This window comes from Sorangium sp. So ce185 (genome assembly GCF_051526825.1).
Lineage (GTDB): Bacteria > Myxococcota_A > Polyangia > Polyangiales > Polyangiaceae > Sorangium > Sorangium cellulosum_D.
In genome coordinates this window covers 7,522,553-7,579,458 of record NZ_CP150316.1, presented here as the reverse complement: position 1 = coordinate 7,579,458, position 56,906 = coordinate 7,522,553, and the positions used below count along the sequence as shown (strand labels likewise).

At 72.5% G+C, this 56,906-nt stretch carries 47 protein-coding genes (2 of these 47 running past the window's edge); 24 read left to right on the top strand and 23 right to left on the bottom strand.

The annotated features are described in order from the left end of the window. Positions 1–132 carry the 5' end (the start) of an MATE family efflux transporter gene (locus WMF26_RS27590; RefSeq protein WP_437949134.1) on the bottom strand. 1,299 nt of this gene lie to the left of the window's left edge, so 132 of the gene's 1,431 nt are visible here — the first part of the coding sequence; its start codon is at positions 130–132; the stop codon falls past the left edge of the window. A 172-nt stretch (positions 133–304) separates the two neighbouring features. Between WMF26_RS27590 and WMF26_RS27585 the strand changes: the two genes are divergently transcribed. The 3 genes from WMF26_RS27585 to WMF26_RS27575 all read left to right on the top strand — a co-directional run bounded on the left by WMF26_RS27585 (position 305) and on the right by WMF26_RS27575 (position 3,142). Next, the gene (locus WMF26_RS27585; protein WP_437995096.1) at positions 305–1,204 is read left to right on the top strand and encodes a hypothetical protein; all 900 of its coding nucleotides are present in this window, start codon (positions 305–307) and stop codon (positions 1,202–1,204) included. Positions 1,205–2,301: 1,097 nt separating this feature from the next. Then, positions 2,302–2,724 carry a hypothetical protein gene (locus WMF26_RS27580; RefSeq protein WP_437995095.1) on the top strand — a complete coding sequence of 141 codons (423 nt, stop codon included), beginning with the start codon at positions 2,302–2,304 and terminating at the stop codon, positions 2,722–2,724. After that, positions 2,690–3,142: an HNH endonuclease gene (locus tag WMF26_RS27575; RefSeq protein ID WP_438002452.1), complete on the top strand. Its 453-nt coding sequence runs from the start codon at positions 2,690–2,692 to the stop codon at positions 3,140–3,142. Before WMF26_RS27580 ends, WMF26_RS27575 begins: the two co-directional genes overlap by 35 nt. A gap of 147 nt (positions 3,143–3,289) precedes the next feature. Here WMF26_RS27575 and WMF26_RS27570 read toward each other — a convergent pair whose 3' ends face one another. Further along, entirely contained in the window at positions 3,290–4,543 is a 1,254-nt protein-coding gene (locus WMF26_RS27570; protein ID WP_437995094.1) for an MFS transporter, read from the bottom strand. Positions 4,544–4,642: 99 nt separating this feature from the next. Between WMF26_RS27570 and WMF26_RS27565 the strand changes: the two genes are divergently transcribed. The 6 genes from WMF26_RS27565 (at position 4,643) to WMF26_RS27540 (ending at position 11,280) form a co-directional block, all read left to right on the top strand. After that, positions 4,643–4,876, top strand: a complete 234-nt coding sequence (locus WMF26_RS27565; protein ID WP_437604809.1) for a hypothetical protein — start codon at positions 4,643–4,645, stop codon at positions 4,874–4,876. After that, positions 4,869–5,363, top strand: coding sequence for a nucleotidyl transferase AbiEii/AbiGii toxin family protein (locus WMF26_RS27560; protein ID WP_437995093.1), 495 nt, complete (start codon positions 4,869–4,871; stop codon positions 5,361–5,363). The genes WMF26_RS27565 and WMF26_RS27560 overlap by 8 nt, the downstream gene beginning before the upstream one ends. Before the next feature lie 57 nt (positions 5,364–5,420). Beyond that, positions 5,421–7,853, top strand: coding sequence for a hypothetical protein (locus tag WMF26_RS27555; RefSeq protein WP_437995092.1), 2,433 nt, complete (start codon positions 5,421–5,423; stop codon positions 7,851–7,853). 47 nt (positions 7,854–7,900) lie between these two features. Beyond that, complete coding sequence (locus tag WMF26_RS27550) at positions 7,901–10,093, top strand: hybrid sensor histidine kinase/response regulator (RefSeq protein ID WP_437995091.1); 2,193 nt, start codon at positions 7,901–7,903, stop codon at positions 10,091–10,093. 55 nt (positions 10,094–10,148) lie between these two features. Beyond that, positions 10,149–10,529, top strand: a complete 381-nt coding sequence (locus WMF26_RS27545) for a hypothetical protein (RefSeq protein WP_437995090.1) — start codon at positions 10,149–10,151, stop codon at positions 10,527–10,529. A gap of 73 nt (positions 10,530–10,602) precedes the next feature. Continuing rightward, the gene (locus WMF26_RS27540) at positions 10,603–11,280 is read left to right on the top strand and encodes a DNA alkylation repair protein (RefSeq protein ID WP_437995089.1); all 678 of its coding nucleotides are present in this window, start codon (positions 10,603–10,605) and stop codon (positions 11,278–11,280) included. Between the two features lie 253 nt (positions 11,281–11,533). Here the strand turns inward: WMF26_RS27540 and WMF26_RS27535 are convergent, their stop codons facing one another. After that, positions 11,534–12,052, bottom strand: a complete 519-nt coding sequence (locus WMF26_RS27535; protein WP_437995088.1) for a hypothetical protein — start codon at positions 12,050–12,052, stop codon at positions 11,534–11,536. Positions 12,053–12,653: 601 nt separating this feature from the next. Here WMF26_RS27535 and WMF26_RS27530 point away from each other — a divergent pair. From WMF26_RS27530 to WMF26_RS27520, 3 genes are all read left to right on the top strand, one after another. Then, positions 12,654–14,165: a hypothetical protein gene (locus WMF26_RS27530; RefSeq protein ID WP_437995087.1), complete on the top strand. Its 1,512-nt coding sequence runs from the start codon at positions 12,654–12,656 to the stop codon at positions 14,163–14,165. Positions 14,166–14,248: 83 nt separating this feature from the next. Next, a complete protein-coding gene (locus WMF26_RS27525) occupies positions 14,249–14,704 on the top strand; it encodes a hypothetical protein (protein WP_437995086.1) in 456 nt (151 codons plus the stop codon). A 14-nt stretch (positions 14,705–14,718) separates the two neighbouring features. Further along, positions 14,719–15,081, top strand: coding sequence for a hypothetical protein (locus WMF26_RS27520; RefSeq protein WP_437995085.1), 363 nt, complete (start codon positions 14,719–14,721; stop codon positions 15,079–15,081). Positions 15,082–15,250: 169 nt separating this feature from the next. Here the strand turns inward: WMF26_RS27520 and WMF26_RS27515 are convergent, their stop codons facing one another. From WMF26_RS27515 to hisS, 3 genes are all read right to left on the bottom strand, one after another. Beyond that, positions 15,251–15,883, bottom strand: coding sequence for a COMM domain-containing protein (locus WMF26_RS27515; protein WP_437995084.1), 633 nt, complete (start codon positions 15,881–15,883; stop codon positions 15,251–15,253). A 124-nt stretch (positions 15,884–16,007) separates the two neighbouring features. Continuing rightward, complete coding sequence (locus WMF26_RS27510) at positions 16,008–17,789, bottom strand: hypothetical protein (RefSeq protein WP_437995083.1); 1,782 nt, start codon at positions 17,787–17,789, stop codon at positions 16,008–16,010. Beyond that, a complete protein-coding gene (gene hisS / locus WMF26_RS27505; RefSeq protein ID WP_437995082.1) occupies positions 17,786–19,048 on the bottom strand; it encodes a histidine--tRNA ligase in 1,263 nt (420 codons plus the stop codon). Before hisS ends, WMF26_RS27510 begins: the two co-directional genes overlap by 4 nt. Positions 19,049–19,186: 138 nt before the next feature. On the opposite strand from hisS, the gene ruvX reads away from it, so the two are divergent. Continuing rightward, positions 19,187–19,615 carry a Holliday junction resolvase RuvX gene (ruvX, locus tag WMF26_RS27500; RefSeq protein WP_129577105.1) on the top strand — a complete coding sequence of 143 codons (429 nt, stop codon included), beginning with the start codon at positions 19,187–19,189 and terminating at the stop codon, positions 19,613–19,615. 23 nt (positions 19,616–19,638) lie between these two features. On the opposite strand, the gene WMF26_RS27495 is transcribed toward ruvX, so the two are convergent. Beyond that, positions 19,639–21,201 carry a serine/threonine-protein kinase gene (locus WMF26_RS27495; protein WP_049949644.1) on the bottom strand — a complete coding sequence of 521 codons (1,563 nt, stop codon included), beginning with the start codon at positions 21,199–21,201 and terminating at the stop codon, positions 19,639–19,641. A 401-nt stretch (positions 21,202–21,602) separates the two neighbouring features. Between WMF26_RS27495 and rpsO the strand changes: the two genes are divergently transcribed. The 5 genes from rpsO to WMF26_RS27470 all read left to right on the top strand — a co-directional run bounded on the left by rpsO (position 21,603) and on the right by WMF26_RS27470 (position 29,467). Next, positions 21,603–21,869, top strand: coding sequence for a 30S ribosomal protein S15 (gene rpsO / locus WMF26_RS27490; RefSeq protein ID WP_020737447.1), 267 nt, complete (start codon positions 21,603–21,605; stop codon positions 21,867–21,869). A gap of 521 nt (positions 21,870–22,390) precedes the next feature. Next, positions 22,391–24,664, top strand: coding sequence for a polyribonucleotide nucleotidyltransferase (gene pnp / locus WMF26_RS27485; protein ID WP_437995081.1), 2,274 nt, complete (start codon positions 22,391–22,393; stop codon positions 24,662–24,664). Between the two features lie 289 nt (positions 24,665–24,953). After that, positions 24,954–26,381, top strand: a complete 1,428-nt coding sequence (gene pyk, locus WMF26_RS27480) for a pyruvate kinase (protein WP_063823676.1) — start codon at positions 24,954–24,956, stop codon at positions 26,379–26,381. Further along, entirely contained in the window at positions 26,378–28,324 is a 1,947-nt protein-coding gene (locus WMF26_RS27475; protein ID WP_437995080.1) for a protein kinase domain-containing protein, read from the top strand. The genes pyk and WMF26_RS27475 overlap by 4 nt, the downstream gene beginning before the upstream one ends. A gap of 84 nt (positions 28,325–28,408) precedes the next feature. Next, positions 28,409–29,467: a hypothetical protein gene (locus WMF26_RS27470; protein WP_437995079.1), complete on the top strand. Its 1,059-nt coding sequence runs from the start codon at positions 28,409–28,411 to the stop codon at positions 29,465–29,467. A 19-nt stretch (positions 29,468–29,486) separates the two neighbouring features. On the opposite strand, the gene WMF26_RS27465 is transcribed toward WMF26_RS27470, so the two are convergent. Next, complete coding sequence (locus WMF26_RS27465; RefSeq protein WP_437331392.1) at positions 29,487–30,245, bottom strand: class I SAM-dependent methyltransferase; 759 nt, start codon at positions 30,243–30,245, stop codon at positions 29,487–29,489. A 78-nt stretch (positions 30,246–30,323) separates the two neighbouring features. Between WMF26_RS27465 and WMF26_RS27460 the strand changes: the two genes are divergently transcribed. After that, positions 30,324–30,821: a hypothetical protein gene (locus WMF26_RS27460; RefSeq protein WP_061621555.1), complete on the top strand. Its 498-nt coding sequence runs from the start codon at positions 30,324–30,326 to the stop codon at positions 30,819–30,821. A 104-nt stretch (positions 30,822–30,925) separates the two neighbouring features. Here the strand turns inward: WMF26_RS27460 and WMF26_RS27455 are convergent, their stop codons facing one another. Together WMF26_RS27455 and WMF26_RS27450 are read right to left on the bottom strand one after the other, a co-directional pair. Continuing rightward, positions 30,926–36,046, bottom strand: coding sequence for a translocation/assembly module TamB domain-containing protein (locus WMF26_RS27455; RefSeq protein ID WP_437995078.1), 5,121 nt, complete (start codon positions 36,044–36,046; stop codon positions 30,926–30,928). Positions 36,047–36,239: 193 nt separating this feature from the next. Beyond that, on the bottom strand, positions 36,240–37,946 hold the full coding sequence (locus WMF26_RS27450) for a protein kinase domain-containing protein (protein ID WP_437331390.1): 1,707 nt from the start codon (positions 37,944–37,946) through the stop codon (positions 36,240–36,242). A gap of 168 nt (positions 37,947–38,114) precedes the next feature. Between WMF26_RS27450 and WMF26_RS27445 the strand changes: the two genes are divergently transcribed. Beyond that, a complete protein-coding gene (locus WMF26_RS27445; protein WP_437995077.1) occupies positions 38,115–39,644 on the top strand; it encodes a phytoene desaturase family protein in 1,530 nt (509 codons plus the stop codon). A 76-nt stretch (positions 39,645–39,720) separates the two neighbouring features. On the opposite strand, the gene WMF26_RS27440 is transcribed toward WMF26_RS27445, so the two are convergent. Further along, positions 39,721–40,929, bottom strand: a complete 1,209-nt coding sequence (locus tag WMF26_RS27440) for a hypothetical protein (protein ID WP_437995076.1) — start codon at positions 40,927–40,929, stop codon at positions 39,721–39,723. 478 nt (positions 40,930–41,407) lie between these two features. Continuing rightward, positions 41,408–42,001 carry a hypothetical protein gene (locus tag WMF26_RS27435; RefSeq protein ID WP_437995075.1) on the bottom strand — a complete coding sequence of 198 codons (594 nt, stop codon included), beginning with the start codon at positions 41,999–42,001 and terminating at the stop codon, positions 41,408–41,410. A gap of 492 nt (positions 42,002–42,493) precedes the next feature. Here WMF26_RS27435 and WMF26_RS27430 point away from each other — a divergent pair, with 492 nt between their 5' ends. From WMF26_RS27430 to WMF26_RS27415, 4 genes are all read left to right on the top strand, one after another. Then, on the top strand, positions 42,494–43,006 hold the full coding sequence (locus WMF26_RS27430) for a GNAT family N-acetyltransferase (RefSeq protein ID WP_437995074.1): 513 nt from the start codon (positions 42,494–42,496) through the stop codon (positions 43,004–43,006). 102 nt (positions 43,007–43,108) lie between these two features. Further along, positions 43,109–43,717, top strand: a complete 609-nt coding sequence (locus WMF26_RS27425) for a TetR family transcriptional regulator (protein ID WP_061624898.1) — start codon at positions 43,109–43,111, stop codon at positions 43,715–43,717. A 62-nt stretch (positions 43,718–43,779) separates the two neighbouring features. Then, positions 43,780–44,784 carry a Rieske 2Fe-2S domain-containing protein gene (locus tag WMF26_RS27420; RefSeq protein WP_437995073.1) on the top strand — a complete coding sequence of 335 codons (1,005 nt, stop codon included), beginning with the start codon at positions 43,780–43,782 and terminating at the stop codon, positions 44,782–44,784. A gap of 756 nt (positions 44,785–45,540) precedes the next feature. Continuing rightward, positions 45,541–47,340, top strand: a complete 1,800-nt coding sequence (locus WMF26_RS27415) for a glucuronyl esterase domain-containing protein (RefSeq protein WP_437995072.1) — start codon at positions 45,541–45,543, stop codon at positions 47,338–47,340. A gap of 70 nt (positions 47,341–47,410) precedes the next feature. Here the strand turns inward: WMF26_RS27415 and WMF26_RS27410 are convergent, their stop codons facing one another. From WMF26_RS27410 to WMF26_RS27360, 11 genes are all read right to left on the bottom strand, one after another. Further along, positions 47,411–48,208, bottom strand: coding sequence for a ferritin-like domain-containing protein (locus WMF26_RS27410; RefSeq protein ID WP_437949113.1), 798 nt, complete (start codon positions 48,206–48,208; stop codon positions 47,411–47,413). Positions 48,209–48,376: 168 nt separating this feature from the next. Beyond that, entirely contained in the window at positions 48,377–49,279 is a 903-nt protein-coding gene (locus tag WMF26_RS27405; RefSeq protein WP_437995071.1) for a hypothetical protein, read from the bottom strand. A 326-nt stretch (positions 49,280–49,605) separates the two neighbouring features. Next, positions 49,606–50,313 carry a hypothetical protein gene (locus WMF26_RS27400; RefSeq protein WP_437995070.1) on the bottom strand — a complete coding sequence of 236 codons (708 nt, stop codon included), beginning with the start codon at positions 50,311–50,313 and terminating at the stop codon, positions 49,606–49,608. 245 nt (positions 50,314–50,558) lie between these two features. Continuing rightward, positions 50,559–50,897, bottom strand: coding sequence for a cytochrome C oxidase subunit IV family protein (locus tag WMF26_RS27395; RefSeq protein ID WP_061623454.1), 339 nt, complete (start codon positions 50,895–50,897; stop codon positions 50,559–50,561). 15 nt (positions 50,898–50,912) lie between these two features. After that, the gene (locus WMF26_RS27390) at positions 50,913–51,587 is read right to left on the bottom strand and encodes a cytochrome c oxidase subunit 3 family protein (RefSeq protein WP_437995069.1); all 675 of its coding nucleotides are present in this window, start codon (positions 51,585–51,587) and stop codon (positions 50,913–50,915) included. After that, complete coding sequence (locus WMF26_RS27385) at positions 51,559–53,220, bottom strand: cytochrome c oxidase subunit I (RefSeq protein WP_437995068.1); 1,662 nt, start codon at positions 53,218–53,220, stop codon at positions 51,559–51,561. Before WMF26_RS27385 ends, WMF26_RS27390 begins: the two co-directional genes overlap by 29 nt. Further along, a complete protein-coding gene (gene coxB / locus WMF26_RS27380) occupies positions 53,217–54,302 on the bottom strand; it encodes a cytochrome c oxidase subunit II (RefSeq protein WP_437995067.1) in 1,086 nt (361 codons plus the stop codon). Before coxB ends, WMF26_RS27385 begins: the two co-directional genes overlap by 4 nt. Beyond that, positions 54,299–55,129, bottom strand: coding sequence for an SCO family protein (locus WMF26_RS27375; RefSeq protein ID WP_438002451.1), 831 nt, complete (start codon positions 55,127–55,129; stop codon positions 54,299–54,301). The genes coxB and WMF26_RS27375 overlap by 4 nt, the downstream gene beginning before the upstream one ends. Positions 55,130–55,134: 5 nt before the next feature. Beyond that, entirely contained in the window at positions 55,135–55,527 is a 393-nt protein-coding gene (locus WMF26_RS27370; RefSeq protein ID WP_437995066.1) for a hypothetical protein, read from the bottom strand. Next, a complete protein-coding gene (locus tag WMF26_RS27365; RefSeq protein WP_437995065.1) occupies positions 55,524–56,711 on the bottom strand; it encodes a hypothetical protein in 1,188 nt (395 codons plus the stop codon). The genes WMF26_RS27370 and WMF26_RS27365 overlap by 4 nt, the downstream gene beginning before the upstream one ends. Then, positions 56,708–56,906: the end of a c-type cytochrome gene (locus WMF26_RS27360; RefSeq protein WP_437995064.1), read on the bottom strand. 434 nt of this gene lie beyond the right edge of the window; the window shows 199 of its 633 coding nt (coding positions 435–633); its start codon lies off the right edge, out of view; it ends in the stop codon at positions 56,708–56,710. Before WMF26_RS27360 ends, WMF26_RS27365 begins: the two co-directional genes overlap by 4 nt.

Genomic DNA, 56,906 nt, shown 5'->3' with positions numbered 1-56,906 from the left:
GCCGACCCAGATGGCGTTGATGAAGCTGTAGGTCGTCTGGAGGAAGCCCCCGAGGAGCATCGGGAGCGAGAACGTCACGATGTGTCTGGGGATGCTGCCGGTCGTCAGATCGGTGCCGAACGTCGGTTTCATCGGGCTCCTCGCCCGCGGGCGGGCGGAAAGAGGGATCGTGGGAGGGTCGGGCGCGGCGTAACGTAGCGGACGCGCGGCGACAGTCCACGCCCGCTGGCGCGCGGCTTGCAGTCCGCGCCGGCCGCTGAGCGCTTCGGTCCTTCCCCGGTTGCGCCAGCGAGAGGAGAACGACATGCCGAAAGCGAAGTCCGCCAGCGCCCCCAAGCAGCCGGGGGCGCGGGGCGCGGCCTCGGAGCCGTCCGAGGCGTCCTTGCCGCTGGTGCTCACCGCGGCCGAGCAAGATCTCCTGGGCCGCGCTCTCAGGCTCCTGGTCAACGTGCAGGCCGCGCCGTTCGTGGAGCGGGCCCGTCGCGAGGGCTATACGGCCGAGGAGCACCGCGAGGGGTGGCGGCTGCTCAAGCTCGCCTCGGGCGAGCAGCGCCCGCTGGAGCACCTGTTCGTGGAGGCCTCGAGCGGCGGGGTGGTGGAGGGGGCGGAGCGGATGCGGCTGCTCCAGGAGGTCGATACCTTCGAGAACACGTGGTTTCCGCGCGCGCGGGCGATCATCCGCCGCGTGGTGCCGCGCGAGCGGCGCGCCGGGTTCGAGGCCGCGTTCTTCAAGAACCTGGAGCAGCAGCCGCTCGGGCCGGCGGTGATCATGTCGGTCGGGACGTTCCTGCGCCGGGTGGAGGGGCTCGCCAGGAACAGCGACGGCGACGCGAAGAAGGTCCACAAGACGCTCACGGCGCGCGGGCTGACGGAGGCGAGGATGCAGCAGGTGCGCGACCAGCTCGCGCGGCTGGAGGCCGGCGCCGGCGCGCAGGGGCAGCCGCCCCGGGTGCCGGCGGCGGAGCTGGAGCGGGCCCGGAAGGAGCAGCGGGAGGCGCTCGAGGGCCTGCGCGACTGGTTCAACGACTGGGCGACGACGCTCCGGCAGGTCTTCTCGGTCAAGGCGCAGATCCAGCTCGGCCTCACGGTGATGAAGCGCGCGGCGGCCGCCGCCGGGGAGGTGGTCGAGGAGGAGCCGCCGCTCGACGGGGACGACGACGGCGCGGAGGGCGAGGTCGCGGGCGCGGAGCCGCTGCTCGGCTGACGCGGCGCCGGGCGCCGCCGTGCCCGCCAGGCGCCGGGGAGGGCGGCGGGAAGGCGCGGCGCCAGCGGAAAGCCGGTCCGGGGAGCCGGAGAAGGGGGTCTCGAGAGGGGCCGAGGGGGGTCTCGAGAACGGCCGAGGGGGTCTCGAGAACGGCCGAGGGGGGTCTCGAGAACGGCCGAGGGGGTCTCGAGATGTGCACAGACCTCGCTCCGCGCTCTCCGGACCGGCTGCGGCGGTGTCCATACCCGCCGCGCCGGTCTCCAGACCGGCACCGACGCTCTTCAAGCGCGTCCTGGAAGCGATCGCTGTCCAGGGCGCGATCGCTCGCCTCCTCGGGGCGGGACCGAGCCGTCCGCTCTACCCGAGGCGGTCGGAGCATGTGGCCACGAGCCCTTGCGAGGTGGCTCGGGATACCGCTCCGGCAGCGCAGGATCCCCTGATCGGGTGCACAGATACTCTGCGGACCACGGGAGCCCTCGCGGCGCCAGTTGCAGAGGGGCTCCGCAACCGGTTGCTCCCTTCCGCAATGGTTTGCGTGATTGAACAAGGGTTCGCAGTCCCGGGATCCCTGCCGCACGTCCCGACGGCACGGGCGCAGGGCCGCGCCATGGGTCGCATCGCGAGAATGATCCACCTCGGCCGCCCCAGCACGGGGCCCCGCGTCCGGTCGGAAGACGCGGTGTGACGGGGGACCACGAGGAGAGTTTAAAGTCCCAAGGCGCCGAGGACACCAAGAACACCAAGAGACAGAAGACGCACGTCTCTCTCTTCTATGAACGTCCTTGGTGTCTTATTTTATTCGTCTGAGTCGTTGTGCCCGACAGGGCTGGGCTCCGCCTCGGACTATACACATTGCGACGGCCATCGCCTGATGCGGGGATACTTGTTGCAGTTCTTCCATGTCGACCAGCGATCCCCGCCAGCACACCCGGACGGCCTCATGCGCGCTCAGAAATAACTCTCGAACGCGTCAGGGCGCCCAGAGCTCGACGTGGCGATGACGGGCGCACCCGTTCGGTTGCGAGGGATGACGCTTGCGCCGAGCGCGCTGGCCTAGCGACGCTTGCCTCCCGATGTGGCACGGCGTAGGGTAAACCATGGCCGTTCAAGCAGTGACCGTGAACCTGCCGGAGCCTCTTTACGAGCGGCTGGCGCGACGCGCGAGCAGGATGCATCGGACCGTCGAGGCTGAGCTCGTCGAGGCGGTGGCGGCGTTGCTCCCGGACGAGCCCGAAGAGCTGCCGGCCGACATGGCCGAGTCGATCGCCGCGCTGCACCTCCTGGACGACGAGGCCTTATGGCGAGCCGCGAGGACCTCCCTGGCCGCCCAGAAGGCTGCCGACCTCGAGGCCCTCCACATCAAGCGCCAGGGAGAAGGGCTCTCTGCATCGGAGTCCGATGCGCTGGCGATGCTCGTGAAGGAGTATACGCGGATCATGCTGGTTCGCTCCCGAGCGGCTGCGCTGCTCACGCAGCGTGGGCACGATGTCTCCGTGCTGCTCCAGAAGCATGAGCCGTAGTCACATCTCCAAGGCGCTGCGGGAGCAAGTCGCCCGAGAGGCGCGCCATCGGTGCGGTTTCTGCCTCACGTCGTCGAGCATCATCGGCTCGCCGATGGAGATCGATCACATCATCCCGGCGTCGCTGGGAGGCCTCACGGAGAGAGAGAACCTCTGGCTCGCGTGTTCCCTCTGTAACGAGCACAAGGGCAACCGGATCGCGGCCTCCGACCCTCACACCGGAGAGACCGTGCGCATCTTCGATCCACGCCGACAGGCATGGCCGGATCATTTCTCGTGGAGCGCGGCGGGAGACCAGATCATCGGCAAGACCCCCACTGGCAGGGCCACCGTCGTTGCCGTTCGCTTGAACCGCGCCGAGCTCGTGGAAGCCCGGCGGGGCTGGGTGATCGCCGGCTGGCATCCACCCAAGGATTGACCCAGAAGCATCGATGTTCCCGCGCTCGCCGCGCAAGCCGGCGGCCAGGCGCCCTCAGGCGCACCGGGCTGCGCGCCCCGGACCTTTTCCCGACCTTGCTCGAACAACGCGGCTCGCCGCGGGGCGCGCCCGCGCACAGAGGCCCTCTCAGGCCGCCCGCAGCCGCCACACCGCGGGCCGCAGCAGCAGCAGCAGCGGCGCGGCGAGGCCCGCGACGACGCCGCACCACACCGCCGACTCGACGCCGATCCGACCCGCGAGCCAGCCGGCCGCGAGCGTGCCCGCCGGCAAGAGCGCGCCGGTGAGCACGTGGAGCGTGGCGTTGACCCGGCCGAGCACGTGGAGCGGCAGCATCGATTGCCGGGCGCTCACCGCGTGGATCATGAACGCCACGAGGAAAGCGTCCCCGAGGAGCTGGTGCAGCACGAGGGCAGGGACCGCGAGCCGCCCGAGGTGCGCGGCGAGCGGGATGAGCACGGCGCCGGCCTGACCCACCGCGAGGCTGAGGATCATCGCCGGCCCAGGGCCGAGGCGGCGGCCCAGCCACCCCGCGACGACGCTGCCGCCCAGCGCGCCGACGCCGCCCGCGCTGATGATCAGCCCGACCGCGGCGGGATCCAGCCGCAGGCCCTCCAGGAGATAGAGCATGTACAGCGCGGAGAAGACCCCGCCGCTGAAGAGCGCCTGCGCGCCCATGGCCAGGAACGTCGCGCCGACCACGGGGTGGCCGAGGCCGTGCCGCAACCCCACCCGGAGATCCTCGAGCAGCGAGGCGCCCCCCTCGGCCGCGTCGCCCGCAGGCGCGGCCGGCGCCTCGACCGCCCGGATGCGCCCGAGCAGCGCCGCCGACCCGAGATACGAGAGCGCGTCCGCCACCATCGTCACCGGCGCGGTGAGCACCTGGATCAGGATGCCCGCGGCGCCAGGGCCGGCGATCTCCGCGGCGGCCTCGGTCCCCTCCAGCCGGGCGTTCGCCTCGACAAGGCGATCCTGCCCGACCAGCGCCGGCAAGTACGCGTTGTCGGCGATCTGGAACAGGGAGGTGGCCACGCCGACGAGCGCGGCCACCGCGGAGAGATGGACGAGGGTCAGCGCGCCGGCCCAGGCCGCGATCGGCACCGAGAGGATCAGCGCGGCGCGCGCGAGATCCGCGCCGATGAGCAGCGGCCGCTTGCGCGAGCGGTCGACGAGCCCGCCCGCGAAGAGCCCCACGAGCACGCCCGGGGCGGTCGACATCGCCGAGAGCGCCGCGACGCCGGCCGCGTCGGCGCCGAGGCTCACGATGGCGATCACCGGCAGCGCCGTCCGGCTCACGCGGCTGCCCAGCGCGCTCACCGCCTGTGCGGCCCAGAGGCGCAGGAAATCGGGGTGGCGGGAGAGGCCGGCGGGGGGAGGGGACATGGCGCGGGAGCGCGAGTAGAGCAGAAAAGAAGGAGGGACGGAGCGCCGCGACGGCCTGGGACCATCCGGCTGGCCCGAGAGGCGTGCTACACGAGGGCGATGGACCGCGACGAGCGTACTGGTGAAGTCTTTCTCCGCGTCGTGGGTCGGCGCACCGCGCCGCCGCTCGGCGAGCCCCCGCCGCTCGAATCGCGCGACGCCCTCGCCACCATGGCGCGCTATCGAACACGGGCCCCCAAGGGGATCTTCGTCTACCGCAGCCACGCCGAGATGGAGGCCGACAGGCTGCGCTGGACCGTCGATGCCATGATCGAGCGCGCGCGCCGTGGCTGAATATACGCGCCCGGCCACGTGGGACGACGTCAAGCTGCTTGCCCGCTACCTCGATGAAGCAGGCGTACGCTGGGCGCTGATCGGTGGCTATGCGATCGCCGCGCACGGGTTCGTCAGGTTCTCCGAAGACGTCGACATCCTCGTCGACCCGTCCACCGAGAACGCGAAGCGCTGGATCGCGGCGCTTGCCCGGCTCCCCGACGGAGCAACGCGCGAGCTCGTCGGCGAGGAGGATGTCTTTGAACGCGAAGGTCCGTACGCCATCCGGGTCAACGATGAGTTCACCATCGACGTGATGCCTTCGGCCTGCGGCCACGGATGGGCCGAGCTGGAGCCTTACGTGGAGGAGCGCTTCATCGACGGTGTCAAGCTACGGGTCCTCGGGCTCGAAGGGTTGCTGAAGACCAAAGAAGGCATGCGCGACAAGGACCGCGCCGACGCCGCGGTGCTGCGCGCGGCCCTGGACGCTCTCCGCAGCGCGAAATGAGGGTCGCCTCTGCGGGCAGGCGCGACTACGAAAGCAGCCCTGGAGCCACCCGCGCCCATGCCCCCGCTGCTGCGTTCACCAGCCACCAGGCTCGCCGCAGCGCTCGTCGCGATCGCGATGGCGCTCGTCGGCCTCCTGCCCCTCTTCGACGGCCCCGGCTACGAGAGCGCGCTCGCCGCAGGCCTGCTCGTGCCGAGCGCCGCCGCGATCGCGACCGCCCTCGACGTCGCCGCCCACCGGCCCCTGCCGCTCGACGCCTTCCGCCGCGGCGTCGCGAACGGCGCCCTGCTCGCGGTCGTCGCGTACGCCACCACCCTGGCGCACGGCCTCCGCGCAGGCTTCTGCGACGTGCTCGGCGGCTCCGCGCACTTCGCCCTCGGGCCCGGCCTCGGCGCGGCCCTCGGCGGCGCCTGGGGCGCGGTCGCGGGCGAGCTCGCCGCCGGCATCCGGCGCGACGACGCCGCGCCCCTGCCGCCCGCGCCCCCCGCGTGGCGGCGCCGGCTCCCCGCGTGGCGGCGCCGGCTCGTCGCCGTCCTCGCCGCGCTCGCCGCCCCGCTCGCCTCGATCGGCGTGAGCGCCGTCCGCTTCTACTCGAGCCCGATCGTCTTCGCCTACGACCCCTTCGTCGGCTTCTTCAGCGGCACCCTCTACGACACCGTCGTCGATGCCTCCGGGCTGCTCACCTACCGCGCCGGGACGCTCGCCACCCTGGTCGCCGCGTCCGCGCTCGCCCACCACCTCGTCCACGACGCGGGCGGCCGGCTGTCGTTCCAGCTGCAAGGCCGCCCCGGGCTGCTCCTGCTCGGCGCGGCGTGCGCCGCCCTCAGCGCCGCGAACCTCCTCGAAGGCGCGCGCCTCGGCCACTTCCAGACCTCCGAGACCATCGCGGCCGAGCTCGGCGCGCTCTCGCAGGGCGAGCGCTGCGAGGTCGTCTACCCGCGCGGCATGCGCGAGGCCGACGTCCAGCGCTTCGTGCGCGAGTGCGACGCCCACATCGCGGCCGGCGAGCGCTGGCTCGGCGCGCCCGCCGAGCACGGCGGCGCGCCGCTCCGCGTCCGCGCCTACCTGTTCGAGAGCGCGGCGCAGAAGGGCGCGCTCATGGGCGCGTCGCGCACCTACGTGGCGAAGCCGTGGCGCCGCGAGGTGTACCTGCAGGCCGCCGGCTACCCGCACCCGACCCTCGGGCACGAGATCATGCACGTGCTCGCCGGCGCCTTCGCCCGCGGCCCGTTCGAGATCGCCGGGCGGCTCGGCGGCTGGCTCCCCGACCCGGGCCTCATCGAGGGGATCGCCGTCGCCGGCTCGCCCAGGGAGGGCGAGGACCTGAGCCCGCGCGAGTGGGCCAAGGCCATGAAAGATCTCGGGATCCTGCCGCCGCTGGCGCGCCTCTTCGCGCTCGGGTTCCTCGCCGAGAACTCGTCGACCGCCTACACCGTGAGCGGCGCCTTCGTCGGCCACGTGCGGGCGACGTACGGGCCCGCCGCGGTCCGCGCCTGGTACGGCGGCAAGCCGCTGCCCGAGCTCACCGGCGCCTCGTGGGCCGAGATGGAGCGCGCGTGGCACGCCGAGCTCGACGCGCTGTCGCTCCCGGACGCGGCCAGGGCGCAGGCGAAGGCCCGCTTCGATCGGCCCGCCGTGTTCGAGCGGCGCTGCCCGCACGTGGTCGACGCGTGCGCGCAGAAGGCGGAGCAGCTGCGCGCGCGCGGCGACAACGAGGGCGCCATCGCCGAGTACCGGCGCGTCCTCGCGCTCGACCAGAGCCCCGCGACGCGCGTCGCCGTCGCCGAGACGCGGCTCGCGAGCGACGCGCCCGGCAGCCGGGCCGAGGGGGTGCGCGAGCTGGAGGTCATCGCCGGGGACGCGTCGGTGCCGCGCCACCTGCGCGACCGCGCGGCGGAGCGGCTCGGCGACGTGGCGCTCTCGGCCGGCGACCGCGAGCGCGCGGTCGCGTGGTACCAGGAGGTCGCCGGCCGCCTCGTCGACGAGGACCGGCTGCGGACGCTCGACGTCAAGATCGCCGCCGCCCACGACGAGCGGGCCCGCGCGGCCGTGGTCGAGCTCCTGGTCGGGACCCGCGGCGGCGCGCCGGACCGGTTCCGGGCGGCCGAGCTGCTCGGCGCCTGGGCCGCGCAGGCGCCCGGCGACGGCCTGCCGAGCTACCTCCTCGGCCGCCAGTACCTGAACGACGGCCGCTTCGACGAGGCGGCCGATCGCCTGGACCGGGCGCTCGGGGCCCACCTGCCCCTCCAGCGGGTCTGGATCGAGGCCGAGCGGCTGCGCCTCGTGGCGGCGTGCGGCGTCGGCGACGCCGAGACCGCGCGCCGGATGTTCGCCCTGTACGCCGCCCACGAGGGGGCGGCCGGCGCCGGGCCCGCCGTGAGCCAGGAGCGCCGGGACGCCGCCCTCCGGCTGCTCGAGCGGTGCGACCGCGCCGCGCCCCGGCCCGCGGCCCCGGCGACCCCATCCGACAGGCCGGACGGACAAAAGTGAAGAATGACTCTCGTCCCCGCGCGCCGACGTGGTGAGATGTCGTGGCGATGCACGATGCGCCTGCGAGCGAGAGGTACCGCCGCCTCGTCGCGCTGAACGCTGTCCTCACCGTCGTGGCCCGCCACTCGAACCTCCTCCTGCCGAGGCCGTTCGAGGAGCTCGCCGACGCCGTCGGCCGGTTCGCCGCGTTCCAGCTCTTCGCGGTGCTGTTCCCGGAGCCCGAGGGCGCGCTCCGCGCGCACGCGGTCATCCGCGCCGACACGCTCGCCGCCGCGCCGTTCGGCGCGCTGCTCCCCGCGCCGGCGGCGCTCTTCCGGCGGGTGTTCGGCGAGGGCAAGGCGTTCTCCTGCGACGACACCCGCGCGGGGGACGCGCTCGACGGGCTGGGGCCGACCGAGGGGTGCCTCGCGTACGTCGCCTTCCCGGTGCGGGCCGCGCCGCCCGGCGCCGAGGGCGCGCCGCGCGCCAGCAGCTCCGTCGGCGGCGGCCCCGTGGTGGCGGCGCTCGTGCTCGGCTACGCGGACGCCGCGGCGGCGGCCGCCGCGCCGGCAGAGCTCCTGGAAGAGCTCGCCGGCGCGCTCGGCGCCGGCCTGGATCGCTCGCTGCGCGTCGTCGCCGGCGAGCGCGAGGCCGCCGAGCGGCTGCTCAGGATCCGCGAGCTCGAGGAGCAGCACCGGAACCTCCTCGACAACGCGCCGCTCATCATCTTCCGGCTCGATCCCGAGACCGGCGAGCTCTCGTTCCTGAACCGCCACGCCGAGCGGCTCCTCGGGGTGCCGGTGGCCGAGGCGCTGAGGACGCCGGGCTTCCTCGGCGAGGCCCACGCCGACCCGGAGGGCGTGATGTGCTTCGAGGACGCGGTGGCGCGGGCCAAGCTCGGCGCCCCCTCGTCGTCCTACGAGGCGCGCCTCAGGCGGCGGGGCGGCGACGCGATCACCGCGCGCGGCACGGTGTACCCGCTGGTCTCGGATCGCGGCCGCGTGGTGGCGATCGAGGGCGTGCTCGCGGACGTGAGCACCGAGCACGCGGCGCGCACCCGGCTCATCCAGGTCGATCGCCTGTCGACGCTCGGCACGCTGGCGGCCGGCGTGGCGCACGAGATCAACAACCCCGCGGCGTTCATCCTGCTCGGCCTGGACATGCTCGACCGCCTGCTGCGCGGCCCGAACGTGCGCATGGAGGGCGCGGCCGCCTCGAGCGCGTCGGAGCTCTTGCGGGAGCTGCGCGACTCGATCAAGCGCATCGTCGACATCGTCCGCGACCTCAAGCTGTTCGCGAGCCCGCCGCAGCCCGACGGGTCGCGGCGCACGCTGACGGACGCGAACCGGACCGTGGAGTCGGCGCTGAGCCTGACGCGCGGCCAGATCATCGAGCGGGCGCAGATCGTGAAGAACCTGTCGGAGGTGCCGCCGATCCTGATGGAGGACGGCCGGCTCGGGCAGGTCATCGTGAACCTGCTCGTCAACGCGGCCCAGGCGATCCCGAAGCCGAGCTCGAAGACCGAGGCGCGCGATCAGACGGTGACGGTCGAGACGCGGAGCGACGGGGACACGGTCGAGATCGTGGTGACCGACACCGGCGGCGGCATCGCGGAGGAGAACCTGCCGCGCATCTGGACGCCGTTCTTCACGACCAAGGGGCCCGAGGTCGGCACGGGGCTCGGCCTGTCGATCAGCCGCGAGATCATCGAGCGCGCCGGCGGGCAGATCACGGCGGAGAGCCCGGTGCCCGGGAGCGACCCGGCGGGCGGGGCGCGCTTCGTCATCTCGCTGCCGGCGGCGGGGCGCGCGGAGGAGGCGACGCCGAGCGTCGCGCCGGTGCCGCGGCTCGTGTCGAAGCGGGCGCGGGTGCTGGTGGTCGAGGACGAGGCGTCGCTGGCGCGCGCGCTGTCCGAGCAGCTCGGCCGGGTGCACCAGGTGGCGCTCGCGCCGAGCGCGGACGCGGCGATGGGGATGCTCGCCGGCGGCCAGCGGTTCGACGTGGTGCTCTGCGATCTGCGGATGCCCGGCATGTCGGGCGACGTCTTCTACACGCGGATCCGCGAGAGCGATCCGGCGCTCGCGCAGGGGTTCATCTTCATGACCGGCGTGGGCTTCGGCGCCGACGTGGAGCGGTTCCTCGCCTCGTCGGGCCGGCCGCTCCTGGAGAAGCCGTTCTCCGCCGAGGACGCGCTGAGCGCGATCGCCGAGGTCGTCACGGCGAACCGGGCCGAGGAGCGGGAGAGCACGAGGTCGCGGTGACGCGCGCAATCCGCCGAGGCGCAGCGCGGATCGTTCGACGGGCAGAGGTGCTGCGATGGGAATGACGCTGTGCGATGAGAAGACCGACGAGGTCGTCTTCGACATCAACTTCTGGCACTGGCGAGCCATCGTCGAGGCAATCCGGTCCCTCTGCGTCCTCCCCGCGGAGCGGGTCGATGCCCTGCACGAGCCGTTCGTCGGGGAGTTGTCGAGGGACGAGGCTCGGGCCGTCGCTGCCGCGATCCGCGAGCGATTGCTCCCGACCCTTCAGGAGGGGGAGCGGCTTCTGCTGGACGGGCGGCGCACGACCGAGCCGGATGACGGGACTTTTCACCGCGATCCAGCGGAGCAGCACAGGAACTACAGCACCAATCGCCAGGTGCTGGACGAGTTCGCGAAGTGCTGCGAGACGTGCGAGGGATTCCGGGTGATGTGAGGGTCCGCCATGCGCGCGGACGCGCGGGGGATCGACGCTGGACGGCGCCCGCGGATACGGCTAGCTCCGGCCCATGAAGCTCCCCGACGTCATGCGGGAACTCGCCGCGCTGGGCAACGAGAAGATGCGCGAGGTCAACGCCCGCGCCGGAGACGCCCACGGCGTGAACCTCACCCAGCTCCGCGCGCTCGCGAAGCAGCTGAAGGCGGACCACGCCCTGGCCGTCGAGCTGTGGCGCACCGGGGATCCCGACGCCCGCCTCCTGGCGACGCTTGTGTTCAAGCCGAAGGCCCTCTCGGCGGACGAGCTGGACGCGATGGTCCGGGAGATCGGCTACCCCAAGCTGCTCGACTGGTTCATCGTCAACGTGGTGAAGGCGTCGCGCCACGCCGAGGCGCTGCGCGTCCGCTGGAAGGACTCCGCGAGCGCGCTGGTCGGGCGCGCCGGCTGGAGCCTGACGACGGACCGCGTCGTGAAGAGCCCTGCCGGGCTCGATCTCCCCGCGCTGCTCGACCAGATCGAGGCGGAGATGAAGACGGCGCCGGGCCCGAAGCAGTGGTCGATGAACCACTGCCTCGCCGAGATCGGCATCCACAACCCCGGGTTGCGCGCCCGCGCGGTGGCCATCGGCGAGCGGCTCGAGGTGCTCAAGGACTACCCGGCGTCGCCGGGCTGCACGCCGCCGTTCGCGCCGGTCTGGATCGCAGAGATGGTGCGGCGGCAGAAGGCGGAGAAGACGCGGGGCGGGTGAGGGGGGCAGCGCGCCCGATCCCGACGTCGTCCGGGCGTGTCTGGGGCGCTCCTTGCGCCGCAGCTCGCTGTCGAGGGCCAGCGGGCGGTCGTAGCACGACCGCAGCTCTCGGCAGGCCCAGCTCGGGGAGCGAGACCAGCGGGTGCTGACAACCGCTCCGACGTGCTGGCGAGCGCCCATGACTCGCTGACCGACTCCGTTCGCCGCGCACACCTCATCGCGCAGCGAGCCCGCGTCCGCGGGCACGCACCGCTCACCCGGCAGCCCGCAGGATCGCCGCCCGACGGCCGGCATGGTGCGGTTCATTGAGGGCCGGCGGTGGCCCGAGGTCTCGCCCCGTCTCCGCGCTCTCGTTCCGTCCCGCTCGCCACCAGGTGGCTGCGTTGCGGCGCGTACCCCGATCCGCGCAGGCCAGGTTATGGAGTGAAGGCGGCATCTCTCGATGCGTCCGCAAGTTATTGTTATAGCATCGCTTTTTCGGTCGGTGGCGGATTGCGTGGAAGACCTTCTGTCCTCCGAGCTGAGTGCGGCCATCCGCCGATGACATCGTCAAACAAGTTTGTTTCTCCATCCCGAGGATCTCCACCTCGGACGCGTCGAGCCTGGGACGAACGACCTGCGCCAGGTGTGCGTCCGCGCAGGTGAGCGACATGCCGGCCTCGCCGTGGGCTGACCAGGAGATGACGGCGTTGTCGAGCTCGAGGCCATCCGGGAGCGTGTCGTCCAGAGCAAGACCGGGCGGGGCGACCTCGTCGGCGTGCGCTGCGATCATTCTTCGACGGTATGACCATGCTGCCGCTCCACGGTAGAATGTCACGGCGCGCCGAGATCGCGCCGAGGACTGCGGCCAGGGTCGAGCGCTCGGCGGTCTGACGGCGCACCGCGGCCCCGGCCGATAGGAGCGCGCGCTCTCGGTCCGCGGCCGGCAGCACGCGCGTCGTCACGTGTCAATGACTCGTCGACACCCATCGCGCCGCTGAGCCAACCTGGATCCCCGGAGCGACGCAGGTGTTCAATGAATTCGCTCCTTTACGGCTCCGCTCGCGCCTGCACCCGCCGGCTCGCCTCCTCGCGCGTCGCGCCGCTCCCCAGGACCCGCTCGTCGCGCTCGCCGACCCGAGACCGGCGCTCCGGGCTATCTGTCGGCCGAGCCTTGACATTGCGCACAGTCGCCGATGCAATGGAATGGATCGATCAGCAAAAATTCGAGCGCACATCGATAATCGTCGAATTTGATCAGCGAACCTGAAAGAGGATCCATGGACACCAGACCGCCTCCAGCCAGCGTCCCCCGCTCTCCGCCGGAGCGCCTCCTCTGGGCCGCTGTCGCGTTCATTACATGGGTCGCGGCAGTGGGGGGGCTCCTCGTTACAGTGCTGGCGAAGTGGTCCCCGAACCTCCTCGAGGACGTCGCCGTTCAGCTTAACACGACACCTCATCGCATCTGGGTCTGGCTCACGCTCCTCCTCGTGATGGTTCCCGGCCTCGTCGTCGCGACCTTTGCCTACCGTGAAAGCAAGGAGCGCGGCGGATTCGGTGAGTGGCTGGCGCACATGCTGAACCTGATGCAGCGCCTCGCGAATATCATCGCTGATATCAGCCCTTTCATGCTGCGGCCCGTCCTCTTTCTCTCACTCGCGACAGTGCTCTACATTGCCTACACCCAGCTCGTCGAGTGGAAGCAACCCGCGGCCCCGCGGCTCGGCGTCGTCGTGCTCTGCGCGACTCCGAACCTGCTGACCTTGTGCGTGGCGCTGCTCACCGAGCGTCGCCTGGCCCGCCGTGATGTCCTGCTCAGCATTCCGGATGCGCCGGCGGATGGCGTCGACGCTGTCACGTGGAAGGCCAGGAAGGACAGGGCGCTTCTCATGTGGCGTTTCGAGAACGAGCTCATGCGCGCGTCTGTCCAGCGCCTGTCCCGACACAGCGCGATGTTCGGCTTTCTCGCCTCCGGCGTCCTCCTCACCTGCGCGGTCATCGCCCTGCGCTTCGTCGGCAAGCATATGTCGGACGACTACCGCCACGTCCACTACCTCATCCCGATGGCGACCGGGACCGCGGCGCTCGTATCGTTCACGGTCCACTTCGGCAAGGTGTTGTTCCGCTCGGCGAGCAACGACGCCACGGCGCGCATGATGGCCTGGGCGACACGGGCGCTCCTCATGGTCAGCCTCGCGACCGTGTTCCTCGCGGCGACCATCATGAGCACGAGCAGCCATGCACAGACATCTGCACCGCTCCCTCAGGACACCAAGAGCGCGCTGGTGATCGGCATCGCCGCCGGGCTCCTTGGGGACCGGGCGCTCCAGGCGGTCACCGATCAGGCGGCGAGGATGTTCGGGCTCGAGAACATCAAGCCGACAAACTTCGCCGATCTGGCAGCTATCGATGGGCTCACGGAGGAGGACATCGCCCGGCTCGCCGAGGAGCGGATCGACTCGCTACACGCGCTCGCGTTCGTCCCGACGCCACGGTTGTTCTTCAACACGATCTACAGCCTCCAGCGCATCTGCGAGTGGCAGGATCAGGCGCTGCTCATTGCCCACTTCGGCCGGACCAAGGCGATCCTCCTGCGTGATCAGCACGGCGTGCGCGGGGTGCTCGCGGCGCGCCGACTCGCTGAGCAATTCGAGGCGTCTCGGGGGACGCAACAGCCCGTTGGAGGAGCGCCGCCGAGCGGGCAACAAGGGCGGACTCCTCCGGGTGGACAGCAAAATGGAGATGACGGGGCGAAGCTCGAGGCCGTGGCGATCGCGTTCGGCTTTCAGGACAGCGCTCACGCCGCGAAGAGCCTGCGAGCGCTCTGCGACGACGAGGTGTTCCAGCGCCTCGAGGTGTTCTGGCGCGCGATGCCTTACTGGGATCAGGATGGTCCGTCGAGATGACGGCGGCGCCTCGCATAGCAGGATTTTCGCGCCGCTCCGCCTGACGTTCCACGGCGAGGCGCCGAAGGGAAGGAGCTTTAGCCATGAATGATGTGCAGGCTGGTCGTCTCTACAGCACCCGTATTCTGCAGATCCACCTCTTCGTGCTCTTGGTCTGCATGGGCGCGGTGTTTGCGCTCATGCTCCAGCGCATCTCGTCTATTTCGTCAAAGCAGACGGGTATAGAGCAGCGCCTCGACAAAATTGTTAAAACGCTTGAGGAGTCTACGTTGATGGCCGATGGGTTGAAGACGCAGCTCGAGCGTTTTGATCGGGATGAGCTTCAAAAATCTGCTGAGCAGCTTGATGTGATCAACAAGTTGCTCGGAGAGATTGTGTTGTGGACTGATCTCGAAATGCTGCAGGATGAGCTCGACCAGACGGTTGAAGGGTCGCTGGCGTATGAGCTGGAGCGGCTGAGCAGGGAGCCCGCGGGCGTCATCAGGAGATCCAACGCCTCCTGGGAACGCTTGGAGCGAAGCAGCGAGGTAAGCGCATAGCCGACAACGAGCTCATGCAGGCGGTAACAGAGGCCAACAGCCTGTGGAGCATGGTGTTCCCTCTCGTCGCCCGGGCAAGGGAGCGACGCGACGGCGAGCGGGGCGTCGCGCTGGTAATGCTCGACTCAAACGCGCCCTCGCGGACCATCCTCAGCAACGCCTACGGTTACGTCGAACGGCAGGTCCTCCAGCGGCTGCCGGTGCTCAGCGCGCTCCTGCGGCAGGAGGGCTACGAACCCGTGGTCGTGCTCCACCATCACCCGGGGCTCCACGAGGATATGTCGGGGGTAGTGCTCAACCGCGAAGGACATCCGCGGGACGCTCACCGTCATCAGCGCGGCGTCGACCACCTGCGACAGCGCATCCTCGCCTCGTGACTTCCGGATCTTGGAGTTGGCCGCCGACACGGGCGAGGGCATGAGCGTCGGGATCGAGAGGGAAGTCCGCGGCGAGGCGTATGCTCCTCCTACAGCATGACCGGCAGCTGGCCGAGCGCTGGACACGTTGCAGGCACCCATGCAGCGCGCGCTCGACGGGCGCGCGCGGTCAGCCGAGGATCTGCGCGCAGATCTGCTGGAGCTCCCGCAGCAGGTCGGGGGTGGCCTGCAGGGTGATCCGGGAGCGCTGGTCGCCCTCCTGGTAGCTCAGCGTGAGCAGGACGACGGGCGCCGCGATCTTCGCCCCGCGGCTCGCGGCCGCGATCGAGTCGATGCGCCAGTCGACGCCGGTGAGCAGCTTGCCGTGGTCGAGCAGCGCGCCGCGCACGATCTCCCGCCGCACGACCGCCCGGGCCTGGTCGTAGCCGGCGAGCAGGATCGCCTGGATCTCCTCGGCGCCGTCGCCGGGCGCGAGCGCCGCGAGGTCGGCCGCGAGCGCGGCGCGGTCGAGGTCGCGCTTGCTCGCCTCGCGCACGAGGAAGCGGCACGCCTTGAGCACGCGCGCGAGCGCCTCGGAGCCGACCTCGTGCCGGCGGCAGAAGCCGTCGAGGAGCCGCTCGACGGCGGCGGGCACCGGCTCGCCGAGGCTCGGCCCGAGCGCCTCCCAGAGGCGCTGCCGCGCGCCCTCGGGCAGGTCCAGGAGCCGGCGCAGATCGGCGGCGAGCTCCGGGGGCGGCGGCGCGCCGCCGAGGCTCGCGAGCTCGGGGCGGGGGGAGGGCGCTTCGCGGGCGGGGGTGCTCATCGCGACCTCGCCAACGATTGCCGACCTCCGCGGCGATGTCCACCGCCGCGCGGCCGCCGCCGCGCGGGCGGGTTGAGACCGCGCGGGCGGGCCGAGACCGCCAGGACCGCGGCGCTCGGCCGGATCACTCGCTCAGCTGGATCGGGACGTAGAGCGCCCGCATCTTCGACATCGTGCCCTCGCGCGTGTACCCGGCGAGCCCGTACAGCAGGTTCCACCAGTGCCCGCCCGGCGTCTCGCCGTACGAGAACACGGGGAAGAAATGGAACTCCCACTCCATGCCCGTCCGCACCCGCCGCTCCCGGTAGAAGGTGTTGAGCGCGACCTGCGTCACCGAGTTCTGGTCCGCGAACCGGAAATAGACTGGCAGCGCGATCGTGGTGCGCGACGTCGGCGACGCGAAGTCCCAGAGGAACGGCGCGACCACGAGGTGCGTGGAGCTGCGGTTTCGACCCGAATAGAAGAACGGGTAGATGTCCGTCTCCCAGCCCGTGAGATCCCGCGTGTGGCGGACCAGCGGCGTGAGCCACGTCGTGTCGCTCAACCCGTGGCGCTTGAAGCGGCCATAGAACGGGAAGAGGACGAGATCGTCGCTGCGCGGCGAGGTGTTCCGGTAATAGAACGGGAGCAGGAACGTCCGCTCCAGATCGATGTCCGGATCCCGGTACTGCCAGAAGAGCGGCGTGATCATGTCGAGCTCCGTCCGCCCTCGATAGCGGGCGTAGCCCCATGTCGCGAAGGTGCTCTCTCCCTCCTCGCCGCGCGCCTTCACGAAGAGCGGTGTGACGAGCAGGTTCGAGTTGCCCTCGTACCCGTAATGGAAGAACGGGAACAGCGTGGTGCGATCGTAGTTCTTGCCCCAGCTGTGCCAGTAGAAGGGCATGACGTTGAACACGTCGCCCTTGCGCGAGTGCTGCCACATCAGAGGACCCCAGACGTTCGTCGAGCGGTCTCCGATGTCGCTGTAATGGTAGTAGTGCAAGAGCGGCGGGATGACCTCGTACTCGCTGCTCTCGTCGCGACCGTAGAAGTAGAGCGGGGCCAGGCCGAGATCGATCTTGTCGGCCGAGCGCGCGTCGCACGCGGGGCCGCCCTTCCAGCTGCAGAAGAGGGGGCCGACCAGGTTGAAGCCGCTCCGCGCCGTGTGGTGCGTGAAGGTGAGCAGGGGAGGGATGTGGAAGTAGCCGCTCCCGTCGTCGCTCTTGCCCTCGAAGAAGAGGGGCGCGAGCCAGTTGTCGTGCCGGCCCGGCTCCGCCTTGCGCCCGGGGCCCGCGGGGCGCCCCTCGCGCTCGCGGTGCATGAACGGGCCGACGATGGTCGTGTACGTGTTCTGGTCCCGCAGCTTCCAGAAGAACGGGAAGAGCACGTCGGCGTCGACGTCCTTGCTCCGGCGGTTGTAGTAGAGCGGCGTCACCATCGTGGCGCGGTCGCCGGGCATCTTGCGCTCCGCCCACAGGGGGAAGAGCGTCCGGAACTGGTAGCTGCCGCTCTTCTCGCCGTAGTAGAGCCCGTACCAGTCCCGCTGGATCTCCGCGGCGCGCCCGACCTCCCACTCGCCGGGGTCGTTCGTGCCGATCTGCTTCTTGACCTGCGGCGGGATCGCCAGCGGGTCCTCCGGCAGGGTCGGCTCCTGGGTCTGGATCGGGCTCTCCTCCGAGGTCGGCGCCGCGTGCGTCTCCGGCGTGCCGGGCGGCGGCTTCTGCGGCGCGCTCGAGGGGGGCGGCCCCATGCCGGGCTGGCCGAAGCTGACCTGCGCCGCCGCGACCGACGGCGCCGCCAGCGCCGCCAGCGCCGCGGCGAGCGAGAGCGCCGCGCCCGCGCGCCGCGCCCGGCCCCGCATCTCGTCCGCCGGAGCGCCGCGCGCCCCCCGCGAGCAGCCCTGCGCTCCCATCGCCTCGGAGGTCAACGCGCTCCCCGCTGGCCGCCGGGCGACGCCTCGAGGGCCCGATCCGCGAGCACGCGCGCCGCGCCCTCCAGCGGGATCTCCTCCTGCAGGTGCGCCACGAGATCCTTGATCTGGATGACGCCGCGCTCGACCTCCGAGTCGCCGAGGATCACGCAGAGCCGCGCGCCGAGCGCGTCCGCGCGCCGGAGCATCGCTTTGAGCCGGCCGCCGCGCCCGTCGAGCTCGACCGAGACGCCGAGCGCGCGCAGCTGCCTCGCGAGGAGGAGCGCGCGGTCCGCGCCGCTCTGGCCGAGCGGGGCGAGGAAGCAGCCGGGCCCCCGGCGCGCGGGGGCGTCGGGCATCATCGTGAGCAGCCGCTCCATCCCCATCGCGAAGCCGATCGCCGGCACGCTCGGCCCGCCGAGCCCAGCGACCATGTTGTCGTAGCGACCGCCGCCCGCGAGCGTGCTCTGGGCGCCGAGATCGCTCGAGGTCGCCTTCACCTCGAAGAGCGTGCGCGTGTAGTAGTCGAGCCCGCGCACGAGCGACCGGTCGACGACGTAGCTCACGCCGAGCACGTCGAGGCAGCGCAGCACGCCCTGCCAGTGGGCCCGGTCGGCGTCGTCGAGCAGGTCGAGCGTCGACGGCGCGTCGCGCGACACCTCGTGGTCGCGCGGGTCCTTCGAGTCGAGGATGCGCAGCGGGTTCTTCTCGAGGCGGCGCTGCGAGTCCTCGCTGAGCTCGCCCTTGCGCGGCGCGAAGTGGGCGAGCAGCGCCTCGCGGTAGCGCTCGCGCGTGCCCGCGCTGCCGAGCGAGTTCACGTGGACGACGAAGTCGCCGATGCCGATGCGCTGCAGGAACGTCGCGACGAGGTCGATCGTCTCGGCGTCGCAGAGCGGCCCGGGATCGCCGAAGAGCTCGCAGCCGGCCTGGTAGAACTGGCGGTAGCGCCCCTTCGCCGGCCGCTCGCCGCGGAACATCGGCCCGAGGTAGTACCAGCGGGTGACCGGCTCCTTGGCGTGGACCGCGTGCTCGACGTACGCGCGCGCGGCGCCGGCCGTGCCCTCCGGCCGCACCGTGAGCCGATCGCCGTGGCGCTCGAAGGAGTACATCTCCTTCTCGACCACGTCCGTCGTCTCGCCCATCTGGTGCTGGAAGAGCTCCGTCGGCTCGAGCAGCGGCGTGCGCACCTCGGCATAGCCGTGGAGCTCCGCGTGGAGGCGGAAGGCCCCCTCGAGCTTGTGCCAGCGCTCCACCTCTTCGGGGAGGATGTCGTTCATCCCCCGTACCGCGCGCAGTTCCATCGCGCGGCGCTTATGGTCGGAGCTGGCGAGCGGGTCAAGCCAGTCGGAGGCCTCCCGGTGCGCTCGGGTCTCGCCGGCTCACCGTCTTGGGGCTATGTGCTGTCTCCGAGAGGCATGGCGAAGGCAAAGACCCGCGCTGCGGCGATCGATCTTGGGAAGGCCCGCGTGGGCGTGGCGGTGACCGACGAGCTCGGGCTCTACGCGCACCCGCGGCCGCTGCTCGACGGGCGGAACCGGAAGGCGCTCCTCGAGGCCCTCGCGGCGCTCGCCCGGGACGAAGGGATCACGCGGTTCCTGGTAGGGCTGCCGCTGGAGATGAACGGGGACGAGGGGCCCGCCGCGCGGCGGGCCGCGGCCTTCGCGCAGGCGGTGGCCGACGCCACCGGCGTCGAGGTGGAGCTCATCGACGAGCGGCTGACGACGGTCGAGGCGGCACGGCGGCTGCGCGACGGGGGCGTCTCGGGGCGGAAGAGCAAGGAGCGGGTCGACGGGGCGGCGGCGGCGCTGCTCCTCCAGGCCTGGCTGGACGGTCGGCGCGGCTAGGCGCGGGCCGCTCGCCGGCCGGGCTACCGGCTCTCGCTGCGGAGCAAGAGGTACGCCCCGGCGGCCCCGACCGCGCCGATCGCGAACAGCACGACGTCCCACATGGGCCAGGCGACGCCGGCCGCGCGCCGGAGGACGACGGCCTCGACGACCCGCACGAGCAGCGACGCGAAGCCGTAGGCGCACAGCCCGACGACGATCGGCCGGCGGATGTTGTCGGCCAGATCGACCGACTTCATGCTGTTGTTCCACACGTTGCGGCGCACGTGGCGCGCGCCGATCAGCGCGGGGGTGATCAGCGCGAAGCCGATCCCGGACGCGAGCAGGACCGCCTCGAGGCCGGTCAGGTTGTCGGTCACGGTGCCGCCGCGCGAGAGGCGGATGATCGCGGTGACCAGCGTGATCAGGCCGCCGGCGACCCAGAAGAGGCCGAGCACCGAGAGCAGCAGGATGAGCGGCCTCGCCATGCTCACCTGCTGCGCCTGGCGGAGCTGCATCGTCGCGGCGCGCGGCGCCGACGGCAGCGACGTGCGCGGCCCGGGCTGCACGACGGGGGAGCTCAGCTCCCGCGGCTCGGGCTCGCTCGTGTCGTAGAGCGCGAGCTCCGCGTCGAGCTCTTCCATCGTCTGGTAGCGGTGGCTGGGCTCCTTCGCCATCGCCCGCTGGATGATCATCTCCAGCGGCTCGGGGATGCTCGGCTCGAGCGAGCGCGGGCGCGGCGGGTCCTCGGTGAGCACCGCGGTCAGGGTCGCGGTCGGGTCGTTGCGGTCGAACGGGCGGCTGCCGGTGAGGGCGCAGTAGAGGATGGCGCCGACGGCGTAGATGTCCGCCCGGTGATCGACGCGCTCGCCGCGGGCCTGCTCCGGGGCCATGTACGACGGCGTGCCCATGATCATTCCGGTCTGCGTGAGCGCGGCGCCGGGCGCGTCGTCGACCTTGGAGATGCCGAAGTCGATCACCTTGGCCGTGGGCATGGCGAGGTCGCCGGTGAGGAACACGTTCTCCGGCTTCATGTCGCGGTGCACCACGCCCTTCGCGTGCGCGGCGGCGAGCGCCTTGCAGATCTGCCGGACGATGCGCACGGCGGGGCCGATCTTCATCTTGCCGACCTCCGTGAGGTAGTCGGCGAGCTCCTTGCCTTCGAGGAACTCGTTGACGAGGAACGGCCGCCCCTCGGCGGTGCGGTGGACGTCGAAGACGGTGACGACGTACGGGCTCTGCACCGCGGCCGCGGCCTCGGCCTCGCGCTGGAAGCGCGAGATCACCTGCGGCTGCCGGGCGTACTCCGGGTGCAGCATCTTGATGGCGAAACGCTTGCTCGAGATCCGGGTGTGGCGCGCCTCGTAGACGCGCCCCATGCCGCCCTCGCCGACGACGCGCATGACCGTGTACGTCTCGTTGAGCGTCTTGCCGACGAGATCGTCGCGGAGCGCGTCGTCCACGGAGTCGTCGAGCGTCGCGGCGTCGCGCGGGCACACCCTGAACTCGGCCGGGTACCGCACCCCGCAGGTGGGGCAAACCTTGGGCGTCGCGTTGTCGCTCCCGGAGCTCGGGGGCGCGTTGGCGGAGGTCGAGAGGCTCGTCATCGCGTGCGCGATATGCAGGTCCGACTGCGAGCCGCGCGGGTCCGACTGCGGTCGGGAGCCGCGCGGGTCCGACTGCGGTCGGGAAGGGTCCGACTGCAGTCGGGGAGCGTCTTCGGGGGGCCGGAGGGTGCCGGGCATCGCTGACCGAGGGTAGCCAATCGGCCGTTCTGGGGGTGACAAATCGCGCGGGCCACGTCGACCGCGTTGACGGGCGCGTTGACGGACCGGCGCGCCTGCGTATACTCGCGCGCTCCTCTGCTCACTGGCCTGAATTTCGCGGGCTCCCGCCGCTCCGGGCGCGGGGCTCGCCTTCAGGCGTCGCTTGGCCAGTCGCCGGCGTCGTGAAGACGCGCCGGCCCGGGCGCTCGGCAGCGCACCGGAGAGGCCATGGAGAGCCAGCCATGCTGCACTCGATTCAGAAGACGGACATCATCCAGAAGTACGCGATCCACGAGGGCGACACCGGGTCGCCCGAGGTCCAGATCGCGCTCCTCAGCGAGCGGATCAACCAGCTGCAGGAGCACTTCCGCACCCACCAGAAGGACCACCACTCCCGCCGGGGCCTCCTGAAGCTGGTGAGCCAGCGCCGCCGTCAGCTCGACTACCTGAAGCGCATCGACATCGAGCGCTACCGCAGCCTCATCGGCCGCCTCAACCTCCGCAAGTAGCGGATTTCAGGGCAGATTGCGCCGGTCTCGCCGGCGCGCTCCCGAGGCGCCGCGCGCCCGCGCGGCGTCCGTCTGCCCTCTGCCCGCGCTGTCGGGGCAGGTGCGAGCGCCGGCCTCGGCTGGGTCTGCCCGCTTGCCGCCGGCCTCGGCCGGTCGGGCCTGTCCGCTTGCCGGCCGCAGCTCGCTGCCGTCCCATCCTCCACCCGCGCGTTCCACCCGGCACCGGCCGGCGTTCCGGCCCTTCCGTTCGGGAGGTTTTGCGGCACGCACCCCTGAACGCATGCGTTTTGCGCTGGCGAGGGCGGAGCGAACGCTTTAAGGAGCACATTCATTGACCACGGGACGGCGGGCCGCTCGGCCTCACCGTTCCCGAGCGCGGGCTCCGCGCGTCTTCGTCTTCGCTTCGTGCGCAGCAGCGCGGCTCCTGCGCAGGAATCGAGGAAGAAGAGCAGCCCCTCGCGCTCGGCGTAGCGCCGCACGCAGCGGCCCTCGCGATCGCGCGAGAGAGAGCTGAAATCCTGATGTTCGTTCGTGAATCCGTCATGGTGGGCGGCCGCGCCCTCACCCTCGAGACCGGCCGCCTGGCGAAGCAGGCCCACGGGGCCGTGCTCGTCACCTACGGCGATACCATGGTGCTCGTGACCGCCGTCTCGCAGGACGAGCGGCCGGGCCTCGACTTCTTCCCCCTCACCTGCGAGTTCGTCGAGAAGACGTACGCCGCCGGCAAGATCCCCGGCGGGTTCTTCAAACGCGAGGCGCGCCAGCGCGAGGAGGAGATCCTCTCGAGCCGCCTCATGGACCGCCCGCTCCGCCCGCTCTTCCCCGAGGGCTTCAAGCGGGACACGCAGATCATCGCCACGGTCCTCTCCAGCGACAAGCAGAACAAGGCCGACGTCCTCGCGCTGACGGGCGCGAGCGCCGCGCTGCACATCTCGGACATCCCCTGGCACGGGCCCGTCGTCGGCGTGCGCGTGGGCCGCCTCGAGGGCGAGTTCGTCGCGTACCCGACGGTGGCCGACATCGAGCGGTGCGACATCGACCTCGTCGTCGCCTGCTCGCGCGACGCGATCGTGATGGTCGAGGGCGGCGCCGCGGAGGCGACCGAGGCCGAGATCATCGACGCGCTGATGTTCGCGCACGAGACGGCGCAGCCGGTCATCGACCTCATCGAGAAGATGCGCGCCGCGGTGGGCAAGCCGAAGCGCGAGTTCGTCGCGCCGGCGCTGCCGGACGACGTCAAGCAGCGCGTCGCCCAGATCGTCGACGGGGACCTCAAGGCGGCGACGCGGGTGACCGACAAGAAGGCGCGCTACGACGGCTACAGCACGCTCAAGAAGAAGCTGACCGAGACCCTGTCGGCCGAGCTCGGCGCCGAGAAGTTCCTGCCCCTCCAGGGGCTCGTGAAGGCCGAGTTCGAGGAGCGCAAGGCGCACGTCGTCCGCACGTACGTCATCGAGGAGGGCCGGCGCATCGACGGCCGCGACGGCAAGAGCATCCGGCCGATCATGTGCGAGGTGGGCCTGCTCCCGCGCGTGCACGGCAGCGCCCTGTTCCAGCGCGGCGAGACGCAGGCGATCGTCACGACGACGCTCGGCACCTCGACCGACGAGCAGAAGATCGACGGCCTGATGGGCGAGACGTGGAAGCGCTTCTACCTCCACTACAACTTCCCGCCCTTCTCGACCGGCGAGACGAAGCCGCTGCGCGGCCCCGGCCGTCGCGAGATCGGCCACGGCGCGCTCGCCGAGCGCGCGCTCTCCCGGATGATCCCGCCGCCGGATCAGTTCCCCTACACGATCCGGATCGTGTCGGAGACGCTCGAGTCGAACGGCTCGTCGTCGATGGCGGCGGTCTGCGGCGGGTGCCTCTCGCTCATGGACGCGGGCGTGCCGATCAAGTCGCCCGTCGCCGGCATCGCGATGGGGCTCATCATGGAGGGCCAGCGCTACGCGGTGCTCTCGGACATCCTCGGCGACGAGGATCACCTCGGCGACATGGACTTCAAGGTCTGCGGCACGGCGCGCGGCGTGACCGCGATCCAGATGGACATCAAGATCGCCGGCCTGAGCCGGCAGATCCTGATGCAGGCGCTGGATCAGGCGCGCGAGGGGCGGCTCCACATCCTGAACAAGATGCTGGAGACGCTGCCGACCACGCGGCCCGAGCTCAGCCAGTACGCGCCGCGGATCACCACGGTGCGCGTGAAGCCCGACCAGATCCGGCTCATCATCGGCCCCGGCGGCAAGACCATCAAGGGCATCGTCGACCAGACCGGCGTCGCGATCGACGTCGAGGACGACGGCACGGTGAACGTCGCGTCGTCGGACTCCGACGCGGTGAAGCGGGCGCTCGACATCATCAAGGGGCTCACCGCCGAGCCCGAGGTCGGCGCGACCTACAAGGGGACGGTCAAGCGCATCACCGACTTCGGCGCGTTCATCGAGATCCTCCCGAACACGGACGGCCTGCTGCACATCTCGGAGATGGCCCACACGCGCGTCGAGCGCGTCGAGGACGTCCTCAAGGAGGGCGACTCGGTCGACGTGAAGGTGCTGAGCGTCGATCGCGACGGGAAGATCCGGCTGAGCCGGCGCGAGCTGCTCCCGCTGCCGGAGGGCGAGGAGGGCGATCGGGCGCGCGAGCGGATGGCGCAGGCGCGCGACGCCGGCCCGCCGCCGCGGCGCGACGGCCCGGGCGGCGGGCGTGGCGGCGACCGCGACCGCGGCCCGCGGCCCGGCATGGAGCGCGATCGCGGCGGGCCGCCGCCGCGCGAGCGCCGCGAGCGCCGCTCCTAGCCACGAGATCCCGGGGGGAGGTCATGCCGCGCTGCGGCGCGCGCCGACCTCCCCGTCGCTCACGCCCCTCACAGAGATCGCCTGATTTTCAGCGTTCCGCGGCCTCGCGCGGCGCCCGCGGCGTGGAGCGCGCTGCCCGCGGCGGGCCTGCGCGCTCGGCCGCTGCGCCGACGCGCGCGCCGCGTCCGGGCTCGTCCATCCAGCGGCTTTGTTGGAATCCGATGAAGTCCGCATGGCTCCTTCACAATCAGGGTAGTGTCGCGACCCCTGCTCGTGGCATGCTCCGCCCGTGCTCGTACGCAGAGCGAAAATCGTCTGTACCATTGGCCCTTCGTGTGACTCTCAAACGACGCTGGAGCAGCTCATCCGCGCCGGTATGGATGTCGCTCGACTCAACTTCTCTCACGGCTCGCATGAGGATCATGGCAAGGCAATCGCCACGGTCCGCGCGGCTGCGGAGGCCTGCGGAAAGCCTGTGGCGATCCTGCAGGATCTCTGCGGCCCGAAGATCCGAGCCGGTCGCTTCCCCGGCAACACCTTCGAGGTCGCTGACGGGGCTTCCGTTACCTTGGTCGAGGCGAACCGGGACAGCCCCGTCGCCACGCCCGGCGAGATCCCGATCCTCTACGAGGGCCTCGCCTCCGACCTGCAGCCGGGCGACGTCGTCCTCATCGACGACGGCCGCGTGGTGGTCACCGTCACCAAGGTCGAGGGCGATCGCGTCCACGCCGGCGTGACGCAGGGCGGACGCCTGCGCGATCGCGTGGGCGTGCACCTGCCGGCCAGGCGCGTGCGCATCTCCGCCCTCACCGAGAAGGACAAGGCGGACCTGAGCTTCGGCCTCGCGCAGGGGGTCGACTACGTCGCCCTCTCGTTCGTGCGCAACGCGGACGAGGTCCGGCACGTCCGCGACATCTGCGAGGCCTGGGGCCGCCCGACGCCGATCGTCTCCAAGATCGAGACGCCCGGCGCCATCGACAACCTCGAGTCGATCATCCTCGCCTCGGACGGGGTCATGGTCGCGCGCGGCGATCTCGGCGTGGAGTTCAACCCGGAGCGGGTGCCGATCATCCAGCGCGAGATCCTCGGCCTCGCCCGCGTGCACCAGAAGCCGGTGATCGTCGCGACCGAGATGCTCCAGTCGATGGTGACCGCGACGCGCCCGACGCGCGCCGAGGCGAGCGACGTGGCGACCGCCGTCTTCGACGGCACCGACGCGGTCATGCTCTCGCAGGAGACCGCGACCGGCGCGCACCCGCCGCTCGTCGTGCGGATGATGGCCCGCATCGTCACCGAGGCCGAGCAGAGCTCGTTCTACCGCTACCTCTCGAGCGAGCAGCCCGGCCAGCGCGCGAACGTCGCGGAGGCGACCGCGCGCGCGGCGTGCGACATCGCGAAGGACATCGGCGCGAAGCTCATCATCGCGTTCACCGAGAGCGGCCTCACCGCGCGGTACGCGTCGAAGGCGCGCCCCGTGGTGCCGATCGTCGCCTTCTCGCCGAACGACACGACGCGCCGGCGGCTCGCGCTGCTCTGGGGCGTGGTGCCGTTCCCCGTCGACGCGCTCCGCAACTCGGACGAGATGATCGAGCGCGCCACCGGGCAGCTGCTCGCGAACGGCCTCGTCTCGCCCGGCGACAAGCTCGTCACCATCTACGGCGCTCCGGTCGGCGTCTCGGGGTCGACCAACGCGATTCGGGTGAAGGTCGTTGAATGAGCCTGCTCGCCCGCGATAGGGGCTCGACGGGCGAGCAGGAATCCCTCTCCAGACACGCGGGCGCAGAAGGCCTCCCGAAGCTCGAGAAATACGAGCTGATCGAGGAGCTCGGCCACGGCGGGATGGCCACGGTCTACCGCGCCCGCGACCCGCGGCTCCGCCGCGAGGTCGCCGTCAAGATCATCCACAAGCACCTCCGCGAGAACGCCGAGGTCGGCGCCCGCTTCGTCGCCGAGGCGCGCGCGGCGGCGAAGCTGCGCCACCCCGGCATCGTCGAGGTGTACGACGTCTCCAGCGAGCAGGATCGCGAGCGCTACCTCGTGGTCGAGCTGCTCCGCGGCTCCACGCTGCGCAAGATCCTGAACGCCCACCGCGACATGCCGGCCGAGATCGGCGCCGCCGTGGTGCTCGAGCTGTGCGACGCCCTGGAGCACGCGCACGCGTCGGGGATCATCCACCGCGACGTGAAGCCGGAGAACGTGCTCGTCGAGCTGCCGTCCGACCGCCCGGGCGGCAGCTGGGACGGCGCGAGCGTGGTCATCAAGCTGACCGACTTCGGCATCGCCAAGATCCTCGACGCCCAGGGCGTCACGTCGACCGGGCAGGTGCTCGGCTCGCCGGCGCACATGGCGCCGGAGCAGATCGAGGGGGGCGAGGTCGACGCGCGCACCGACGTCTTCGCGCTCGGCGTGCTCTTCTACGAGTGCCTCGTCGGGCACCTGCCGTTCGAGGGAAAGAACCCGGCGCAGGTGCTCCGCAGGGTGATCGAGGGGGTCTACCCGGAGGCCGAGCGCGAGCGGCCCGCCGTGGGCGCGCGCTGGAGCCGGATCATCGCGGGCGCCCTCTCGCACGACATCGCGGGCCGCACGGCGAGCCCCCGCGCGCTCGCCGAGCTGATCCGGGCCGAGCTCGGCGAGCTCGGCGTCGCGGAGCCGCGCGCCGAGCTCGCCGCCTACTTCGCCGACCCCGCGGGCTACGCCGAGCGGCACGCCGCGCGGCTCGTCCCGCGCCTCGTGGCGCGCGCGGAGGCCGGCCGCAAGCGCGGCGACGTGCCGGGCGCGGCCGCCGATTACAACCGGGCCCTCGCCCTCGCGCCGAACGACCTCACCATCCTCAAGCGGATCGCGAAGCTGAACGCGAGCCGCAGCCGGAGGCAGCTCGCGCGGCGCGCGCTGCTCGTGGCGCTCGCGTCGGTGGGGCTCGGCGTCGCCGCGTTCGGCGTGGCGCGCGCGCTGCGCGATGCTCCACCTCCGGAGGGGGACGCGCCCCTCGCGGGCGATCCGCCGCGGCCGGGGCCGATCGAGGCCCTGGTCCCGCCGCCGAACCTGCGCGCGGTCGCGGCGCGCGCCGCGGAGGGCGCGCCGCGCGCCGCGGAGGTCTCGCCGGGCGCCGCGGAGGGCGCGATCGCGCCGCGGCCTCGCCCGCGGTTTCACCCGCCGCCCGTCGCGTCGGCGGCCGCATCCCCGGCCGAGGCGCCGGCGGTCCGCGACGTCGTCTTCCAGATCGTCCCGAGCGGCGCCAAGCTGGTGCTCGACGGGGTCGAGATCAACTGGTTCGGCGCGAACAAGGTCACGCCGCTCAAGATCGGCGCGCACAGCGTCGACATCAGCGTGCCCAACTCGCGGTGCTGCAAGCCGTACTCGGGCGTCATCTCGGTCGTCGCGCCCAAGCCCGGGGTCACCGCGCCGCAGCGGATCGTCCACAAGCTGGAGATCCTGCCCAGCACGGTCGTCCTGAGCGGCGCGCCGCCGAGCGCGCAGTACCAGTGCCCGCAGATCGGCCTGATCGGCTTCGCGGGCGCCCCGCAGACCGTGACCCTGAACGACGTGTTCTGGAGCGGGCGCTGCATCTTCACGCCCCCGACGCCCGACGCGGCGCCGCTCGTCGGCAACGTCACGCTCGTGGCCGGCGAGTCGAACACCGTTTCCTGGCCGTCCGGCTGACGGCGACGCCTTCATTGCGGCGTCGGCGCCGGAAATCTCAGCATCCCCGCCCAAACTCCGCTACATCACGGCGCACCCCTCCGCATGGCTGCGCGAACTCCAGGCGGGAAATCTCCCGGCGCTCGCTTCCCATCGGTCGGGAGCGGCCGCGTTCTGCTCGCGCCGCGGCGCCTCGCCGCGGCCGCGGCGGGCGCCCTCGCGCTCCTCTGCGCGGGCCCGGCGGCCGCCGACGACATGCAGCAGTTCGAGCTCGCCAAGACGCGCTTCGACGCCGGGCACTACGAGGAGGCCGTGAGCCGCTTCGCGGCGATGCTCGACCCCGCGAGCCCGCCCTGCGAGCGCAGCGCGACCGACGTCGAAGGCAAGCCGTGCCGGATCTCGGATCCCGCCCTGGTCGAGCGGGCGCGCGGCCTCGCCGCCGCGGCGCTCGTGGCGCTGCGGCGCACGAGCGAGGCCGACGCCTACATCGAGCAGATCCTCCTCGACAACCCGGTGTACTCGCCGAACCCGGCGGTGTTCCAGCCCGAGGTCATCGACCGGTTCACGGCGGTCCGGGCGCGCAGCCGGGCGCGCATCGAGGAGATGACCCGGCAGAAGGCGGAGGCGCAGCGCGCGGAGCGGCTGCGGATCGAGCGGGGCCGCGACGACGAGCGCCGCTGGATCGCCGAGCTCCACCGGCTCGCCGGGAGCGAGCGGGTCGTGGAGCGGAACTCCCGCTGGATCGCGATGCTGCCGTTCGGGGTGGGGCAGTTCCAGAACGGCGACGAGGGGCTCGGCTGGTTCTTCCTGGTCGGCCAGGCGGTCGCCGGCGGCACGTCGATCGTGTCGGCCCTGGCGCTGTCGAGCTACACGAACGTCGACGTCACGCCGCGGCCCAGGGCGCCGGGCACCCCCGCGCAGGCCGTCGACATCGACGCGCTGAACAGCCGGATCGAGACCGCGGCCGCGGTCAACCGCGTGGCCTTCGGGACGTTCGCGACGCTCGTCGCGGCGGGGATCGCCCACGCGCAGATCACGTTCATCCCGGAGCGGGTCTCCTTCCGCACGCGCCGCGTGCCGCCCCCGCCCCCGGGCTTCTCCGCGGCGCCGACGATCTCCGCGCTCCCCGGCGGCCTCTACGCGGGGCTCCTCGGCCGGTTCTGACCGGGGCCGGCGGCGCGGCTCACGCCTTCTGCGCGGCGGCGATCCAGAACCCGCCGAGCTCCGCGAGCCTCGTGTCGCACAGCGCCCACTCCGCCCGGCGCAGGAGCCGGCCGAGGCCCGGCACGCGCATCGCGGCCGCGAACGGGGTCACGATGCGCACGCCCCGCGAGGCGACGACGCGCACGCCCTCCGGCATCAGGGCGGCGGCGGCGCGCGGCGCGTCGAAGCGCGTGTAGACGGCGCTCTCGCGGGTCTGGTCGCTGATGGCGCCCGCCGGGCCGAGCTTCTTCACGAGCCCGCGCAGGCTGTAGGGGTTGTAGAACTCCGCGATCACGTGCCCGCCGGGCCGCACCACGCGCGCCATCTCCGACAGCGCGCGGCGCACGTCCTCGACGTGGGCGAGCACCTTGAACGAGCAGGCGACGTCGAAGCTCTCGTCGGCGAAGGGCAGGGCGGTCGCGCTCCCCTCGACGACGTCGAGGCCGCGCTCGCGGGCGCGCTCGAGCATGCCGGGCGAGAGGTCGACCCCGCGCGCGGAGCGCGCGAACGCGCCGATTCGCGCGAGCAGGAGCCCGGTGCCGCACCCGACCTCGAGCACGTCGCGGCCCTCGCCGAAGCGCCGCACGAAGTCGACCTCGAGCGCGTCGACGAGATCGTGGTAGCCCCCGACGTCGCGGCCCCCGCGCCGGTCCTCGTAGCGCGCGGAGAACTCGTCGTAGTACGCCCGCGTCGCGCGCAGGTGCTCGTCGGCCGTGGCCTCGTCCGTCTGGGATCGCATGGGCTCGCTATAGTACTCCCCGGCGCGCGCGGCTTGCGCGGCGCCGCGCCGGGCCGCATCTCTCCTGCGAGGTGACCCATGAAGCCCGGCGACCATCCTGATTTCTTCCGGTTCGCGCCGCCCCCAGGGACGTCCCGCGAGAGCTCGATCCGGCTCGACCGCGAGGGCCGCTTCTGGCACGACGGCGCCCGCGTCGACCACCCCGCGCTCGAGCGCGGGCTCAGGGCGTGGATCGCGCGGCACCCGGACGACGGCCGTCCGATCCTCTCGAACGGCTACGACTGGTGCTACTTCCAGGCCGACGACGCCCCGCTCTTCGTCGACGCGCTCCGGATCGGCGACGGCGGCGCGGTCACGCTGGTCCTGTTCGACGGGACCGAGGAGCCGCTCGATCCGGGGACGCTCTCCCTCGGCGAGGACGGCGTCGTGTACGCGCGCGCCCGCGGCGGCGCGCTCGAGGCGCGCTTCTCGCGCCACGCGCAGTCGCAGCTCGCCCCGCTGCTCGTCGAGGCCGAGCCGCCCACGCTCCGCGTCGCCGGGCGCGAGATCCGGCTGCCCGCGCGGGCCGCGGGGTAGCGCGGCGCGCTGACGCCCCCGCGGCTCGCTGACGCCCCCGCGGCGCGCTGACGCCCCCGCGGCGCGCTGACGCCCCCGCGGCGCGGAGGCGCCCCGCGCGCCGCTCAGTACCGGTAGTGCCAGAGCAGGTCGAGCACGCCCGAGGTCGTCTGGCGCTCGTCGACGCCCACGGTGCCGCGGAGCGTCCAGTGCTCGTCGAAGCGCCAGTCGACGGTGACCTCGGTCCGCGTGCCGCGCTCGCTCGCCGTGCCCCCCGTGGTCGGCCCGCTCTCGCTGGTCGTGCCCCGCACCGCGCCCTCCTGGAAGGTGGCCTGCGCGGTCAGATCGTCGTTCAGGCGGTAGACGAGGCTCGTCCGCAGCGTGCCGTCCGCCGTGGTCCCGAACCGCGTCGACAGCCCGCGCAGCGGCGCGATGCCGCTCAGGAGCGCGTTGAACTGCGCCGTCGCGAGCTCGCTGCCGACCGACGCGGCCACGCGGCCCACGGCCACCCCCCCGGGCGTCTCGGCGCCCGCCGCCTGCGCGCCCTCGGAGAAATCGGCGCCGAACAGGAGCCGCGCGAGGATGTCCTGCTGCGAGCTCGGCGGGCTCGACGTGAAGCGCAGCGACCGCTCGGTGATGGGCCGGAGGTTGCCGTTGAAGGCGACGTGGATGCGCGTGCCGTCCGGGGCGTCCCAGTGCGCCGTGGCGTTCAGGTGCGGGTTCGACGCGTCCTCCTCGCGCAGGCGCACGCGCCCGCCCTCGATCTCGAACGCCTTGCCGTAGATCTCGAGCGCGCCGCGCGTGATCACGATGCCGCCCGACACCCGCACGTCCTCGCCGATCTCCACCCGCGGCGGCGCGTCCTCGTCGCTCCGGAGCGAGAGCCGCAGCCCCGCGCCGCTGACCGCCGCGTCGCGCACGTCGAACGTCATCGCGTAGCGGAGCGCGTCCGCGGCGCGCTTCTGCTTCTCCGGCCCGAGCGGGTGGGAGACGGAGATGTCGGGGTTGTCGCCGAGCGGCTGCACGTCGCGGCTGCTCGTCGCCGGCAGCGTGAGGCGGAGCCTCGGGACCGTCGCGTAGAGCGCGAGCTCGCCGGGCTTCTTCTCCGCGATGAACGACAGCATCCCCGAGGCGGTCCCGAGCGGCACCCCCTCGAGCGTGAGCGGGAGCGCCTGGTCGTCGGCGATGGTCAGCGCCCCGGCCCCGTCGCGCAGCGCGAGCCCGTTGAGCCGGAGGAGCGCCCATCCCTGCGCCAGCCCGGTGGTGCCCGCCGCGCGCAGGCCCTCGATCCGGACGACGCTGCCGTCGGCCGTGACGCGGGCGGCGACGTCGCGCAGCTCCTGCCCGAGCTCGGGGATGTGCACGACCCCGTCGCGGACCTCCAGCTGGGCGCGGACGCTGCCCCCCTCGTCCCCGGACGCGCCGCCGAGCTCGACGCGCAGGTCGCCGTCCAGGGTGCCGTCGATCTTGCTCAGCAGCCCGCCGACCAGGGGCTGCAGCGCCGCGAGCCGGAAGCGCTCCGCCGAGAGGGCGAGGTCGGTGTGGTCGCCGTCGGGGATCGGGAGGAACCCGTGGCGGAAGCGCACGCTGGCGAACGCGTTCGCCCGGAGCTTGCCGCCGCGCGGGCCCTCGAGCGCGAGCTCTGTGACGCGGAGCTCCCCGCGGTCCGTCCCGCGCTTGGGATCGATCCGCACCGAGAGCACGCCGCGCTCGAAGGCGAGATCGCTCCCGATCGTGACCCCCGGCAGCGTGAGGTGCGCGGTGAGCGCGGGCGCGACGTTGAGGTCGCGCATCTCGATCTCGCCGCTCACGCGCCCGCCGATGCCGCTGTCGCCGAGCAGCGGGATCTCGCCGAGCGGGACGTCGCGCAGCGTGGCGCGGAAGCGGCCGGTCCACGCCGGGGGCGGGGGCGCGCCGCGCAGCGCGCGCGGCGAGGGGGCCGCGAGGAGGCGGTCGAGGGGCGCGATCACCTCGGCGCGCGCGGTCGCGATCTCGTCCGGGCCGCGCGTGACGTGCGCGTCGAGCGTGGCCTTCTCGCTGTCGTACGTGAGCCACGCGTCGAGATCGGTGGGGAACATGAGATCCGTCGCGCTCGTCGCGCCCGGCGGCGCGTACGTGAGGCCCCACCAGAGGGTGCGCGCGGTCAGGGACGGGCGCGCGAGGGTGCCGCCCGCGTAGGCGTCGATCCGCAGCTCGCCGGCGAGGGGCGGGAGCGCGTCGCGCACGAACGAGGGGAGGGTGGTGAGCTCGTCCACGGCGCGTCGCGGGAAGGAGACCTGCGCGGCGATGGGCGAGCGCAGGAGCGACGTCCACCGGCCCGCGGGCGGACCGGCGAGCGCCGCGAGGTCGAGGTCGATCGAGCCGGAGGCGTCGGCGAGCAGCCCGCCGTCGTACAGGGTCAGCGCGGCCTCGGCCCTGCCGGTCGTCCCGTCGAGCGAGCCCTTGAGCTGCGCGTCGATGAAGCGCGAGTCCCAGGCGGGGCGCTCGGCGCCCAGGCGGTGAGGCCCCGCGAGCGCGAGGCCCTGCGTCCGCACGAGCACGTCGTGCAGCGAGGGGAACGCCTCGCCGGGCGCGCGCGACACCCGGAAGCGGGTCGTGAGCTTGCCGCGGACCTCGCTCACGACGTGCGCGATCGGCATGAGCCGCGCGAGGCACCCGAGGTCCCAGTCGTCCGCGGCGACCTCGGCCTGCCCCACGAGGCCGGCCCACGTCTCCGCGCGCAGGAGAGGCCCCTTCAGCGTGCCCTCGGCGCCGGACACCCGCACGCTCGCCAGGGTGCCGGCGCACCGCGGCAGCGCGCCCTCCCACGCGCCGTTCGACGCATCGCTCGGCGCGCCGTTCGCAGCGCGCCCTCCGGCCGGCTGCGGCGCCGCCGCGTCGATGCGCACGAGCCCGTCGGCCTTGAGCTGGTCGCGCTCGAAGGTCGCCGTGAGGCGCGCTGAGACGCCGGACAGGAACGCGATCTCGCCGCCCGCGAGGTCGAGCCGCACGTGGCCCGAGCGCCCGGCCTTGCGGTCGTGGTCGAGCGCGACGTCGACGTCCGCGCGCCCGCGCACGCGCAGCGGGATCCCGAGCATCCGCGCGAGGCGGCCGACGTCGATGTCGTCGCCCTGGAGCCGCCCGGTCACGTCGTCGCCGCGCACCGCGAGCCGGCCCTTGAGCGAGCCGAGCTCGGGGGAGGCGAGCTCGAGCCCCTCGACGGCGAGCCCTCCGGCCGACGGGTCGATGGCCGCGATCTTCCCGGCGACCACGGCGCCGTCGCGCTTCAGCTGGAGCTCGATGTCGCGCAGGGCCCCGGTGGCGGAGCTCAGCCGAGCCGAGGCGTCCAGGGCGTCGTCGCCGTCGGTGACCGTCGCGCGGAGCTTCGGCGCGGCGAGCGGGCCGGAGATCTGCGCCGTGACCTCGTCGAACGTGCGGCCGCCGGCGAGCGCCTCCTGGCCGGAGAGCGAGCCGCTCACCGCGAGCGCGTCGAGCGGCCCGGTGACCCGCCCCGCGAAGCGCGCGCTGGCGAGCGCGACGTCGGGGCCGACCCGGAGCCTGGCGAACGCGCCCTCGACCTGCGCGTCGAGCGCTCCGTCGCGGAGGCTCCCCTCGACGCGCACGCGGCCGGCGCCGTCGACGGGCCCGGCGAGGCGCGGGGCCGCGGCGATCGCCGGGATGTCGGCGGTGGCCGCGAAGCGGATGCCCTGGCCGCCCGGCAGGAGCGAGACGGCGGCGTCGATCGGCGCGCCCGGCTCGTGGAGGTGCGTGCGCACGTGGAGCTCGCCGCGGTCGAGCACGAGGTGGACGTCCGCGGCCGGCACCCGCTCTCCGAGCAGCTCGGTCGGCTCCGTCCGCGCCTCGACGGCGAGCCGGAGCTCGTCGCCGAGCTCGACGCGCACCCGGCCCTCGGCGGTGATCGAGGTCGCCGCTTCCTCCGGCGCGGCCTTGGCCGCGGCGGCGCCTGTCCGTGCGGGCGCGGCGCTTGTCCGTGCGGGCGCGGCGCTTGTCCGTGCGGGCGCGGCGCCTGTCCGTGCGGGCGCGGCGCCTGTCCGTGCGGGCGCGGCGCCTGTCCGTGCGGGCGCGGCGCTTGTCCGTGCGGGCGCGGCGCCTGTCCGTGCGGGCGCGGCGCCGGGCTCCCCGCCCGTCGTATCGGACGAGAAGCGCACGCCGAAGAGCCGCAGATCCACGTCGCGCGCCTGCACGTCGGCGTCGAGCCGGACGGGCCCCGTCACGTCGAGCCGCCCCGCGAGGGCGACGCTGCCCCCCGCCGGGCCGGCCGGATCCGCCGAGAACGAGGCCGCCACGTCGAGCTGGGGGAGGTCGCCGTTCACGGCGACGCGCGCGGCGACCGGCTCGGTGAGAGGGTGATCCGGCAGGAGGCTCCGGAGCTGCTCCGGCGTGGCGCGCGGGACGCTCGCCTGCGCCTCGAGGTGATCCTCGTCGAGCACGGCCCGCGCGGTGATCTCGACGTCGGCGAGCCGGCCGGCGAAGCTGCTCCACATCCGGACCTTCTCGCCCGCGCGGAGGTGGTAGTTCGCCGTGCCCGAGGTCCGGGCGGGCAGGAGCGCGCGGTCCACGAGGCCGGTCTGGTCCACGTCGACCGCCACGCCGTCCGGGCCGACGTGCACCGACCCGACGAGCCGGTTGATGTCGGCGTCCAGCGCGTGCGGCGGCGCGAGCTGCCCGTGGACCCACCCGCGCCCGATCTCGATGCGCGAGAGCGCGACGACGACCTCGCGCGGCGGCGCCTCGGGCGCCGACGACGGCGGGCGGCTCGGCGGCAGCGGCGCGAACGTGTCGCCGAGGGTGACCCCGTCGGCGCCGTTGTCCTGGACCAGCACCTCGATCTGCTCGACCCGGATGGACGGGACCTCGACGCGGAGCGCGCCCGTCCCGAGGAGCGCGGCGCGGACGATCGCGAGCACGTCGGCGCGCGCCGCGATGCCGCTCGCGCGGATCACCTTGTTCCCCCGCGGGTCGATCGCGACCGCGGAGCGGATCCGCACGCCGTTCAGGCCGAGCCTGTCGATCTCGTCGGCGACGATCCGCCCGTAGAAGAGAGAGCCGAGCAGCCGGTTCGTGGCGTCGCGGGCGACGCGGCGCGCGGCGGGCGTGTCGAGGTGGAGCGCGACGCCGACCGCCGCGGCGCCGGTGAACACCAGGGCCAGCCCGAGCGCCGCCGCCGCGGCGGACGCGGCGCGGCGCATGCGTCCCGGCGCGCGCGGCGAGGGGCGCCGCGGCTCTTCTGCGGGGGCGGGCGTCACGGGGGGTTAGCTTAGTACGCGCGAGGCGCGGCGACCGTGCTGGCGCGCGGCGCAATGCCGGGCGACGGGGGCCTGCTGCGGCGCCGGCATGATCGCGGCGTCGGCGCGATCCCGGCGTCGGCGCGTCCACGCCGGATCGGCGCGCTGCGCCGGGGTATCCGCCCGCCGCCGTCGGCGCGCCGGACCGGAGCGCTCAGCCGGCGAGCCGCTCGAGCTCCACGAAGAGCGTGCCGAGCTCCGGCTTGGACCGGAGCGGCGCGCAGAAGCGGCTGGCCAGGTGGAGCAGCTCCGCGTCGAGCTGATCGGCCCTGCGCCCGATCTCGGCGATGCGCTCCTGGGACTCCCGGCGCCGCGCCTCGAGCTGCCGATCGAGCTCCTCGAGGCGCTCGCGCAGCTTCTTGATCTGCGCGTCCACCTCGGCCACCTCGTGCTCGCGGGCGATCGCCTCGCTCTCCGCCTCGTAATCCGCCTTCCGCGACGCGTACCAGCCCTCGACGAGCTCCGCCAGCCGGCGGTAGCTGGCGGCGAGCTCGAGGTAGGGCTCGGCGAACCCGCACCGGCCCTCCCAGCGCACGGCCTCCTTGTGCGCGCTCAGCACCGCGGGGACGAACGCCTGCGTCGCCGCGTTGAGCGGCGCCACCCTGGCGCGGAACGTGCGGGCCTCCTCGCGCGTGAGGGAGGCGTCGACGGTGAGCGCGTCCATCGCCCGCCCGATCTGCAGCCGGCCGTCGCGCCACTCCTCGGCGACGCCCTCGAGGCGCCGCTGCTCGTCGAGCGCCCTCGAGCGGAGATCGACGTGCTCCCGCACGAGGCCCCGCAGCCCCTCGAGCTGCCGCTGGATCTCCGCCGGCGCGGACGCGCCGAAGGCGCGGGCCGTCATCTTCTCGAACAGATCGAGCCGGCTCACCCAGGGATCGCGCCCGGCGCCGCGCGATCGCACCGCCGAGTCGCGCGGCATCGCCTCGGGCGGCGGGGGGAGGGCGATCCCGCTCGCGGCCGCGATCTCCTCGAGCTCCGCGAGCACGCGGTACGCGTCGACGGGGCGCGCCGAGGGGTCCTTCGCCATGAGGGCGTTGACCAGGCGATCGAGCGCGTCGGGCATCTCCGGCGCGAGCTCCTGGAGGTGCGGCGGCTGCTCGTTCAGGTGCTTCAGGATCCAGCTCGCCGGATCGGGCGCGTCGAACGGCAGCCGCTGCGTGATCATCTCGAACATGATGACCCCGAGCGAGTAGAGGTCGGCCGGGGGGCCCGCGTCGATGGTCGTGCTGCGCTCGGGCGCCATGTACTGCGGCGTGCCGAAGATCTCGCCGAGGTTCGTGAGCCGCGCGTCCTGCGCGCACCGGGCGATGCCGAAGTCGAGGAGCTTCACCCAGTCGCCCTTCAGCAGGAACACGTTCTCGGGCTTGAGGTCGCGGTGCACGACGTCGAAGTCGTGCGCGCGGCCGAGGGCGCGCGCCATCTGCACCCAGATGGGCAGCGCCCGCGCGAGCGGCACCCGGCTGCGCTCCACCACGTCGGCGAGGCTCGTCCCCTGGAGCAGCTCCATCACGAGGAAGGGCAGCCCGTCGTCGGTGTCGCCCTGATCGAAGATCTCGATGATGTTCGGGTGCGCGAGCCGCTGCGCGTGCCGCGCCTCGCGCCGGAAGCGCTCGCGCGTCGTCGTGTCCTGCGCGAACTCGCGGTTCAGGATCTTGATGGCGCACGGCGTGCCGATGAGCTTGTTGTAGGCCCGGTAAACCGTGGCCATCCCGCCGATCCCGAGCGCCTGCTCGATGACGTAGCGGCCCGCGATCGACATCCCGATGCGGGGGTCCTTCTCGGAGACGAGCGACGAGCCGTCGATGAAGCAGAAGGTGCTCTCGGCCGGATAGCGCTGGTGGCACTGCGGGCAGGTCTTCATGGCGGGCACGTCGGCTGCAAGGCTACACTCTACGGGCGGCTGCTCTCGAGGGTCAACGCTCGCCGCGCGCCTCGCGGTGGTCGCGCGCCTCGCGAGATGCCGCGCGACGCCGGACGTGCTGCGCGATACGCCGCGCGCGGGCTCGCCGCGTTATGTTCTCGCGACGTCATGGACGACGAGGTCCCCTTGCGCGCGGTGGTGATCGGCTCGGGCGTCGGCGGCTCGGCCGCGGCGCTCCTCCTGTCGCACGCCGGCATCCCGACCCTCCTCGCCGAGAAGGAGCGCCGCCTGGGCGGCTCCGCCGCGGCGGTCGAGAGGGACGGCTTCCGTGTCGATACAGGCACGCACATGCTCTGCCGCGGCGAGGACGGCCCGCTCGGCGACGTGCTCCGCCGCGTGGGGCAGGGCGACGCGATCGCCTTCCGCCAGAGCGGCGAGCCCGCCGCGCTCTGTTTCGCCGGCGCCGCGCGCGGGGGCAGCGCCGGGGCTCAGCAGCGCGGCGGCCGCGTCGCCCTCCCGGCGGATCTCCGGCGGCTGGCCGCGTCCGCGCTGGATCTCGCGCGCGCCCTCGAGCTCACGCCCCTGGAGGCCGCGCGCGCCGCGCGCCTCCTCGCGCACGCGACGGCGATGCGCGACGTGGACCTGGCCGCGTGCGACGACGTGACGGCCGAGGCCTACGCGGCCCGCTTCCTCCCGCGCGCCGCGGCCGCGGCCCGGCTCGGCGGGCTGCTCGGCCTGCCGCTGCTGCTGCCCGGATCCGAGGCGTCCGCCGGCGAGGCGCTCCTCGCCCTGCGCCAGCTCGCCCGCTCCGGGCGGCAGAGCTACCCCGAGGGCGGCGCGGCCCGGGTCCCCGACGTCTTCTGCCGCCTGGCCCGAGAGCTCGGCGCCGCCGTGCGGACGGGCACGGCCGTGCGCCGCGTGCTCGTGCGCGATCGGCGCGTGCGCGGCGTGGAGCTCGAGGACGGGACGACCCTGTCGGCGCGTATCGTGGTGAGCACGGCCGGCCTCGCGTCAACCGTCGCGGAGCTCGTGGGCGAGCCGCACTTCCCGGAGGCGTACGTGGCGCGCGTCCGCGCGCTGACGCCGTCGCCGAGGCAGGCCCAGGTGAAGATCGGGCTGCGCCGGCGGCTCGCCGCGGCGGGCGCGCTCGCCGGCCTCGGCGGCGGCGCCGGCGCGCCGGCCCTGCCGTTCTACTGCGTCGCGCCGACGCGCTTCGATCCGTCGCTCGCGCCGCCCGGGCATGAGCTCCTCTGCGCGTGCGCCGTGTCCGGCGCGAGCGGCGCCTCGCCTGGCGCGCCCCCCGCGACGGTCGACGAGCTCCTGCGCGCGCTCGCCGGGGCGGTGCCCGGCCTGCTCTCGGAGGCGGTCTTCGTCGACGGCTCGCCCGGGGACGAGCGCGGGCCGGGCGCCGAGCTCGCGGCCGGGACCGCGCAGACGCCCGGCCAGGTCGGCCGCGCGCGGCCGGCGGTGTACACGCCCGTGCGGGGGCTCTACCTCGCGGGGCGCGCCGCCGGCGGGCGCGGCGCCGGCATGGAGCTCGCCGCCTCGAGCGCGATGGAGTGCGTCGACCGCATCCTCGTCGACCTGGGCCGCGATCTCGGCGCCCCCGCGCCCCCCGCGCTCATCGACATCGCCGGCGATCTGCTCGGGCGCGTCGCGGCCTCCACCGTGTCGTGGGTCGCGCGCCCGCGCGGGTAGGCGGGTAGGGCAAGAGAAGCAGGTCGGCGCCGCCCGGCGAGCTCCTGCGCTCGCCGGAGAGCGCCGCCCCGGCGCTTCAGCGCGTCGAGCTGCCCCGGTTGCCGCGCGCGAGCGCGTCGAGCGGCAGCTTCTGATCCTCGAACACGGCGTCGAGCTCCTCGGCGCCCCGCTCCCGCACGCCCGAGCGCGGCGACAGCTCGGGGCGCACCGAGGAAGGCGGGGCCAGGCGAGCCGACAGCGGCCCCATCGTCCGGATCGACGGCGGGGGCTCGGTGCCAGGGAGCCGGCCGGGCGAGCTCGAACGGACCGAGGCGGGCGAGCTCGACATGCCGCGGACGGACGGCGGGCTCGGCAGCGTCCGCGTGGAGGAAGGCGGCCCGGCCGGCGAGCTCGCCGGCATCGGCGTCGGCCGCCGCGCGACCGGGCCCCCCGGCGCGCGCGACGACGGCGGCGGCGCGTTCGGCAGCGCGCGGGTCGACGGGGGCGGGCTCGACCGCAGCTCGGCGCGCACCGAGGCGGCCGCCGCGCGGGTCGACGGGGGCGGGACCGACAGCGGGGCGCTCGCGACGGTCGGATGCGCCGGCGGCAGGCTCGAGAGCGGGCGCGAGGCGGGCGGCGGGACCGAGCGAGGCACGCCCGTGGCGTACGCGGGCCCTTGCGCGCGCGACGACGGCGGCGCCGAGCGCACCGAGGGGGGCGAACGGAACGACGGCGGCACGCTGGACGGGGGCACCGGGGTGACCGGGTGGCTGCTCGGCAGCGGCAGCCGGACCGAGGGTGGGGCGCCGGCGCGCGACGACGGCGGCGGCATCGTGCTCGGCCCCGGCGACGAATCGCGGTGCCGCGGCGCGAGCCGGGGATCGGCGCTCGCGCCCGGCCGCGACGCCGCGCGCGCGTCCACGGCGCTCATCGCGCCGACGGTCTCGCGGCGTTGCGCGCCGATCACCGTGTAGCGCCCGCTGCCCTCGTCGCGCCGCGCCGCCTCGCGCTGCGCGTTCATCTCGCGCGTCTCGCGCAGCGCGCCGCTCAGCATCGCCTCCAGCTCCCGCTCGCTGACCTCCTCGTCGAGCCGCAGCAGCGTCGAGTGGACGTCCCGGGCGAGCGCGTCGAACTCGGCCGGATCCATCGCGTAGACGCCGTTCGACAGGACGATCGCGAGCGGCCGCCGCTCGGCGGCGATCGTCGCGGCCGTGGCCGCGTCGCAGCGGTGCAGGAGCACCCCGCAGCCCGGCGCCACCGCGAGGCACAGGCTGAAGAGCGCCGGCCACGCCGGATCAAGGACCACAAGAATGCTGGGTACATGAAGCGGGGTTGCGGTGATCTGCGCGCGACGGTCCATGGCAGACTGAGGATAACTGAAGCTACCGGCTTGATCGTAGTTCTCTTTCACGGAATCGGTCATTTTCGCTCTGCTTGTGCGTGCTGCGATGTGGCCAGAGGCGTAGATCTCCTACAGCTGATTGCCTGTGCGGCGTCGTCGGGCCGCGACGCTGCAGGTTTCTGCTGCTGCGGCGTGACGGCGCCGCGGCGTCGCTGCGACGCCGCATGGCGGCATCGCAGCGACCGCCCGCCACACCGTCCGCCACGCGGGCCGCCGCGCGGGCCGCCTGCGCGGGCCCCTGCGCTGGGCGGGCGGGAGCGCCGCGCGCCCTCCGCCGGGATGAGCGGCGGAGGGCGCGGCGACGCCGGCGGCGCGGTGGGCGCCCCGGGCCCGGTGGACGCCGGGAGATGACGTGGTGCGACGCGCGCCGCCCGGGCGCCGGTCACAGCCCGGTGTAGATGGTGGCGAAGGAGGCCGCCTCGCCGCGGAGCAGCAGGTTGAGCCGCGGGTTCGGCACCTTGAAGGTGTGAATCTTGGCGTTCCGCACGTCGAGCACCGCGAAGGCGCCGCCCGGCGTGCTCTCGGCGAGGCCGTTCATCAAGAGGTTCAGCACGACCGACACGCGCTTCGACGACAGGGGCTCGCCGCGGAAATACATCTTGATCACGTGCGGCGTCCCGTCGATGACGAGCCCGAGCTCCGGATTGACGTTGATCTCGAGATCGCCGAGGCGGTACGTCGACGTCGGCGGCTCGAACCACGTCATCTTCGCCGAGGCGAGGAACTTGCGGTATCCATTCACCAGCGACGGGTAGATGCGGCGACGCCGCTCGTCGTGCTGGGCGGCGAGGAAGCCGTCGAGCACGCTGGTGGGCTTTCCGCTCCTGTGCATGTCGACGATCGCCTCTCGCACCTGCCTGTAAAAGTCCGTGTGGAGCTCGTCCTTCCGCTCCTTGAACTCCCTGACGCCGGTCAGCTTGGGCGTCCCGGCCTTGAGAACGAAGTCGACAAAGTACGTGAGCGAGATCTTTTCCATGAAGTCTCCTCCAAAACGAAGCGTTCCGGCGCGCCATTTACACGCGTCGTGCGAGAGACACGCCGTCGCGCCGCGTTTTTGATGTCTACCATGGATAGCCATCTTCGACCCGTCCGAAAAGGGATCGATCGGACGGACATTGTCCCAACCCGTCAGGGTCGGACGGCCTGGATCCTGGCGCTTAAAAACCAAGTGAATCCGAGTACTTGTGGGCGCGCATCGGACGCCGGCTCGCCCTTCCGCGCGCGGTTCGGCTAGGCTCCGCGAGGGTCATGACGAGGAGGCGCGCGCTGCGATGGTAATCGACAGAATCCAACTGTTGCCCCTGGGCTCTTCCTGTGGAGAAAGCCTGTGGAGAACTGGAGTCCTCGGGGCGCTCTCTCCACGTCGACGGGGTCGGACGTGGTCTGTCACAGCCGGGGGTGACTTCGCGCTTGACGCTGACCGCGGGCGAGGGGGGGCGCCGGGCGCCGCCGGCGGCGGGGTGGGGCGATGATGGCCATCCGACCCGAGCGGGCGGGCGACGAGGCGGGGATCCGCGGCGTGCACCTCGCTGCGTTTCCCTCGGCGCTCGAGGCGGAGCTCGTGGACAGGCTCCGGGGCGCGGGGCGCGCCGCGGTCTCGCTGGTCGCGGAGATGGAGAGGGGCATCGTCGGACACGTCCTGTTCAGCCCGGTGACGGTCGCCGGAGGCGGCGCGCCCGAGGGGGGCGTCGGCCTCGCGCCGCTCGCGGTCCTGCCGGACCTCCAGGGGCGCGGCGTGGGCTCCGCGCTGGCGCGGCGAGGGATCGAGGCCTGCAGGGGCGCCGGCTACGCGTTCGCCGTCGTGCTCGGCGAGCCGGGGTACTACGCCCGATTCGGGTTCAAGAAGGCCAGCCTCTACGGCCTCGGCAACGAGTACGCGGCCGACGAGGCGTTCATGGCGATGGAGCTCGCGGAGCACGCGCTCTCGCGCGCCCGCGGCGTGGTGCGCTATAGCCCCGAGTTCGACCTCTTCAAGGCCTGATCTCCCGCGGTTCCCCGGGCTGAGCGGCGGCCGCCGCGGCCGCCGCTCAGCCCGGGCGGCGGCGGGCTTGCAAACATACATCCGTGAATGTATAACCTCTGGGTGCGACGGACGAAGGAGGAGGCGGCGGCGACCCGCGAGCAGATCCTCGACGCGGCGCTGCTCGTCTTCGGCCGCAAGGGGTACTCGGCGGCGACGCTCCAGGACGTCGCGGCGGAGGCCGGGCTCACGCGGGGCGCGGTGTACTGGCACTTCAAGGGCAAGGTGGAGCTCTACGCGGCGCTCGTCGGCGAGCGCTTCGCCAGGGCGAACGAGGTCTTCGCCGAGGCGCTCTCCCCGAGCTACTCGCCGCTCGAGTCGATCGAGCGCCTGCTCACGCGATCGCTCGAGGTCCTGGACGAAGATCCGGAGTACCGCGCGGTCCTCTCGATCACGCTGTTCAAGACCGAGCTCCTGCCCGAGCTCGAGCCGGCGTTCCAGCAGAAGGTCGCGAGCGTGCGCCGCCTCGTCGACACGATCGCCGACCTCGTGCGCAAGGGGATCGCGGCCGGCCAGATCGACCGCGCCGCCGACCCGAAGGCGGCCGCGCTCGCGGCCGTCAGCCTCGTCAACGGCGCGACCGCGCTGCACCTCATGGACCCGAAGGCGCTGGCGTCGAAGGCCGCCGTGCGCCGCATGGTCGCGACCTTCGTCCGCGGGCTCCGGCGCTGAGACAGGCGCTCTTTTTTTTGGCGATTTACATACATCCGTGAATGTTTGCTGGAGGTGAGATCATGTTCCTCAGGGAGTACTGGTATGTTGCCTGCCCCTCATCGCAGCTCGGGGACGCCCCCCGCGCCGTCCGGGTGCTCGATCGGGACATCGTCGTGTTCCGCGGAGACGGCCGCCGCCCCCGCGCGCTCGCCGATCGCTGCTGCCACCGCGGCGTGAGGCTGTCGCTCGGGCGCGTGAGCCGGGGGGAGCTCGCGTGCGGATACCACGGCTGGAGGTACGGCGGCGGCGGGGCGTGCGTGCATATCCCGTCGCTCGCGGGCGGGAGGCGCGTCCCGGAGAGGTGCGGTGTCCCCGCGTTCCCCTGCGCGGAGCAGGACGGGTATGTGTGGGTCTGGCTCGGCGGCGACGGCGGCGCGCCGCCGCCCGTGCCCGGCATCGAGGGCTTCGCGGCGCACCGCTGGGACCAGGGCTCGGTGGAGCTCGGGTGCGCCTCGGTCAAGGGCCTGGAGAACAACCTCGACTGGTGTCATCCGGCGTTCGCGCACCCGTGGACGCACTGGCAGTTCTACACGGCGCTGCTCCGCGGCCTGCGCGAGGAGCTCCTCGAGGTGCGGCCGACGCCCGACGGGATGACGCTGCGCGGGCCGATCCGCGAGGACGGCGGCGCGGCCGGGCGGCGATCGCCGGAGACGCTTTTGTCGTTCAAGCTCCCCGACCGCGTCGAGGTCCGCTCGCTGGGCGGGCCTGCGCGGCGGATCATCCTGCACTTCGTCCCGACCGCGGCCGACCGGTGCCGCCTGGAGTGGATGATTGCGAGGGCGCTGCCCTTCGGGGCGCGCGCGCGCTTTCGCCGGGAAGAGCCGGCGATCCTCCGGCAGGACCGGCTCCTCCTGGAGAGCGCGGAGGCGGCCTCCGCGGCGCAGGGCGATCTCCGCGAGCACCACGTCGAGGCGGACGCGCCCGCGCTGCTCCTGCGCCGCATCCTCGAGTGGGCGGCGCGCGGCGAGTGGGAGCAGCGGCGCGCGAGCCTGCCGGAGCGGCGGGTCGTCCGGGTGATGGCGTAGCCCCGCGGGGCCCTCAGGCATCCCGGCACGTTGCGTCCCCCGTGACGCTACGGCTTTCTCTGTCATGGGAGGCGGGGATTCCGGCTACGGAAATGCGGAGAGAGCCGCACGACCAAGCCCGGTGTGTGGGGCGTGACATACGTCGTCCCGTGGTGGCCGTCACGCATCGATGAGCTCGGCGGTCGAGCGATGCTGCTGCACCCGACGCCCCCGGGCATCGCCATGCCAGAGGTGCTGTACAACGCCACCGCGACGGTCCAGCGCGATTGTTCGTGAAGCTTCACCGCAAGGGAGGAATGTGGCTGTACGCTGCACGGCAAAACGGGCGCGAGAACGAAAAGAGTCTTGCCTTTTAACGCGCGTCTGCATAAATGGTCTAATCCCCCTTGGCCATCTGGACCGTTCTCGGCCGGGCGCTCAGGGGCTGACTCGGGGTGATGGTACTGCCGGGAGGACTCGCTTCGTGCGGCTGCGCGTCCGAGCTTCTCTTGCTTCCTCCGATGCCCGGCCTCATCTCGCAGGGCGACCGCGATGTGAGGTTCGCTCCGACAAACGTCATGCATGCCAGGCATGGGGTCGGCACACGCCCGCGGGTGCAACCGTGATCAAAAGCGCGCTGGCCGGGAATCTTGATTCCTAACCGATGGATCGGGAGAGCTCGCAGGCGTCTCTCTGGCGCACATCCCCTTCTCGAGAGGATGACCGCGGCTCGAGAGGATGACCGCGGCTCGAGCGGTCCGAACATGGAGAACCTGAATGCGCATCACTCGCTTGCTTGGCTATATCTCTGCTTCGCTCGCCTGCGGCCTGACGGCGTGCGGCGGTGAGCACCTCGAGGACGAGGACATCGAGCTGCTGGACTCGGGGCTGAAGAGCCCGGACGGTGCGATAACGGCGGATCTGGCGCTTCAGTCGCAGTGGGATACTGGCTACTGCGCGAACGTCACCGTGACCAACACGAGCGGCAGCCAGACCACCGCCTGGGGGATGGTGGTCGCGCTCAACGGCTCCACGGTGAGCAACGCCTGGGGCGCGCGCGGCACGCCGTCGGGCGGGCAGCTCAGCGTGGTCAATGAGACCTACAACGGCACGCTGAAGGCGGCAGGGTCGACGAGCTGGGGCTTCTGCGCGAACGGCACCGGGAGGCCTTCGCTCGTGTCGGTCAGCGGCAGCGGCGGATCGAGCACGTCGAGCAGCTCCAGCAGCAGCGCGTCGAGCAGCTCCAGCAGCAGCGCGTCGAGCAGCTCCAGCAGCAGCGCGTCGAGCAGCTCCAGCAGCAGCACGTCGAGCAGCTCAGGCACCGGCGGCGGAGGCGGCGCTGGCGGCGCTGGCGGCGCGGGCGGTTCCGGCGGCGCAGGCGGCGGCGGCGCGGGCGGTGCCGGCGGCGGTGGCGGCTCGGGCGGGGGCGTCGTGGAGGATGAGGGGACCGATTGTGCAGTCTCCACCCTGCCGGACGCAGGGTCTCTCCCCGCCATCGCCAAGCTGCCCGACCCGTTCAAGAAGCTCGACGGATCGCGCATCTCCACCAAGGCCGACTGGCGCTGCCGAAGGCAAGAGATCAAGAAGCAAGCCGAGAAGTACATCTACGGCACGAAGCCGCCGAAGCCTGAGAGCGTCACGGGGACCGTCTCCAGGACCAGCATCACCGTCAACGTGTCTCATCAAGGCAAGAGGACCAGCTTCACCGCCAGCGTCGAGCTGCCGAGCACCGGCTCGGGGCCCTACCCGGCGATCGTCGGCCTGGGGGGAGGCTTCCTCGGGTTCCCCTTGAACACCAGCCTCGTCAAGGGCGAAGGCGTCGCCATCATCAACTACGATCCCTACGCGGTCGGGAGCGAATCCGGGTCGCGGAGCGCCAAGCGAGGGGCGTTCTACGACATCTACGGATCGAACAGCACCACGGGCCTCCTCGCCGCGTGGTCCTGGGGCGTCAGCCGGATCCTCGATGTCATCGAGCAGTCGGGCGGCGCCATCCTCAAAGCAGACGCCGTCGGGGTCTCAGGGTGCTCCCGCTTCGGCAAGGGGGCGTTCACGATCGGCGCCTTCGACCAGCGCATCGCCTTGACCCTGCCGATCGAGTCTGGCAGCGGCGGCGTCCCGATCTGGCGCGGGATCCCCGGGGAAGGAGCGCAGAGCCCGAGCAGCGCCTACGGCGAGACCTACTGGCTGGGCGACGCGTTCGGATCGTTCACCAGCAGGGTCACGTCTCTGCCCTTGGACACGCACGAAGTGGTGGCCATGGTCGCGCCGCGCGGCCTCTTCATTATGGATAACCCGCACATCGCGAACCTCGGCCCCAAGTCTGCGCACGTGGCCGCGCTGGCCGGCGCAGAGGTGTACAAGGCGCTGGGCGCGCAGGGCAATATCTCCTACATCTCGGCGGTGTCGGACGGCTCTCATTGCGCGCAGCGCACCGAGTGGAACGAGCCCCTGCGGCAGAACATCCGTAAATTCTTGACGAAGAGCGGGAGCAGCTCTGGCGTCATCTCGGCGGCGAGCAAGGCGACTGGCAACCTGTCGGAGTGGAGAGACTGGACGACTCCGACGCTGCCTTAGTCGTCGTCGAGCCCTGAGCCCTGAGCCCTGAGCCCGGTGCCGGGCGCCGGGCTCTGTCAGGCGCGGCGCCTCACCCTGCGCGCCACGCGGCGGCGGCGTCGATGCCGTGCTCGCCGAAGCGGGGCACGTAGTCCCGCTCGATGGCGCGCTCGAGGATCTCGCCGTATCGGGCGACCGGCATCAGGCCCCAGGCGCGGTCGTCGTCCGAGATGGTCGCGCGCTTCGCGCCCCCGGGGGGCATGTAGCTCCTGCGCAGCCGCGCGAACATGGCGCGGAGCTCGCGCTCGACGAGCTGCCGCACGGCCGGCGCGCACGGCAGCTCGAGCAGGTAGCGGAGCAGCGTCCAGCCGAAGTCACGGTGCCGCACCTCGTCGCGGAGGATGCGGTCGAGCGCCCGGCGCGCGACCGGGACGGTGCACCCCTCGCGGAGCACCTTGAAGAGCGGGACCGCGACCGTCTCCCCGAGGCAGAACACCTCCACGCCCGCCCGGGCGACCGCCATCTCGAGCGGCTCGTCGCCGCCCTTGAGGCCGAGGGTCTCGCGGCGCAGCGCCGGCAGGGCACCGCCGCCCGCGCGGGCGTGGACGCGATGGCTGAGGCGCGCGTGCGCGAGCTCGTCCTTGACGATGCGCAGGCCGTCGTCGATGAGATCCGGCGACGCGCCCATCTGGATGAGCCAGAGCGTGAGGTGCTGCGTGATCGCCGCCGAGCGATACTCGGCCTCGATGCGCCGCCCCCACTCGGCGCGCACGGCGTCGCTCGCGGGCGGAAGCGGAAGGGGAGCGCGAGCGACGGGCGATGGCTGCTCGCGCGGCGCCTGCTCCGCGGCCGCGGTGCTGTCGTGCTTTGCGTCGGGGGCGTCCGTCATGGGGTCACGCTATGCGCGGGGTCCGGGAGCGGCAAGACGAGAGGCGGGGCGCGCCGGCCGCGGAGGAGCGCCCTTGGCGGGGCGCGCCGGCTGCGGAGGAGCGCCCTCGGCGGGGCGCGCCGGCCGCGGAGGAGCGCCCTCGGCGGGGCGCGCCGGCCGCGGAGGAGCTCACTTCCCCGCGGCGGTCGCCGCGGAGGGCGGCACGCAGACGTTCTTGTACAACCCGCACGCGGCGCAGGTCGCCCCGTCGCCAGACGCGGTACCGCAGGGGTTGACGACGACCTCCTGGCAGAGCGTCCCGGCCGGACACGCAGCGTCGGTCTCGCACGGCAGGCTCGGGAAGCAGCCCGCCGCCGGCAGCGCCGGCGCTCCGTCGCCACCGGCACAGCCTGGCACAAGCCACTGACAGGTCGGCCCGAGGCCCGCGCACGCCTCCGCGGTGGCGGCCGTGAGGCAGTGCTCCGGCGGCGGAGGGTTGCAGAAGACCTCGTGCACCTGCCAGCGCCAGGTGTCGCCCTCCAGGATGCACTCCGCGTCGATCGGCATCGGGCCGCAGCCGGTGGGCATCATGTAGCCGCAGGTCCCGAGCCCTCCCGCGCAGGGAGCCCCGTCCTCCGGCGTCGCCTCGGGGCACGCCGGCGGCGGCGGGTTGCAGGACATCTCCGGCCCCATCTGCCACGCCCCGCCCACGCACGTGTAGTCGATGGGGTTGTCGCAGTCGTCGAGGTACGAGCAGGCCAGGCCGCCCGCAGCACAGCTCGACCCGGCTTCCGGCCTCTCGTCGGGGCACGTCGGCGGCGGCGGGTTGCACGTCGGGTCGATCCCCAGCTGCCACGCCCCATCCACGCACGTGAACCTGAAGGTGTCGTCGCCGCATACGCCCGAGTAGGTGCAGGACACGTCGTCCGCGTCGCAGCTCGACCCTTCTTCCGGCCTCTCCACCGGACAGCTGCCGTCGTGCACCGTGGGGTCGCACCCCGGCAGGGCCACGGCGCCCGCGAACGAGGCTGCCGCGGCGACGGTCACGACGAAGGGGGTCCGGAGCACCTTGCGCTTCTTCTGGATGGCCATGGCCTGCGATGTCCTTTCTGTGGCACAACCCGGCGCAAGCTCTGTCCTTGCGCGCTTTCCGTGCTGGGTTGAGCAAGCGAGATGCCAGGACGACCGGAAGGCGAGCGTCGCAGGCGCCCGGCGCGAGCTCGGATGAGAGCGGAAATAGGTGGTGATGGTCGATCTCTTCTGCCGCGCTCCCGAGCTCGGTGGTGGGCCCAATTTGCCCCGGAGTGATTCCCATGAAGGCGGGAAGGCAGGAAGATCATTGATCTTTTTTTTCCGCCTTCCCGCCTTCATGTTCAAATCCGGCCACCACCCCGAGCTCCGCGGGAAACCGCGGTCGGCTAGCGGCACGCGCTGATCTGCACGTCGTCGATGTTCCACCCGGACGTGGGCGCGCCGCCGAAGGCGAGCACGGCGCTGTAGCCGAACCGCACCCGGAGACTCCGGTTCTTGTAGGGCGTGAGATCGTACGTGACGTTCGTCCATGCGGACTCGGCGACGTCCTCGTGAGGAGACTCGTAGAGGATCCTCCAGCGCGCGCCGTCGAAGACCTCGACACGGGCCTTGTTGCGGTAGGTCGTGTTCAGCCAGCGCCAGAACGACAGCGTGACTCGCCCGCTCGCGGCCGCGTCGACGGCCGGGCTCGTCAGGTAACGCTGCGGGTGCGAGGCGTTGACGCTCGGGCCGCCGCCGAGGAGCACGCCGGCGACCCCGTTGTCGCCGGACGTCGTGTGATCGCTCGCCGGATCGGGGAACCCCGCGCGCTGGCCGCTGGACGCCCGCGCCGGGCCGATCTCCCAGCCCGCCGCGAGGCTCCACCGGGCCGCGTTGTCGGCGAAGCCCTCCGCGAGGAGGACCCGCGCGGCGCACGGCGCCGCCGGACCGTCGTTCCCGGGAGCGCCGCGGAGCGCCGCCGGGGCGCGCGCCGCCCAGTCCAGCACCAGAGACCCGTCGCCCTCCGCGACCCACGGCGCGTCCGCCGGGCCGGCGGTGCACGCCGCCGCGGCGAGACCGCACGAGATCGCGGCCCGTCCAACCCACCTCTTCATGGTCGCTCCTGCCGAACGTGCAATGCCCCTGGCGCAGGCGCCATTCCACATGGCCGCCGCGCAGCGCCGAGAGCACGTGTTTGTAGGACCGAACCGGGGCGGTGGATAGCCCGCGCGAGCGGCGGCCGATGCGGTGAGATCGGCATCGCGCGAGCGGCGGCCGACGCCGTGAGATCGGCGTCACCCGAGCGGCGGCCGACGCGGTGAGATCGGCGTCGTGCGCCCCCCGACGGGGCGACCCCGCATCACCGGGGCGGGGCCGTGACCTCGGGCAGCGGCGCCGGCGGGACCGGGCCGCGCGAGATCGTCTCGCGCCTCGACACGTCGGTGAGCATCAGCGTGAGCAGCAGGCCGAGGAGGAGGGCCGCCACGATCATGGGCAGGGCGTTCGCGAAGCGCTGCTCGATGAGGTGCATGAAGAAGAGGAGCACGAGCACCGTCTTCGCCGTGGCGATGAGCAGCGCCGCGACGACGTCGGCCCCGCCGAGGTGGGCCAGCGAGAGGAGGTACGAGGCCAGCGTGAGCGCCATCAGGACGAGCCAGACGATCACGTAGGTCCGCGAGGAGAGGTGCTTTACGATCATGAGCGCTGCCTGCCCTTAGCGGTGCATCAGGTAGAGCATCGGCCAGAGGAAGATCCAGATCACGTCGACGAGGTGCCAGTAGAGCCCGCCGAGCTCGACGTGCGTCTCGTTGCCCGCGCCGTACCGGCGCCGGAAACACCCCCACGCCAGCCAGCCGAGGACCACGAGCCCCGCCGTGACGTGGATGGCGTGGAGCCCGGTCGTCAGGAAGTAGAGCGTGAAGAACACCTTCGCGCCCGCCTGCGGGAGCTCCTCGAAGCGGTAGCCGGCGCCGGGGAAGATCCCCTCGCGGAAGTGCGCGGCGTACTCGACGCTCTTCAGCGCGAGGAAGGCGAGGCCGAGCGCGATGGCGCCGAGCAGGAATCGGCCGGCCCTCGCGGGCTGGTCGAGGCGCACGGCGTACACGCTCATCGCCACGAGGAGGCTGCTCGTCAGGAGGATCGCCGTGTTGGCCGTCCCGATGACGGCGTTGTTGTGGGCGATCGCCGCGGTGAAGTCGGCGCCGAAGACCACGCGGTAGGCGGCGTACAGGCCGAAGAGGCCGCCGAAGAGGAGGACCTCACTGGCGAGGAAGATCCACATCCCGAAGTGCGCGGCGTGGGTCTGCTTCTCGAGATCCTCGAACTGCATGGCGAGCCGCGCCGGGGCGAGCGGCTGCGGCTCAACGGGCGTCGGCTGAGATTCGGGCATGGGCCTCCTCGTCGGTCAGGTGGTAGTCGTACGGGCCGCGCTCGACGATCGGCGTCGCGGGGAAGTTGTGCGCCGGCGGGAGGGGCGGCGTCGCCCACTCGTAGCTCCGGGACCTCCATGGATTGGCCGGGGCGCGCGCGCCCCAGCGCAGGGCGATGAGGAGGTTCAGGAGCGCGAGCAGGAGCGCGCCAGAGAGCAGGTAAGCGCCGCCGGTCGAGAGGACGTTCAGCCACTGGTACTGCTCCGGGTAGCTGTAATAACGGCGCGGCATCCCGGCGTTGCCCAGCAGGAACTGCGGGAGGAACGTCAGGATGAACCCCAGGAACACCCCGAACGAGGTGAGCAGCCCCATCGACTCGGAGTACATGCGGCCGAACATCTTGGGGAACCAGTAGTGCGCGGCCGCGAGGAACGCGGTGAGCGTGCCGCCCACCATGATGAAATGGAAGTGGGCGACGACGAAGTAGGTGTCGTGCCAGTGCACGTCGAGCGACTGCGTCGCCGTGGCGACGCCGGTCATGCCGCCGAAGACGAAGAGGAACAGGAACCAGAAGAAATAGAGCATCGGGGTGCCGAGCTGGATGGACCCCTTCTGCAGCGTCGCCACCCAGGTGAAGACCTTGATGGCGGAGAAGATCGCGACGAACATCGAGAGCGCGCCGAAGATCCCGGCGTCGAGCTCGCTCATCCCGGCCACGAACATGTGGTGACCCCAGCCGGTGAACCCGATGAAGGCGATCCCGAGCGACGAGAGGGCGATCGCCCAGTAGGACGCCGGCTGCCGCTGCGCGAAGGTGCAGACCACCTCGCTGACGACCCCGAGCGCGGGGAGCACCATGATGTAGACGGCAGGGTGGGAGTAGAACCAGAACAGGTGCTGGAACAGCACGGGATCTCCGCCCAGCGTCGGGTCGAAGATGCCGAAATGGTAGATGTGGTCCAGCCCGACGAGCAGGATCGTCAGGCCGAGGACGGGCGTCGCGAGCAGGATGATGATGCTCGTGCTGTAGATCGCCCACGCGAAGAGCGGCAGGCGGCCCCAGTCGATCCCGCTGGCGCGCATGGTGTGCGTCGTGGCGATGAAGTTCACCGCCGTCATGATCGACGAGATGCCGAGGATGAAGATGCCGATGACGACCGGCATGACGCCGGCGGGCGTGGTCGTGCTGTACGGCGGGTAGAACGTCCACCCGGTGTCCGCGCCCCCGGCGATCGCCGCGGCCAGCGTGACCACGGCGCCGATCGCGTAGACGTAGAGGCTCGCCAGGTTGAGGCGCGGGAAGGCGAGGTCCTTGGCGCCGATCATGAGCGGGAGGGCGAAGTTCCCGAAGATGTTCGGGATCGACGGGATCATGAACAGCCACACCATGACCACGCCGTGGAGCGTGAACATGCGGTTGTAGGTCGACGCGTCGATCACGGTGGGCCCGGGGGTCAAGAGCTCCGTCCGGAGGACGAGCGCGAAGGCGCCGCCGAGCAGGAGCATCGGGATGATCAGCGCGTAGAACATGATCCCGATGCGCTTGTGATCGGTCGTGAGCAGCCACGAGCGCACGCCGGAGCCGGCGCGGAGATAATCGAGCTCGTGCGAGCCGTGAACGGGCGCTGTCCCCTCGACTTCATGGGCGATCATGGCGCCACCCCCTCCGGCGTGGCGCTCCCGGGGACGCCGCCGTCCCACGGCACCACGAGGCCGCGCGGCACGTCGCGGATCGATTTGATGAGCTCGATGATCGCGGCGATGTCGGGCGGCGGGACCTGTCCCAGGTACGACGGCATGACCCGCGGGAAGCCGCGGTGCACGAGGGCGAGCGGATCCATGATCGACTCCGTGATGTAGGCCTCGTCGGCGATGCGCTCGCCGCCGCCCTCGAGCGGCACGACGGCGCGGTAGAGCCCGGCCCAGGTGGGGCCGACGTGCGGCGTGCCGTCGAGGGTGTGGCAGCGGAGGCAGCCGTGCCGGGTGGCGGCGCGCTCGCCGCGGCTCGGCATCGTGGGCTCGGCCGCGGCGCCCTCCTGCTCCGCCTGAGAGGCGGCCTCCTGCGCGAACGCCGGGGTGCTCGCCGCGCCGCCCGCGAGCCAGCGCTCGTAGTCGGCCGGGTCGAGCGCGATCACCTGGCCGCGCATCTCGGAGTGGCTCGTGCCGCAGTACTCGGTGCAGAGGATGGGGTAGGCGCCGGGCTCGCTCGCCTCGAACCAGGCGGTTGTATACCGGCCCGGAAGGACGTCTTGCTTGACGCGGAACGCGGGCACGAAGAAGCTGTGGATGACGTCGCGCGACGTCATGACGAGCCTCACCGGCCTGCGCGCGGGGACGTAGAGCACGGAGATCATGCTCTCTCCCGCCGGATAGCTGAACTTCCACATCCACTGCTTGGCCGTGACATAGACGTCGAGCGCGTCCTCCGGCGGCGTGCGCAGGTCGACGAACTGGCGCGTGCCGATGTTCCAGAACGTGAGGAACACGAAGCCGAGGCTGAAGAGCCCCACCGTCTCGAGGAAGAGCGCCGGCCGCGCGAAGACGCCGGGGTGAGGCCGCGTGGTGCTCTCGCCCCGCCGGCGATAACGGACGAGGAAATACCCGCCGATCAGCGTGATCAGGAAGGCGCCCCCCATCGTCACCACGATGACGAAGTAGTGCAGCCAGTCGATCTCGCCGGCCACCGAGGAGCGCTGCTCGGGCAAGAAGAGCAGCTGGCGCAGGAGCTCGTTCATCGCGCGCCCTCCCGCCGCCTGCGCCGCCTCCCTTGCCAGCCGAAGAAGGCGAGCAGCGCGACGACCCAGGTCAGGATGGAGGCCGCGCCGATCCGCAGGAAGCCGGCCACATAAGGGCCGTAGCGGCGGCTCGCGGGGTCGTAGCGATAACACGTCATGAGGACGCGATCGAACGAGGTGCCCACCTGCCCGCGGCTGGCCTCGAGGAGGGCGAGCCGGAGGTCGAGGGCGGAGAACTCGATGCCGTAGAGGTAGCGGGAGACGCGGCCGTCCGGCGTGAGCACGAAGACCGCCGCGGGGTGCGCGTACTGCTCGGTCCGCGCGTCGTACGCGAACCGGAAGCCGAGATCGCCGGCGAGCGCGCGGATCTCCGGGAGCTCGCCGGTGAGGAACGGCCAGGCCCCGCGATCGGGGGCGCCCGCCATGCCGAGCGCCGACAGGGCGGCTCCGCGCTTCCGCGCCGCGGACTCGGGGGTATCTCGCGGATCGAAGCTCACCGTGAGCGCGCGGTACTGCTCGCCCAGCCGGTAATCGAGCTTCGCCATGCCGGCGACGAGGCCGCGCAGCACGAGGCCGCAGAGCATCGGGCAGCGGTAATAGGCGAGGACGAGGAGGACCGGCCGCCGCCCGTCGAAGTGCTCCGCGAGCGCCGCGCGCCGCCCGTCCATGTCCGTGAACTGGAGGGCCTTGTCCACGGCGCCCCCGAGGCGCTCGTCGATGTCGGCCTCGCGCGCGGCGGGCGGGAGCGACGGCGGATCCACGGCGGCGGCGAGCGGCGCGCGCGAGAACACGAGGGCGAAGAGTGCGGCGGCGGACACGAGGTGCATCCTCATCAGCGGCTCTCCTCCACGACGAGGTTCATCGCGTCCTCGATCGGGATCTGCACGATCCCGCGGCCCCGGTCGGCCCAGCCGAAGCGGCCGAGCTCCTCGCGCTTCCTGCGGTTCAGCATCCTGCCGAACCCCTCCTCGCCGACGGCCTCGCGCTGGAAGACGCGCTGATCCACCCCGGCCACCACGCCGCGCGGCTCGAAGCCCTCCCTGGCGCGGGCGAGGCTCCTGCCCGCGGGGCGCAGCTCGGCCTCGCGGCCGCGCAGGATCACCCACGACCAGACGCCCAGGATGAAGAAGATCACGACGACGGCGAACGCGACGGCGAGGATCCTCCGCCAGGGGAGGAGATTCTCTTCCTGGCGAACGTCGGGACGGCGGTAATGGGTCGTCATACGCTCTCGTAACGGAAGGCGGCCGGCAGCGCCGGGTCGTTGATGGGGGCGAGCGGCTTGCCGCGCAGGCGCAGCGCCGCGAACGCGACGCACGGGCCGACCACGGCGAGGAGCGCCGCGAGATCCAGCCAGTGCAGCGGCGCGCCGCCGCCGGGCGCCTCGGGCACGACGAGCCAGTGCATGTCGAGGTAATGCGCGGCGAGGACCCAGGCGGCGACGGCCGACAGCCAGGCCGGCCGCCGCTTGATCCGGTAATTGAGCAGGATCGCGAAGGGGATCACGAACCGCGCGAGCACGAGGACGAGCGTCGCGGTCCGCCACGGGCCGTGGGAGCGGCGCAGGTAGAACTCGACCTCTTCTGGCTTGTTCGCGATCCACATCAGCATGAACTGGAAGAAGGCGGCGTAGGCCCAGAAGATCGTGAACGCGAGGAGCAGCCGGCCGAGGGCGTAGTAGTGCGACGCGCGGAGCCCGGGCAGGAGCCCGCCGCGCTCGGCGGCGAACGCGAGCACCGTGAGCAGCGCTATCGCCGCGACGAAGCCGCCGGCGAAGACGTAGACGGGGAACATCGTCGACACCCACGTCGGCGCGAGGGACATGAGCCAGTCGAACGAGGCGAACGAGAGCGTGAGCGCGACGGGCGGGAGGCCGACGACGCTGATCAGGCGGAGGCGGCCGCCGGCCGCGAGCGCCGGGGTCGCGTCGCCCCGGAGCGAGCCGCGCCGGAGCAGGGCGCCGAAGGCGAGCCACACGGCGAAGTAGATCGCCGTCCTGACGAGGAAGAAGGGGAGGTTCAGGTAGGGCTGCTTGTGGAGCACCACCTCCCTCACGTGCTCTTCGCCGATGGTCTCGGGGTGGAGCCACTCGCCGTAGAGCGCGTTCAGCCCGAACAGGAGCGGGAGGAACAGCACGGCGAGGAGCGGCAGCGCGCCGACGATCGCCTCCGCGAGGCGGCGGACGGCCACCGGCCACGTCGCGCCCATGGCGTGGCAGATCATGAGGAAGATGAGGGCGCCGACCGCGGTGGTCACGGCGTAGGCGTAGGCCGCGAGGTAGGCGTAGAAGAGCCGCTCGCGGTCCACGAACGCGCCTGCCACGAGCAGCGCGGCGCCGACGAGGGCGAGGCCGAGCGACCGCGTCACGATCGCGCGGCCGCCCCGGAAGACGGGGATGCGGAGGTTCACGGGAGCTCCTTCCGAGCGCGCTCGCGGAGGGGTTCGGGGAGCGCGTCGAGCGCGGCGGCGCGGCTCCTCCCGAGCGCCTTGACATAGGCCACGATCGCCCAGCGCTCGCGGAGCGGGATGTTCGGCTCGTAAGAGCGCATGAGCCCGTAGCCCTGGACAATGACCTGGTAGATGCGGCCGGGCGGGAACGCCTGC

What these genes read in the sequence shown, in the direction of transcription:
- WMF26_RS27435 (WP_437995075.1), bottom strand. Translation starts at nt 42,001, where the DNA reads ATGGAAAAGATCTCGCTCACGTACTTTGTCGACTTCGTTCTCAAGGCC.
- WMF26_RS27430 (WP_437995074.1), top strand. Translation starts at nt 42,494, where the DNA reads ATGATGGCCATCCGACCCGAGCGGGCGGGCGACGAGGCGGGGATCCGC.
- WMF26_RS27580 (WP_437995095.1), top strand. Translation starts at nt 2,302, where the DNA reads ATGGCCGTTCAAGCAGTGACCGTGAACCTGCCGGAGCCTCTTTACGAG.
- WMF26_RS27575 (WP_438002452.1), top strand. Translation starts at nt 2,690, where the DNA reads ATGTCTCCGTGCTGCTCCAGAAGCATGAGCCGTAGTCACATCTCCAAG.
- WMF26_RS27585 (WP_437995096.1), top strand. Translation starts at nt 305, where the DNA reads ATGCCGAAAGCGAAGTCCGCCAGCGCCCCCAAGCAGCCGGGGGCGCGG.
- WMF26_RS27475 (WP_437995080.1), top strand. Translation starts at nt 26,378, where the DNA reads ATGAGCCTGCTCGCCCGCGATAGGGGCTCGACGGGCGAGCAGGAATCC.
- WMF26_RS27535 (WP_437995088.1), bottom strand. Translation starts at nt 12,052, where the DNA reads ATGATCGCAGCGCACGCCGACGAGGTCGCCCCGCCCGGTCTTGCTCTG.
- WMF26_RS27520 (WP_437995085.1), top strand. Translation starts at nt 14,719, where the DNA reads ATGCAGGCGGTAACAGAGGCCAACAGCCTGTGGAGCATGGTGTTCCCT.
- WMF26_RS27370 (WP_437995066.1), bottom strand. Translation starts at nt 55,527, where the DNA reads ATGACGACCCATTACCGCCGTCCCGACGTTCGCCAGGAAGAGAATCTC.
- WMF26_RS27555 (WP_437995092.1), top strand. Translation starts at nt 5,421, where the DNA reads ATGCCCCCGCTGCTGCGTTCACCAGCCACCAGGCTCGCCGCAGCGCTC.
- coxB (WP_437995067.1), bottom strand. Translation starts at nt 54,302, where the DNA reads ATGAACGAGCTCCTGCGCCAGCTGCTCTTCTTGCCCGAGCAGCGCTCC.
- WMF26_RS27395 (WP_061623454.1), bottom strand. Translation starts at nt 50,897, where the DNA reads ATGATCGTAAAGCACCTCTCCTCGCGGACCTACGTGATCGTCTGGCTC.
- ruvX (WP_129577105.1), top strand. Translation starts at nt 19,187, where the DNA reads ATGGCGAAGGCAAAGACCCGCGCTGCGGCGATCGATCTTGGGAAGGCC.
- WMF26_RS27570 (WP_437995094.1), bottom strand. Translation starts at nt 4,543, where the DNA reads ATGTCCCCTCCCCCCGCCGGCCTCTCCCGCCACCCCGATTTCCTGCGC.
- WMF26_RS27375 (WP_438002451.1), bottom strand. Translation starts at nt 55,129, where the DNA reads ATGCACCTCGTGTCCGCCGCCGCACTCTTCGCCCTCGTGTTCTCGCGC.
- WMF26_RS27385 (WP_437995068.1), bottom strand. Translation starts at nt 53,220, where the DNA reads ATGATCGCCCATGAAGTCGAGGGGACAGCGCCCGTTCACGGCTCGCAC.
- WMF26_RS27550 (WP_437995091.1), top strand. Translation starts at nt 7,901, where the DNA reads ATGCACGATGCGCCTGCGAGCGAGAGGTACCGCCGCCTCGTCGCGCTG.
- rpsO (WP_020737447.1), top strand. Translation starts at nt 21,603, where the DNA reads ATGCTGCACTCGATTCAGAAGACGGACATCATCCAGAAGTACGCGATC.
- hisS (WP_437995082.1), bottom strand. Translation starts at nt 19,048, where the DNA reads ATGAACGACATCCTCCCCGAAGAGGTGGAGCGCTGGCACAAGCTCGAG.
- WMF26_RS27415 (WP_437995072.1), top strand. Translation starts at nt 45,541, where the DNA reads ATGCGCATCACTCGCTTGCTTGGCTATATCTCTGCTTCGCTCGCCTGC.
- WMF26_RS27390 (WP_437995069.1), bottom strand. Translation starts at nt 51,587, where the DNA reads ATGCCCGAATCTCAGCCGACGCCCGTTGAGCCGCAGCCGCTCGCCCCG.
- WMF26_RS27450 (WP_437331390.1), bottom strand. Translation starts at nt 37,946, where the DNA reads ATGAAGACCTGCCCGCAGTGCCACCAGCGCTATCCGGCCGAGAGCACC.
- WMF26_RS27405 (WP_437995071.1), bottom strand. Translation starts at nt 49,279, where the DNA reads ATGGCCATCCAGAAGAAGCGCAAGGTGCTCCGGACCCCCTTCGTCGTG.
- WMF26_RS27565 (WP_437604809.1), top strand. Translation starts at nt 4,643, where the DNA reads ATGGACCGCGACGAGCGTACTGGTGAAGTCTTTCTCCGCGTCGTGGGT.
- WMF26_RS27525 (WP_437995086.1), top strand. Translation starts at nt 14,249, where the DNA reads ATGAATGATGTGCAGGCTGGTCGTCTCTACAGCACCCGTATTCTGCAG.
- WMF26_RS27495 (WP_049949644.1), bottom strand. Translation starts at nt 21,201, where the DNA reads ATGACGAGCCTCTCGACCTCCGCCAACGCGCCCCCGAGCTCCGGGAGC.
- WMF26_RS27465 (WP_437331392.1), bottom strand. Translation starts at nt 30,245, where the DNA reads ATGCGATCCCAGACGGACGAGGCCACGGCCGACGAGCACCTGCGCGCG.
- WMF26_RS27445 (WP_437995077.1), top strand. Translation starts at nt 38,115, where the DNA reads ATGGACGACGAGGTCCCCTTGCGCGCGGTGGTGATCGGCTCGGGCGTC.
- WMF26_RS27420 (WP_437995073.1), top strand. Translation starts at nt 43,780, where the DNA reads ATGTTCCTCAGGGAGTACTGGTATGTTGCCTGCCCCTCATCGCAGCTC.
- WMF26_RS27540 (WP_437995089.1), top strand. Translation starts at nt 10,603, where the DNA reads ATGAAGCTCCCCGACGTCATGCGGGAACTCGCCGCGCTGGGCAACGAG.
- WMF26_RS27470 (WP_437995079.1), top strand. Translation starts at nt 28,409, where the DNA reads ATGGCTGCGCGAACTCCAGGCGGGAAATCTCCCGGCGCTCGCTTCCCA.
- WMF26_RS27400 (WP_437995070.1), bottom strand. Translation starts at nt 50,313, where the DNA reads ATGAAGAGGTGGGTTGGACGGGCCGCGATCTCGTGCGGTCTCGCCGCG.
- WMF26_RS27410 (WP_437949113.1), bottom strand. Translation starts at nt 48,208, where the DNA reads ATGACGGACGCCCCCGACGCAAAGCACGACAGCACCGCGGCCGCGGAG.
- pnp (WP_437995081.1), top strand. Translation starts at nt 22,391, where the DNA reads ATGTTCGTTCGTGAATCCGTCATGGTGGGCGGCCGCGCCCTCACCCTC.
- WMF26_RS27545 (WP_437995090.1), top strand. Translation starts at nt 10,149, where the DNA reads ATGGGAATGACGCTGTGCGATGAGAAGACCGACGAGGTCGTCTTCGAC.
- WMF26_RS27460 (WP_061621555.1), top strand. Translation starts at nt 30,324, where the DNA reads ATGAAGCCCGGCGACCATCCTGATTTCTTCCGGTTCGCGCCGCCCCCA.
- WMF26_RS27515 (WP_437995084.1), bottom strand. Translation starts at nt 15,883, where the DNA reads ATGAGCACCCCCGCCCGCGAAGCGCCCTCCCCCCGCCCCGAGCTCGCG.